Source organism: Trinickia sp. Z7 (genome assembly GCF_056498045.1).
The window spans coordinates 1-57,671 of the sequence record NZ_JAUEQW010000021.1 but is presented as its reverse complement, the minus strand read 5'-3'; the positions used below and the strand labels follow the sequence as shown (position 1 = coordinate 57,671).

The window sequence follows — 57,671 nt, the reverse complement described above, 5'->3', positions numbered from 1 at the left end:
GGCCCGATGCCGTAATCGTATCAAAACCGATCGCGCGCGCCGTCTCGGCGATGCGCGGGTGCGGCGCGACGAGCGGCGCGTGCAGCAACGCGAGCCGCTCGTCTTCGCTCAGTTGTGCGCGCGCGAGCGCATCGAGGTTGCGCACGGCCTCCGAACTCGTGAGCAACCAAGCATGCGGCGCGCCTCGTAGCAGCGACCGCACGCGCGCCCACGCCGCGGCAGGGGGCGTGGGCACGATGCGCCGATAGGCGCAGACCGCTTCGACCCGCGCACCCGCCTCGCGCAGGCGATCGGCAAGCCACTCGCGGCCTCCGTCGCCGCGCACGATCAGCACGGGCCGTCCGTTCAACGAGGCGAGCCCGAGCCGTTCTTCGATCGCCGCAAGCAACGCCTCGGAGTCGAAGCGCGCGGCAGCATCGCCGTTGCCGTCCTCGCTCGCCGCCGCCGTTGGGCCGGCAGGCGCGCTTGCCGTCGATGCAGGTGTTACCGGCGCCGTGGCGCCGGTGCGGCGTTCGTCCATCGCGGCCCGGACATCGGCCGCAGCCGGGGCCTGGGCCTGCGCCCCGTTCGGTGCAATGACCTGATACGCCGGGGGCGCGATCCCGCGTCGCGCCAATGCAGCCACGCTGCCCGGCCCCACCACGGCGACGGGAACGGCCGCAGGCCACGACAGCCCCGGCGCGGTATCCAAAGCACGATCGATTGCATTGGGTGAAACGAACACCACCAACGCGTAACGATCGAGCGCGGCCAGCGCCGCACGCAGCGGGGCGGCGTCTTGCGCTCCTGCGATCTCGATCAGCGGAAAATCGAACGCCGCGATGCCCTCGCGCTCGAGCGCGGCGGCAAGCTCGGCCGACTGCCCCGGCGGGCGCGTCAATACCGCCGTGAAGCGCGGCGGGTCGGTGCGCTCGGTCGTCTCGACGCAGCCTCGTTCGACGCTCGTCACGGTCGGAGCGTCGTCTCAGACGGCGGGCTCGGCGCCGCGCGCGGCCGCGAGCTCGTCGACGACGGCGCGTGCGCCCTGCGCAACCAGCGAGCGCGCAACGGTGTCGCCCAGCGCGATCGCCTCGGCCTCGCTCGCCACCGGCGCGCAAGCCTCGGCGAAGGCCGCGCGGCTGCCGTCCGGCATGGAGACGCAACTCGCCAGCGACATGCGCTCGCCCTGCCACCTCGCATGGGCGGCGAGCGGCACGTCGCAACTGCCGCCGAGCGCGCGCGAGACGGCGCGCTCGGCCTCGACCGCCAGCCGCGTGGGCTCGTGCTCGAGCGGCGCCAGCCACGCTTGGAGTTCGGGCCGTCCGGCACGAATTTCGATGCCGAGCGCGCCTTGCCCCGCCGCCGGCAAGCTCGTCTCGACATCGAGCCAAGCGCGGATGCGCGCGGCCAGGCCGAGCCGTTTCAAGCCGGCGCTTGCCAGAATGATGGCCGCGTAGTCGCCGCGATCGAGCTTGGACAACCGCGTGTCGAGGTTGCCGCGCAGCGGCTGGACCACGAGTTGGGGATAGCGCGTGCGCAACATGGCTTCGCGGCGCAGGCTGGAGGTGCCGACGACGCTGCCTGCCGGTAGCGCATCGAGCGAGTCGTGATCGTTGGAGACGAACGCGTCGCGCGGGTCTTCGCGCTCCATGACGGCGGCCAGCATGAAGTCTTGGGGCAGCGCCATCGGCACGTCTTTGAGCGAATGCACGGCCAGATCGGCCCTGCCGTCAGCCAGCGCGCTCTCGAGTTCTTTGACGAAGAGCCCTTTACCGCCGACCTTCGAGAGCGTGCGATCGAGGATTTGATCGCCGCGCGTCGTCATTCCGAGAATTCGGACGTCGCAAGATGGATATAATTTCCGCAGCGCATCGCGGACGAACTCGGCCTGCCACATCGCGAGACGGCTCTCTCGCGAGGCGATCACGAGTTCGGTAGGCGGTGCGGCTGTAAGCGTCTCGGAATTCATAAGTCAACACTTGGAAGGACGGGATCGAATATCGAGAAATGGTAGCACGCACGCCTTGCCCCATTTTTGCGCTTGCCGGCGCCCGGCCGCGTCCACCGCGCGCCGCCGGCATCCGGACGCATCGCCACGAGCGCCGCGCCGCCGGAATCTAGGGCGCGCCAGCACCTTTGCAGTCGTTTTCGTCAGTTTGTAGCTGTCTGCCGTTTGTCCCTTTCACTCTGGCATCACTGAGGAACCCACCGTGACGTCTTCCGGATCGGCGCGCACCGCCCGCCGCAACGATGCATCGCCCCGCTCATCCGCCAAGTCCCCCGCCTCGGCCGCTGCGCGCGCCGCCGCGGCGGCCGAGGCCGGCGCCCGTAGTAACGGCGCGAACCGCCCGGCTCCCTCCAAACCGGCCGGCCGCGGCCGCGAAGACAAAGATCAGCCGTTGTTTCAAGATATTCGCTACCTCGGCCGCCTGCTAGGTGACGTCGTGCGCGAACAAGAAGGCGACGCCGTATTCGACGTGGTCGAGACGATTCGCCAAAGCGCCGTTAAATTCCGGCGCGAAGACGACACGAGCGCCGCGCAGGCGCTGGAAAAGCAACTGCGCGCGCTCGAACCCGAGCAGACCGTCAGCGTCGTGCGCGCGTTCAGCTTCTTCTCGCACTTGGCCAACATCGCCGAAGATCGCCATCACAACCGCCGCCGCCGCATCCACGCGCTCGCGGGGTCGGCACCGCAGGCGGGCACCGTTGCTTATGCGCTCGGCCGCCTGGCGTCGAACGGCGCGCTCGATGCCGCCGCGCTCAAGCGCTTTTTCGACGACGCACTGATCGTGCCCGTGCTCACCGCGCACCCGACGGAAGTGCAGCGCAAGAGCATCCTCGATGCACAGCACGACATCGCGCGGCTGTTGGCCGAGCGCGACCAGCCGCTGACCGAGCGCGAACGGACCGCCAACGAAGCCATGCTGCGCGCACGCGTGACGACGCTTTGGCAGACGCGCATGCTGCGCGATTCGCGCCTGACCGTGGCCGATGAAATCGAAAACGCCCTGTCGTATTACCGCGCCACGTTCCTGAACGAAATCCCGGCGCTCTACGACGATATCGAAACGGCGCTCGCCGAGCACACCGGCGCGCCCGCCCACGTGCCCGCCTTTTTCCAAATGGGCAGTTGGATCGGCGGCGACCGCGACGGCAACCCGAACGTCACCGCGGCCACGCTCGAACACGCCATCACGCGGCAAGCGGCCGTCATCTTCGAGCACTACTTGGAAGAAGTGCACGCGCTCGGCGCGGAGCTGTCGGTGTCGAACTTGCTCGCGGGCGCGAGCGACGCGCTCAAAGCGCTCGCCGCCGCATCGCCCGATCATTCGCCGCACCGCGTGGACGAACCGTATCGGCGCGCGCTGATCGGCGTCTACGCGCGCCTAGCCGCGACGGCGCGCGCACTGCTAGGCGAAGGGCTCGTGCATACGCGCAGCGGCGTCAATCGCGATGCCGCCCCCTACGCCGACGCCGAAGCGTTCGCCCACGACCTGAACGTGCTCGTCGATTCCCTTTCGGCGCATCATGGCGCCTCGCTCGCCGCGCCGCGCTTAGCGCCGCTGGCGCGCGCCGCGCAGATCTTCGGCTTCCATCTGGCGTCGATCGACTTGCGCCAGAGCTCGGACGTGCACGAAGCCGTGATCGCCGAGCTGCTCGCGCGCGCCGGGGTGGAACGCGATTACGCCTCGCTGTCCGAGGCCGACAAGCTGAGCCTGCTGCTTGCCGAACTCGAGCAGCCGCGACTGCTGCGCTCACCGTACCTCGAGTATTCGCCGCTCGTTCAGAGCGAGCTGCGCGTGCTCGAAACGGCGCGGGCAACGCGCGAGCGGTTCGGCGCTCGGGCCGTACGCAATTACATCATTTCGCATACGGAGACGGTCAGCGATCTCGTCGAAGTGCTGTTGCTGCAGAAGGAGACGGGCTTGCTCGAAGGCACGCTCGGCCGCGACGCGCATAGCGCGGGGGCGAAGAATGCGCTGATGGTGATCCCGTTGTTCGAGACCATCGCCGACTTGCGCAACGCGCCCGTCATCATGCGAGAGTTCTTCGCCTTACCGGGCGTTCAAGCGCTGGTCGAGCATCAAGGCGGCGAGCAAGAGGTCATGCTCGGCTATTCCGACAGCAACAAGGACGGCGGTTTTCTCACGTCGAACTGGGAACTCTATCGCGCGGAACTCGCGCTCGTCGGGCTGTTTCGCGAACGCGGCATCACGCTGCGGCTGTTCCACGGCCGCGGGGGCACGGTCGGCCGCGGCGGCGGCCCGACCTACCAAGCGATTCTGTCGCAGCCGCCGGGTACGGTGAATGGTCAGATCCGCCTGACGGAACAAGGCGAAATCATCGCGAGCAAGTTCGGCAATCCCGAGATCGGCCGGCGCAATCTCGAGACCGTCGTCGCGGCCACGCTCGAAGCGTCGCTGCTGCCGCAAGGCAACGCACCGGCAAACCTGGCGGCCTTCGAGGAAACGATGCAGTCGCTGTCGGATGCGGCCATGGCCGCTTACCGGGCACTCGTCTACGAAACGCCGGGCTTCACCGATTACTTCTTTTCCTCGACGCCGATCTCGGAAATCGCGGAGCTGAACATCGGCAGCCGTCCCGCGTCGCGCAAGCTGCAAGACCCGAAGAATCGCCGCATCGAAGATCTGCGTGCCATTCCATGGGGCTTCTCGTGGGGTCAGTGCCGCCTGCTGCTGACGGGCTGGTACGGCTTCGGCAGCGCCGTCGCGGCGCATTTGGAGGGCGCCGCCAGCGAAGCCGAACGCACGCGGCGGCTATCCATGCTGCGAAAAATGTACAAGAGCTGGCCGTTCTTTTCGACCCTGCTCTCGAACATGGACATGGTGCTCGCGAAAACCGACCTGGCCGTCGCCTCGCGCTATGCCCAACTCGTGCAGGACAAGAAGTTGCGTAAGCACGTGTTCGAGCGGATCGTGGCGGAATGGGAGCGCACGTCGCACGCACTGTCCGAGATCACCGGCAAGGACGAGCGGCTCGCCGACAACCCGTTGCTCGCCCGCTCGATCAAAAACCGTTTTCCGTATCTCGACCCGCTCAATCACTTGCAGGTCGAATTGCTCAAGCGACACCGCGCGGGCGATACGAATACGCGGTTGCGGCGCGGTATTCATTTGACGATCAACGGCATTGCCGCCGGACTGCGCAATACGGGCTAATGCAGGCCAAGTAGATCGGCGAGCCGAAAAGGCCCGTCTCAGCTACGGCGCCGGCTTGCCCTATGAAAGACGCAGTTCCAAGGGTTGCCCCCGTATTGCACGGGGCGCAACCCTTTTTATTTGCGTCGCGCAATACCCTCCAGCCAACCCTTAAGCGTTTACACCATCGTCGAGCATTCAAGTTTTTCCCCATTGCAGTCGTTAAAAATCTGGAAGAACCCGGTTTTCTCGGCAAACGCATAAACCGGTAAAGAATGCTTGTTCAACGATGACCACCCTTTCGCGTCTCCAACGATCGCTGTCTGTGCTCCCGCGCCTTTTTCGCGTCAACCACGCGATGGCGCTGGGCTTGGTTTTGGCGGTCTGGCTGGCGCTGGGCGCCTTCGCGACCTGGGACGCGAAAACCGAATTGGCCGACGAGCAGCTGCAGGCGGACACGCTCGCCGATGCGCTCGCCGCGCACACCTCTCGCGTCATCAAGGAGGCGGATCAGGTGGCGTCGGTCGTCGCCTGGCAGGTGCGCCGCAACGGGGTGTCCCTGCCGCTGCAAGACTACGTGCATTCGGGACTGCTCGATCTCGACGTGTTCATTCAAGTGGCCGTCATCGATAAGCACGGTATCTTGCGGGCCTCGACGATCGCCGGCTTCACGCCGATCGACCTGTCCGATCGCGAACATTTTCGCGCCCATCTGAGCGATCCCAGCACGCGGCTCGTCGTCGGCCGTCCCGTCATCGGGCGCATCAGCGGACAACCATCGATCCAGTTGTCCCGGCGTATCAACGATGAGCAGGGACGTTTTCTGGCCGTGATCGTCGTGTCGGTGCCACCCGAATATCTGACGGAGTTCTATGGGCCGCGGCGCATCGGCCAGGACGGTGTCGTCTCCGTCATCGGAGCTCGCGACTTCGCCTTTAGGGCGCGCCGCACCGGCGCGCGCAGCAACCTGGATTGGCAGCGCCTGCCCGCGGGGGCCCCACTGCGTTTGGCGCTCGCAAAAGCGCCGCGCGGCCATTTTCGAGCGCCCAGCGCCGTCGATGGCATCTTGCGCACCGTCTCGTACGAAACGCTGCCCGACTATCCGCTCGTCGTGCTGGCAGGCTTCTCGAATGCCGACTTTCTCGCGGCGTTTCGTCTGCGCATGCTTGCACTCGTCTTTGCGGGCGTGATCCTGACCGGGTTGATCGTGGTCGCGGAGGTCTATCAAGGCCGCCTCTTCCGTCGCCTGCGTGCCGCCTCGAAGAGCGAGCGCGAGGCGCTGGCACGCACGACGCGCGAAGCGACGCGCGCCGACGCCCTGTTCACGGCGATCCCCGATGCGGCGCTCGGCTTTTCGGCCGACGGCCACATCGACGGCTACAACCCGCGACTGCTCGAATTGCTCGGCTGGCGCGGCGACGAAGTGCGCACGGGCACGCCCGAAGTGGTCGCGCGCGCCTTCTTCCGCGACGATCGCAGCGCCGAGCGCGAGGAGAATTCGGCGCGTTTCGCCGCGTTGCTGCACGGCGCGGCGCTCGATCATTCGGCAAGCGCCGTGTTCCACTTGGAAACGCCCTTCCCTTGCGTGTACGAAATGCGCGTCGAACGGCGCGGCGCCGATTCGAACGGCGTCGTCGCGCTCATCCGCGACGTGAGCAGCGAGCACGCGAACGAGCAGGCGCTGATGCAAAGCGAGGCGCGCTACCGTCAGTTGATCGAGCTTTCGCCGTATGCCGTCTTCCTGATCCAAGAGTTCACGATCGCGTTCGCCAACCCGAAAGCGCTCGACATGCTCGGCGCTTATTCGGCCGCGCAAATCCGCGGGCTGTCGATCGTCGAGTTCGTGCATGCGGAACACCGCGAGGTGGTCGAAGAGCGCATCGGCCGGCTTCTGCGGCGCTACACGGCGGCGCCCGCGCGCGAAGTCAAATGCTTGCGGCTCGACGGCAACGCCTTCATCGGGGAAATGTCGGCTGTCCCCTACGAACTCGATGGCGTGCGCGGCGCGCTCGTCATGCTGCAAGACATCACGAGCCGAAAGGAAGCCGAGACCCAGCGCGATCGCCTCTTCGATCTGTCGCTCGACCTTACCTGCCTTGCCGATCCGGCCGGCCGCTTCAAGCGCGTCAACCCGGCGTTCACCACGGTGCTCGGCTGGTCCGCCGAAGAATTGCTGTCGCGGCCATTCATCGATTTCGTCCATCCCGAGGACCGCGAGCGCACGATGGCGGAAATCGGCAGCCGTCGTCCCGGCGAGCCGATCGATCAATTCGAGAATCGCTATGTGTGCAAGGACGGCGGCACGCGTTGGCTCTCGTGGAAAGCGATTCAACTGGAAGGGCTCGTCTACGCGACCGCCCGCGACGTGACCGAAAGCCGTCGCGCCACGCGCCAGCTCGAGCAAGCGCGCGCCGATGCCGAAGCGGCCTCGCGCGCCAAGAGCGCCTTCCTCGCGACGATGAGCCACGAGATCCGCACGCCGATGAACGGCGTCATCGGCATGATCGAAGTGCTCTCGCAAACGCCGCTCTCGGGCGATCAAGAGGACATGGTCACAACGGTGCGCGAATCGGCGAATGCGCTGCTCACCTTGATCGACGATATCCTCGATTTTTCGAAGATCGAAGCGGGCCGGCTCCATATCGAGCTGGTCCCGCTTTCCATCGCCCATGTCGTCGACGGGGTTTGCCATTCGTTGAAAACCGTCGCCGAACGCGCCGGCGTGAATCTGCAGAAGTCGGTGTCGCCCAATATCCCGCCGGTGGTCCTCGCGGACGATACGCGGCTGCGGCAGGTGCTCTACAACCTCGTCGGCAATGCGATCAAGTTTTCGGGCGGCCGCCCCGAGCAGCCCGGCGCAGTCACCGTCAGCGTCGAGGCGGCGCCTCACGCATCGCAGCCGAACCGCGCTCAGGTGACGTTCAAAGTGCGCGACAACGGCATCGGCATGTCGCCCGATACGCTGCCCAAACTGTTCAAACCCTTCACGCAGGCCGAAGCGTCGACGACGCGCCGCTTCGGAGGAACGGGCCTTGGCCTTGCCATCTGCCGCCGCTTGTGTGAATTGATGGGCGGCGACGTATCGGCGCAGAGCGTGCAGGGCGAAGGGTCCACCTTCATCGTGACGTTGCCGCTCGAGATCGGCGAGCAGGTCGACGTCGGACGCGCACCGTCGCATTCGGGCGGCGTCGCGGGACGCACGCAGCGCTCGGGCGCGGCCGGCTCCAGCGCGACCAGCTTGGCCGCGGCCGGCCCCGCGCTGTCGGTGGCTCAAGCGCGTGAACTGGGGCGCTTGATTCTGGTGGCGGAAGACGACGCCATCAACCAAAAAGTGATCCTGCGCCAATTGGGCCTGCTCGGCCATGTCGCCGAAATCGCGAGCGACGGGCGCGAAGCGCTCGGCATGTGGCGCGCCAATCGCTATGCATTGTTGCTGACCGACCTGCACATGCCGGAAATGGACGGCTATGAGCTCGTCGAAACGATTCGTCGCGAAGAAGCGCCCGGCACGCGCCTGCCGATCGTCGCCTTGACCGCGAACGCGGTGCAGGGCGAAGCGGCGCGCGCAAAGGCGGTCGGCATGGACGGCTATCTGACCAAGCCGCTGCAACTCGCACGTTTGCAGGCGGTACTCGATTCGCATTTCCCCGCGCACGCGGCCGCCCCGCCCGCCGACGCCGCGCCGGCTGCTGCGCCGCAAGAGGCGCACGCCTGCGCTGTCGATCTCGATGTGCTCAAAGGGATCGTCGGCGACGACCCGGAGGTCGTGCGCGAGTTGCTTTGCGATTATCAGCAATCGGTCGGCCGTCTCGCCGCGGAACTGCGCGTGCATTGCGACGCGGGCCGTGGCCGGGAGGCGGGCGCGATCGCGCACAAGTTGAAATCGTCCTCGCGCTCGGTCGGCGCGCTGACGCTCGGCGATCTATGCGCCGAATTGGAGAACGCCGGCAAGGCCGGCGACCTCGCCCTGCTTGCGAATTGGGCGAAGCAGTTCGACGCGGCCCTAGCCGCCGTCGAGGAGTCGCTCGAGCAATTGCTCGCGGCGGAAATGAAATAAACGATTAGGACTGCGGATCAATCATCATGGAAGATACCGATCTGACTCCCAAACGCGCCGCGGTGCTCGTCGCGAGCCAATCCGTCGCGGACGCCGAACTCGTGGGCAAGCTGTTGCAGGACGAATTCCACAACGTGAAGTTGTCGACGAAGCCCGAGTTCGCGGTCGAGGATTTCGAGGCGCAGCGGCCCACCGTGCTCGTGCTCGCGTTCGATACGCTGGAGGCGGCGCAGGCCTACTACATCGGCTTATATCGCCTGAGCTCGGTGGTGCATGAAACGCGTCATCGCGTCGTCGTCCTGTGCAACAAGCACGACGTCTGGAACGTGTACGACCTGTGCAGCAAGGGGCACTTCGACGATTACGTCCTGTTTTGGCCCGCGACCAACGATGCCCCACGCATTCGCATGTCGGTGCATCAGGCGCTGCGCATCATGGCGGCCAAAGCCGAGGCCGGCGACGTCGCGCCGCGCGCAGCGCCGAGCGGGGTGAATCCGCCGCCCCCGCCCAAGCCCAAGCGCGTCGAAGCCGATACCGACACGGTGGTGCTAGGCGCCACCGCGAAAGACGTTCAAGCAGCGGCATTGTCCGCCGCCCGCGCCCAACAGAGCGCGCCGGCTCAGGCCACCGGCACGCCGCAGCGTCTATGCGTGCTCATCGTGGAGGACGACGGCTTCCAGCAAAAGCTGATCGGCCGCCTGATGACCGGCCTGGACATCGACGTGCTGTTCGCAGGCACCGGCGCCGAAGCGCTCGAGCAGATGTGGGAGCACAAGCCCGACCTCGTGCTGATGGACGTGGGGCTGCCCGATACGAACGGCGTGGAGGCGACGCGCAAGATCAAGTCGATCGGGCAATTCGGGCACGTGCCGATTCTGATGGTCACGGGGCATAGCGAACGCAACATCGTCGTGGACAGCCTGAAGGCCGGCGCCGCGGATTTTCTCGTCAAGCCGTTCGACAAAAACACGCTTCACGAAAAACTGCGTCAGTTCCTGCCTGCGTTGGCGACGCCTTGACTCGAACGCCATGCGCCGTCAGTAAAAGCAAAGCAAGCCGCCGTATCAACCCGCAGTACGCGAAGTGAAGCACATGGAGCAGCCTACCCGCCCCCGGCGTATCCTCGTCGTCGACGACGAGCCATTCGTCCTCAAAGTCCTCGTGCGCCAGTTGACGCAACTCGGCTACGAGGAAATCCTCTCGTACGAGCATGCTCAAGACGCACTGGACGTGCTGCAGCGCGACGACCATCAGGTCGACGTCGTGTTCACGGATTTGCAGATGCCGGGCATGGACGGCGTGGAATTTCTGCGCCAACTCGTGCAGCGCGGGTATGACGGCCAAGTCGTGCTCGTGAGCGGCGAGGATGCGCGCATTTTGAAAAGCGCCGAGAAACTCGCTTATTCGCGGGGGCTGCGCGTGCTCGGCTCGTTGGCGAAACCGGCTACGCGCGAACAATTGCAACAGCGTCTGCACGGCGATGCGGCGCCCGAGCCGCAAGCCGCGACCGCCCCGTACCCGCCCGACGAATTGCGCGCCGCCATCGCGGCCGGGCAACTCGTCGCCTGCTATCAACCGCAAGTGGCTTTCGCCACCGGCGAAGTGATGGGCGTCGAGGCCATGGTGGGTTGGCTGCATCCGCGCGACGGGCTCGTTTCGGCCGAGCGCCTGCTAGGGGGCGCCGAGTATGACGGCGTTCTGAACGATCTCACGCGCGGCATGCTGCAATCCACGCTCGAGCAGGCCGCGCAATGGCAGCAGTTGGGCGACGATTTCCGCATCGGCATCAATCTGTCGATGGACGATCTCGCCGCGCTCGACTTCCCCGACTTCATCGTGGAAGCGGCGGCGCGCGCCCGCTTTGCGCTGTCCCGGATCGTGCTCGAAATCAACGAAGCGCGCCTCACGCGCGACCGGCTGATTTCGCTCGACGTGCTCACGCGCCTGCGCTTGAAGCGCATCAGCCTGCTGATCGACGATTTCGGGACGGGGCAATCGTCGCTCGAGCACCTGCGCGATATTCCGTTCGACGAACTGAAGCTCGACGGCGGCTTCGTCCACGGCGCGAGCCGCGATGCCTCGCTCAACGCCATCGTCAAGGCCAGCCTGCTGCTCGCGCGCCAATTGAACATGCGCACCATCGCGCAAGGCATCGACGACCTCGAAGATTGGCTGGTGCTGCGCGACCTGTCGTGCGAGGTCGCGCAAGGCAATTTCATCGGCGAGCCGATGCTTGGAGACGCGCTGCCGCAATGGGCGCGAAACTGGGCGCAGCGATACGCGGCGTTGCCCAAGTAACGGCGTCGCGGCAAGTTGCGCTCGGGCGCGACGGCGCGCGGCGCGTGCTCGGCTTAGGCGGTGCGCCGGCAATGCGCGCGGCGCCGCTTGCCGATTCGCGCCGCGTCGAGGCTCAACACGCGTGGATCATGAGCGCATCGAGCATGAACGAGCCGTCCTCTTGCACGCCGTAGTACGCACGCACTTCGTCGGGCGCGCCGTGCCACAGCGAGCGAATGGCCGCTATGCGCTCGGCGCTCGTGCGCATGCGCGCCACCCACGACGAAAATTCGATCGACAAGCGCCAACGCTCGCACACGCTCGCCTCGAACCCAGCCGCCGCGAACAAAGCCGACCACTCGTCGGCGCGATAGTTGCGTACGTGCGAACCGTCGCGCAGGAGCTCGACGGCCTGCAAGTGCGTGTCGAGCAACGGGTGATCGGCGCCCGCGACGTCGATGAAGAGCACGCGGCCGCCGAGCTTCAAGACGCGACGCACCTCGGCAAGCGCCTGCGGGACATCGTGCCAATGGTGGGCGCTGAAGCGGCTCACCACCCAATCGAACGATGCATCGTCGAACGGCAACCGTTCGGCCGGCCCTTGTTCGGTGCGAATGTTGGACAAGCCGCGCTCGTTCGCGCTGGCGGCCACCGTTGCCAGCATCGGGGCGGCGAGGTCATAAGCGATCACCGAGCGCGCATGGCGGGCGGCGGCAAAGCTCGCGTGACCGGCCCCGCAGCCCAAATCGAGCACGTCGGCGTTCGGGGTCGAACCGATCTGTGCCGCCAGCGTCTCCAGATCGGCCCCGCTCGCATGCGTCGGACTCGTCAAATATGCGGCGGCGGTCGCGCCGAATGCGTCTGCGACCTGGTCGTGATGTTTCATTGATGCGCTCCTTGGGCCGGGGGATAGGCAAAAAAGACCGGCAAGCCGGCCAGCGCGCCGCCTCGTCGCCCGTGCCGGGGCGCACTACGACCGCGCGTGCCGCTACAATATGACCGTGCGAGTACCGGTACAAGCCAAGCAAATATCCTGGTATGAAACCTACCTGCGTGCTCGGTCGCTGTCGCTCCGTTTTCGTTTCGTCGCCCTAATCGATCGCCATGACTATTGCCGAGTCGTCCCATCCGCGCGCGGGCGCGCCATCCGTCGCCGCCGCGCAGGCTAGCGCGGCCGCCGCAAGCGAGCGCGCGCCGCTCGAAGCGAGCCCCGCGCGCGCGCTCGGCGAGTTCATCCGCGCCCATCGCGAGCGGCTCTCGCCGCAGGCCGTGGGGCTGCCTCCCGGCCCGCGACGGCGCACGCCCGGCTTGCGCCGGGAGGAAGTCGCCCAACTGTGCGGCGTGAGCCCGACCTGGTACACGTGGATCGAGCAAGGACGGCCCGTTTCGGCATCCGCCGATGCGCTCGCGCGCATCGCCGTCGCGCTGCAGTTGTCGCGGGCCGAGCGAGCCTATCTGTTCGAACTCGCGGGCGAGCGCGATCCGGCGGAGCCGACGCCCGCCTCGAACGACGCCCCGGCTGCGCTCATCGCTACAGTCGGGCTCGTCCATGCGCCCGCCTACGTGCTGGACCGCCAATGGAACGCGCTCGCCTGGAATCCGCCCGCGGCAGACCTATTCGTCGGCTGGCTCGATGGGCCGCCCGACCCCATGCGCGAGCGCAATCTGTTGCGCTACACGTTCACGGAACCGGCCGCACGCACGCTGATCGTCGATTGGGAGACGCGCGCGCGGCGGCTCGTCGCCGAATTCCGCGCCGATTCGATTCGTCATCTGAATGACGGCCCCACGCGGGCCCTCATCGATACGCTCGCGGCCGCAAGCGAGGCATTCGGGCGCTTTTGGGCGTCGCAGGATGTCGGCGAGCGCGAGGGCGGGCAGCGGGCGTTCGACCATCCGCTGCACGGGCGCCTCGTCTACGATCAGATCACGCTGCGGCCCGCGCATCGCGAAGATTTGCTGCTGGTGGTGCTGGTGCGTGCGTAAACGGCGAGCGCAGACGAAACGAAATACGGGTTGGCGCGATCGCAATGCCTAACGCAACCACAGCGGCAGTAAGATAGCGCCCACCGCACCCCTATTGCCGTGACGCCGCGCGCTCGCTATGACAACGATGCCCACCGAACCGACTCCGCCCGTCCTCGCGGCCCTGCTTGCGCGTGTGGCGACGGAAGATGCCGCCGCGCTGCGCACGATCTACGAGATGACGAGCGCGAAACTGTTTGGCGTTGCGCTGCGTATATTGGTGAGGCGCGAATGGGCGGAGGACGTCTTGCAGGAATCGTTCGTCAATATCTGGCGCTATGCGGGCGACTACCGCGAGCCGCTCTCTGCGCCCCTCACCTGGATGGCCGCGATCGTGCGCAACCGTGCCCTCGACTACCTGCGCCGGCACAAGGCCGCTTCCTCCGACGGCACGGGGCTCACGACCGAATGGAGCGAGGCCCTCGACGAAATGATTCCCGGCGACGAACGCGACCCCGCCGACTCGGCGATGCTATCCGAGCAAGCGAGGCAATTGAGCATCTGCATGGGGCGCCTCGAATCCGGCCAGCGCCAGGCGGTCGCGCTGGCTTACCTGCGCGACAAAAGCCACAGCGAGATCGCTCAGGAATTGTCGGTGCCGCTCGGCACGGTGAAATCGTGGGTGCGACGCGGCTTGGAAAAACTGAAGATTTGCATGGGACATTCGTAACATGAACGGCCTCCCGCTCAATGGTCGATCGGCCGCCTCGTCGAAGCGGCTGGCCCCTCGCTCCCGCCGCGGCGCTCGTCGGCAGGCAATCCGCTTGGCCCATCGGAGGGCAACTTGAATTTGCACCGGTATCCGGACCTCCTCGATCGCCTCGCCGGCGAATACGCACTAGGCGTGCTGCGGGGCGGCGCGCGCAAGCGCTTCGAGCATATGGCGCAGCACGATCCGCGCGTGCGCGCGGCGATCGAAGCGTGGCAAGCGCGCATCGAAGCCATGCCCGAGTTGGCGCCGGGCGTCGCCCCGCCGGCCAGCGTCTGGGCCGGCATCGAGCGCCGGCTCGCCTTCGCCGGTGCGCCGAACTCCGCCCATGCCGTTGACCGCACGGCGCCGCAATCGGGCTACGCACGCGCGCTCGGCAGGCAAGCACGCGCGCGCTGGTTCGAGTCGCTGGCATTCTGGCGCGGCTGGTCGATCGGCGCGACGGGCTTGGCGCTGGCCGCGGTCGTGGCGCTCGCGGTAACGCTGCGGCCGTTCGCGCCGGAAGGCGGCGCGCCCGGTGGGCAAACCGCGCAAACGTCGCCGTCCGGCGCGGCGAAGATCGAGCGCGTGGCATACGTGGCCGCACTCGTGCCGCCCGATCAGCCCAAGAGCCCGACCATGGCGTTCGTGATGTGGGACGACAAGAACGCCATGGCGAGCGTGCATCGCATGAGCGGCGGGGACGCGCCGCCGCCCGGCAAGAGCGAACAGTTGTGGGGGGTGATGCGCGACGGCCGCATGGTGTCGCTCGGCATGTTGCCTGCTGGCGCCGTCGTCGACATGAAAGTGCACGCAATGAACGCCTACGTGAAGCTTGCGGTATCGGTCGAGCCCATGGGCGGCTCGCGGCGCCCCGACGGACCGAGCGGCCCTGTCGTCTGCGAAGGCGCGTTGATGGCGACAGCCTGAGAACTACGACGCACGAGCGGCTGCGCGTGCGGCGACGGAGCGCGGGGGCAGCGGTGATAAAATCGACGGCTTCCCGCCGGCTTGGCGCACCTTCCTACTGCCCATCATCATGACGTCTCAACTGCACAAAAAAGGCGAAGCCTGGTCGGCTCGCTTCTCCGAGCCGATGTCCGAGCTCGTCAAGCGCTACACGTCGTCGGTGTTTTTCGACAAGCGCATGGCGTTCGTCGACATCGAGGGCTCGCTCGCGCACGCGAAGATGCTGGCCGCGCAAAAGATCATCGGCGAGCAGGATTTGGCGGCGATCGAGCGGGGCATGGCGCAAATCAAGGGGGAAATCGAGCGCGGCGAGTTCCAGTGGCAGCTCGATCTCGAAGACGTCCACTTGAACATCGAAGCGCGCTTGACGGCGTTGATCGGCGATGCCGGCAAGCGGCTGCACACCGGCCGGTCGCGCAACGATCAGGTGGCGACCGATATCCGCCTGTGGCTGCGCGGCGAAATCGATCGCATCGGCGGCCTCATCGCCGATCTGCGCACGGCCCTCGTCGATCTGGCGGAGCGCCACGCGGAAACGATCATGCCGGGCTTCACGCATCTGCAAGTGGCGCAGCCCGTCACGTTCGGCCACCATCTGCTCGCCTACGTCGAAATGTTCGGCCGCGACGCCGAGCGCATGCGCGATTGCCGCGCGCGGGTGAACCGCCTGCCGCTCGGTGCGGCGGCGCTCGCGGGCACGACCTACCCGATCGATCGGCATGCGGTGGCGAAGACGCTCGGTTTCGACGGCATTTGCGCGAACTCGCTCGACGCCGTCTCCGATCGCGATTTCGCAATCGAATTCACCGCAGCCGCCGCACTCGTCATGACGCACGTTTCGCGTCTGTCGGAGGAACTCGTACTGTGGATGAGCCCGCGCGTGGGCTTCATCGATTTGGCCGATCGCTTTTGCACCGGCTCGTCGATCATGCCGCAGAAGAAGAATCCCGACGTGCCCGAGCTCGCGCGCGGCAAGACGGGCCGCGTGAATGGGCACCTAGTGGCGCTCCTCACGCTGATGAAAGGCCAGCCGCTGGCTTATAACAAGGACAATCAGGAAGACAAGGAGCCGCTGTTCGACACGGTCGATACCGTTGCCGATACGCTGCGCATCTTCGCCGAAATGGTGGCCGGCATCACGGTCAAGCCCGAAGCCATGCGCGCCGCGGCGCTGCAAGGGTTCTCCACGGCGACCGATTTGGCCGACTACCTCGTCAAGCGCGGGCTGCCGTTTCGCGACGCGCACGAAGCGGTCGCGCATGCGGTGCGCATTTGCGTAGACCGCGGCTGCGATCTGGCCGATCTCACCCTCGAGGAAATGCGCGCAGAGTTGCCGAACGTCGCGCACTTGATCGGCGAAGACGTGTTCGATTATTTGACGCTGGAAGGGTCGGTCGCGAGCCGCAATCATCCGGGCGGGACCGCGCCAGATCAAGTGCGGGCGGCGGTGGCGGCGGTGCGCAAAACGCTGTAGTTCGAGGCGGCGGCAACGCGCCGCCTAGGCCCTCGACTTCAATCGTTGCCCACCGTCTCCGACAAGCGCTTGACCGTCGCGACGCGCTCGCCGATCAAATCCGCGCGCTCGGCTTCCGTTCCGAGCGCGGCGGTCGCGTCGAAGTACGCCGTCCAGGCCCGTTGAGCCCGTGCCAAAACCGGACGAGCATGCACCGGCAGCTTGTCGCGCAAAGCACGCGTGTACCTTCGCAAGTCGAACTGCGCGTGCTCGCACGCCGCATCGGCCGTGCACGGGCGCATGCGCTCGTTGTGCGCCCTAGCATCCTCGCTCTGAGTGCGCGCCGCCACCGAAGTAGCCGACGCCGCTGAAACGGCGCCGCCCCCGGACGCCCCGGACGCCCCCGATGCCGCCGCTCCCGAACCCGCCGCGGAAGCCGCCACAGGCGGCGCCGGCGGCGCAAACCTCGCCGCAGCATGCCGCACCGCCAGCGCACGGTCGCGCACCGACTGCAGCAACACATTCGCTTGCGTGATCGAATACGCACTGCCGCGCGTGGTCTCGAACACGGCGTGCACGAGCAGCGCCTCTTCCTTGCGCCAGGCCAGCCAGCGCTTCTGACTCTCATCCCAAGCGCGCCGCGCGCTGTCGGGAGCATCGCTATCGATACCGCGCATCGCTCCATCGATCGCCGCCTGCCACGCATCGCGCGCCGCGTCGATGCATTGCACCTGCCCGGCCGTCGTCGATCGATCCGCCCGTGCGAAGCAATTTTGCATCGTGGTGTCGATCGGATCGGCCCGTGCGGCTTCCGCGCGTGCGAGAACCGGCGCGGCCGCAACCGTGGCGGCGATCAGCGCGCCAAGTGCCGCCGACTTCGCCCGAGCGCCGAGGAGATTCATCGAATGCCACATCGTCAAACGCGCACGCAGTCGACGAAATATTCGGTATGCCCGTTCACCGTCTCGGCCACGAGCCCGTGTATATCCGTCGAGAAACCGGGGAAGCGCTCGTTGAATTCGCGCGCGAACCGCAGGTAGTTCACGATCGTCTTGTTGAAGCGTTCGCCCGGAATCAGCAGCGGAATGCCGGGCGGATACGGCGTGAGCAAGATGCTCGTGACACGCCCTTCGAGCTCGTCGATCGGCACGCGATCGATCTCGCGGTGCGCGAGCTTGGCGAAGGCGTCGGACGGCTTCATCGCAGGCTCCATGTTCGACAGGTACATCTCGGTCGTCAAACGCGCGATGTCGTTCGCGCGATAAACGCTGTGGATGGCCTGGCACAAATCGCGCAGGCCCATGCGCTCGTAGGCCGGGTGCTGCGCGACGAACTCGGGCAGCACGCGCCAAAGCGGCTGGTTCGTATCGTAATCGTCCTTGAACTGCTGCAATTCGGTGACCATCGAGTTCCATCGGCCTTTCGTGATGCCGATCGTGAACATGATGAAGAACGAATAGAGGCCCGTTTTTTCGACGATGATGCCGTGCTCGGCCAAGTACTTCGTGACGATGGCGGCCGGAATGCCCGATTCGCCGAAGTCGCCCGCCATGTCCAGGCCCGGCGTCACGATCGTCGCCTTGATCGGATCGAGCATGTTGAAGCCGTCGGCCAGGGGACCGAAGCCGTGCCAGCGATCTTCGGCGTGCAAGATCCAATCGTCGCGCGAGCCGATGCCCTCATCGGCGAGCGCATCGGGGCCCCATACTTGGAAGAACCAGTCCTCGCCGTATTCGGCGTCGACTTTGCGCATCGCGCGACGAAAATCGAGCGCTTCGGCAATCGACTCCTCGACGAGCGCCGTGCCCCCGGGCGGCTCCATCATGGCGGCCGCGACGTCGCACGAAGCGATGATCGCGTATTGCGGGCTAGTCGACGTGTGCATCAAGTACGCTTCGTTGAAGCGGTGGCGGTCGAATACGCCATGCTCCGAGTCCTGCACGACGATCTGCGAAGCCTGCGAAATGCCCGCGAGCAACTTATGGGTGGAGTGCGTCGCGAACACGAGCGCGCCTGTGCGGGGGCGCCCCGCGCCGATCGCGTGCATGTCTTGATAGAACGAATGGAATTCGGCGTGCGGCAGCCAGGCCTCGTCGAAGTGCAGCGTATCGAGAAAATCGCCGAGCAACGCCTTGATCATCTCGACGTTGTAGACCACCCCGTCGTAGGTGCTCTGCGTGATGGTGAGAATGCGCGGCTTCAAGTTCGGATCTTTTTCGAGCGCCTCGCGCGCGAACGGGTTCGCCAGAATCTTCTTGCGAATGTTCTCCGGCTTGAACTCGTCGAGCGGGATCGGGCCGATGATGCCGAAGTTGTTGCGCGTCGGCGTGAGGAACACCGGAATCGCACCCGTCATCGTGATCGCGTGCAAGATCGACTTGTGGCAGTTGCGGTCGACCACGACGATATCCCCCGGCGCCACCGTGGCGTGCCAGACGATTTTGTTCGACGTCGAAGTGCCGTTCGTCACGAAGAACAGGTGGTCGGCGCTGAAAATGCGTGCGGCGTTGCGCTCGGAGGCGGCCACGGGCCCGATATGATCGAGCAACTGGCCCAGTTCGTCGACGGCGTTGCAGACGTCGGCGCGCAACATGTTCTCGCCGAAGAACTGGTGGAACATCTGCCCGAGCGGGCTCTTCAGGAATGCCACGCCGCCCGAGTGGCCAGGGCAGTGCCACGAGTACGAGCCTTCGTCGGCATACTTGACGAGTTCCTTGAAGAACGGGGGCGCGAGCGAATCGAGATAAACCTTCACCTCACGCACGATATGGCGCGCGACGAACTCGGGCGTGTCCTCGAACATGTGGATGAAGCCGTGCAACTCGCGCAGGATGTCGTTCGGCAGATGGCGCGACGTGCGCGTCTCGCCGTAGAGAAAAATCGGGATATCGGCGTTGCGGCGGCGCACCTCGGTCACGAACGCGCGCAATTCCAAGATCGCCGTCGCCAGCTCGGGCAATTCCCCATCCGGCCCCGTTTCGCCGAGCATCAGCTCGTCGTCGTCGATCGACAAGATAAAGCACGAGGCGCGGCTCGATTGCTGCGCGAACGAGGTGAGGTCGCCGTAGCTCGTCAGGCCGAGCACTTCCACGCCCTCCCCCTGGATCGCTTCGGCCAACGCGCGAATGCCCGATCCGGAAATGTTCTCGGAGCGGAAATCTTCGTCGATGATGACGACGGGGAAACGAAACTTCATGGACCGAATCTCCAAAACACTACGACCGCGGGCCCGGGGCTCTCGCATCCCACGTGCCAGCGGCCGCTGAAACTACTTAGTTTCTCTGCGCTACGCGTCCGTTGTATGACGGTATGAGAAGCCGCAGCGCTAAGTCTTGGGCAGCGTCACGCCGTGCTGCCCCTGATATTTCCCGCCGCGATCGGCGTAGGACACCTCACACACTTCGTCGCTCTCGAAGAACAGCACTTGCGCCACGCCTTCGTTCGCGTAGATCTTCGCCGGCAGCGGCGTGGTATTCGAAAATTCGAGCGTGACGTAGCCTTCCCATTCGGGCTCGAACGGCGTCACGTTGACGATGATGCCGCAGCGCGCATACGTCGATTTGCCGAGGCACACCGTGAGCACGTTGCGCGGAATCCGAAAATATTCGACGGTGCGCGCGAGGGCGAACGAGTTCGGCGGAATGATGCACACGTCGCCTTTGAAATCGACGAACGATTTCTCGTCGAAGTTCTTCGGATCGACGATCGTCGAATTGATGTTCGTGAAGATCTTGAATTCGTCGGCGCAGCGAATGTCGTAGCCGTAGCTCGACGTGCCGTAGCTGACGATCTTGCGGCCGTCTTCGGAGGTGCGCATTTGATCGGGCACGAACGGCTCGATCATGTTGTGCTGCTCGGCCATGCGCCGAATCCACTTGTCGGATTTGATTGTCATAAAAAGACGCTGAAAAAAGCGGATTTACTGCCGGATCACGCCGCACGCGAGCGCCGGGCCCACATTGCGGTCGGGAAACGCCGGATCGCCCGCCTCGCGGGCGACGCTCACCGAGCGGCCAATCACGGAACGCACGCCGTCGAGCGCCACGTCGGGCGCGACGATGAACCCAGCCGCCACGCCCGCCGCGTCCGCATGGATGTTGCCCAAATCGCCCGCGCGGCGCACGCCGGCTTTCAAGCGATCGGCCGCCGGCGCGAACACCGGGCCGGCGCTCGACGCGTCAGCCGCATTGCAATCGCCGCGCTCGCGCACTTGCAGCGCGTGATCGGTGTTGCGCGGGAGCCCGACGAGGTTGTACGTCACTTGCACGCCGTCCGAGCGTTCGATGAACGTGACGGAGCCGCGCGCGGTGTTGCCCACCGTGGGCAATACTTGCGCGTTGGCGCGCTTTTCGTGGGGGCCGAACAAGGCGGCGCAGCCGCCGAGCACCGTGCTGGCCGCCAGCACCATGCCGGCCACCGCCACGACACCCGCGCGCTGGGGACGCCATCCGCCGGTGGGTTCTCTCATGCGATCCTCATGCCGGTACGCGGCGCCCGTCGCGCCGCCGAGCCGGACTCAAGCGAAGGCGACATGATACCGCGACGCGCACGGCGCAAGCATAAACGGGTCCTTGCGCCGCGCGGCACAGTGCGCAGGCGCATACCGTGGGACCAGCCAGGCTCACGTATCTTGGACGACGATCGTCGGAAACTTCGCGCTCATATCCTTGGCGCGCTCGGCGATGCGGATCGCGACCTTGCGGGCGATGGCGCGGTAAGTCTCGGCCACCCGGCTGTGCGGGTCGGCCACGACGCTAGGGTGACCGCTGTCCGCTCGTTCGCGAATGCCGATGTCGAGCGGCAAGTTGCCGAGCACTTCGACGCCGTAATCCTTGGCCATGCGCTCCGCGCCCCCCGTGCCGAAGATGTGCTCGGCATGACCGCAGTTCGAGCAGACATGGATGCTCATGTTTTCGACGAGGCCGAGGATCGGCACGCCCACCTTCTCGAACATCTTGAGGCCCTTTTTCGCATCGATCAGCGCGATATCCTGCGGCGTCGTGACGATGACGGCGCCCGTCACCGGCACGCGCTGCGCGAGCGTCAATTGAATGTCGCCGGTTCCCGGCGGCATATCGACGACGAGGTAGTCGAGCTCGCCCCAATTCGTCTGGCGCAAAAGCTGCTCGAGCGCCGAGGTGACCATCGGGCCGCGCCAGACCATCGGGTTGTCCTGATCGACGAGAAACCCGATCGAATTGGCCTCGATCCCATGCCCCTTCATCGGATTCATCGATTGCCCGTCGGGCGACTCGGGACGGCCTTCGATACCGAGCATCGTCGGCAACGACGGGCCGTAAATGTCGGCATCGAGAATGCCCACCGCCGCGCCTTCGCTCGCCAGGGCAAGCGCGAGATTGACGGCCGTCGTGCTCTTGCCGACGCCGCCCTTGCCCGAGGCCACGGCCACGATGTTCTTGACTTTCGGCAGCAACTTCACGCCCGGCTGCACGGTATGCGCGACGATGGACTGCGACACCGTGACGCCCGCCCGCTCGACGCCGGGGACCTGTAGAAGCGCCTGCTCGACGACCGAGCGCACCGCGTCGAACTGGCTCTTGGCCGGATAGCCGAGCACGATTTCGACGCTGACCGCCGCGCCGTCGACACTTACGTTCTTGACGCCCTTGCCGGCCGCGAACGGGCGGCCCGTGTTGGGATCGACCACGGCCGCGAGAGCGGCGTCGACCAGGGCCCGATCAATACTCATCGATTCGACTCCAAGGGATAAAAGGCGCGGCACAGCACGAGAAGGCGGCGCAAAAGGAAATGTTGCATCAAAACAATAAAATAACGCCGGATGTGGCCTATCGTTGCCAATAGATGGGCTGCGCGGTGGGTCCCCGCCGCAGCTTGCCGCGGAAAAATGCCGCATCGGGCGCCGACGCGCACTATTGTAGTGGTTAGCGACGGGACGCGGGCTGCGATACCCTGCCCCTCGCCGGGTCTCTCGCGCGCTTGCGCGAGCCCACGGCCACTTCAATGAACAATGGAGGATGCAATCGGCTAGCGCGGCGCATGCCGACCGTGGGTCGCATTGCCGCAACCGCGAAAATTTGAAAACAATTGTTGCGCGCCATTGCCAAAACGAGTCCGGCAGGGCAACTTCGCGCAGCAGTAAGCGCGTGCGGGCAGCTTGGCCCGAGCATTGCATGGCGGTCAGGCCGTAGCCGGCGCCGGGTGAGAGCGGTCGGCCGGTTCGCCCGCATGCCCAGTGCGCCGCTCTACCGCCTCGCCGCTCTACCGAGAGCTAACCGCGTGAGCGACCGTTTTCTCAAAGAGGACTTGAACATGAACGCAAAAATCGTCACCCGACTCACCGCTTTTGCCGTCACCGGCGCGATCCTCGCCGGCTGTGCGACCGAGCAAGGCACCAACACGGCTGTCGGCACGGGCGTGGGCGCCGGCACCGGCGCGGCGCTGGGCGCCATCTTCGGCGGCGGCAAGGGGGCAGCCATCGGCGCGGGCGTCGGTGCAGCCGTGGGCGGCATCACGGGCTACAACTGGCAAAACATCCGCAATCGGCTTTCCGGCGCATCGAAGGGCACCGGCACGCAGGTGACCGAGCAGCCGGACGGCTCGCTGAAACTGAACATTCCCAGCAACGTAACGTTCGCGACCAATAGCTACCAGATCAATCCGGCGCTCTATCCGACGCTGAACGAGCTTTCGGCGCAGATGCAGCAGCACCCGGAACTCGTGGCCGAAGTTCGCGGCTATACCGACAGCACCGGCAGCGCGTCGCTCAACCAAACCCTGTCGCAAAATCGGGCGCAAAGTGTGGCGACCTACTTGAGCCAGCACGGCGTCGCGCCGAACCGGCTCGTCGCGCAGGGCTTCGGCCCAAGCAACCCGATTGCCGACAACGGCACGGAAGCGGGCCGCGCGCAGAACCGGCGTGTCGAGGTGTACTTGCGAGCAACGTCGCAACCGGCAGGCTGAACTCGATGGGAGGCCCGCTGCGTGGCGAGCGCGGGTCGCCCCAGCGAGCCCTTTCAACGGTGGCCGCCTGATCGAAAAACAGCGTCGGAAGGCAGCTAGAAGGCGCCGGTAAACGAATCGAAAAATTTTTCGAACTCGCCGGCGTTTTGCTTGTCTGTATGTTCGGTACGTGGCTGGCCAACGCCGCCGCGTCACCATTCTCCTCTTGTCGTTGTTGCTCCGGGGCCGAACGCCCCGGTTTTTTTTAGCGGGCATCGCCGCCGCGCGGTAATCCCAAGCGCGCTCCGTCCGCGCCGCCGCCCCCCCTTCCCCCTCGGCTCGCTCGCCCGGCGCACGCGCGGGCCGCTTACCGGCCGCGCACCGGCACCGCCACCACGGGCTCATTTTTGCACTCGTTCGGCGCTGTTTCGGCACTTTTGACGGCTTCATCGCCGTCGATCGCGCGGCGCCGCCTCGCGGCACGACGCGTGCCTGCTAAAATCGTCGCTTTCCCTCAAGCAGTCCCTTTCTATACGCTCATGACCGTATCCGCCCCTCATTCCGCCGCGCAAGCCGGCGCGGGCGCCGCCCGCCGCCGCATTCTCGTGACGTCTGCTCTGCCTTACGCGAACGGACAGATCCATCTCGGCCATATGGTCGAATACATCCAGACTGACATCTGGGTGCGCGCGATGCGAATGCAGGGTCATGAGATCTATTACGTCGGCGCCGACGACACGCACGGCACGCCGATCATGCTCAGCGCAGAGAAGGAAGGCATCACGCCCAAGCAGCTGATCGAGCGCGTGTGGCAGGAGCACACGCGCGATCTGAGCAACTTCCTCGTCTCGTTCGACAACTACTACACGACCGACTCCGAAGAAAACCGGGAGCTGTGCGGCACGATTTATGGCCGGCTGCAACAGGCCGGACTCATCGACGCCCGCGAGATCGAGCAGGCGTACGACCCCGTCAAGGAAATGTTCCTGCCTGATCGCTTCATCAAGGGCGAATGCCCGAAGTGCGGCGCGAAGGACCAGTACGGCGACAGTTGCGAGGTATGCGGCTCGACGTATCAGCCCACCGACCTAGTGAACCCGTACTCGGCCATTTCGGGCGCGACGCCGGTGCGCCGCAAGTCGACGCACTATTTCTTCCGCCTCTCCGATGCGCGCTGCGAGAACTTCCTGCGCGACTGGGTAAGCGGCCTCGCGCAGGCGGAAGCGACGAACAAGATGCGCGAGTGGCTCGGCGATGCAGGCGAAGCCAAGCTGGGCGATTGGGACATCTCCCGCGATGCGCCCTACTTCGGATTCGAAATTCCCGGCGCGCCCGGCAAGTACTTCTACGTCTGGCTCGACGCGCCGGTCGGCTACTACGCGAGCTTCAAGAACCTCGCCGCCAAGCGTGGGCTCGATTTCGACGAGTGGATCAAGCCCGGCTCGAACACGGAGCAATATCACTTCATCGGCAAGGACATCCTCTATTTCCATACGCTGTTTTGGCCCGCGATGCTCGAATTCGCGGGCTATCGCACGCCGACGAACGTGTTCGCGCACGGCTTTTTGACCGTGGACGGCGCCAAGATGTCGAAATCGCGCGGCACGTTCATCACGGCCAACAGCTTCATCGAGACGGGGCTGAACCCCGAATGGCTGCGCTACTATTTCGCCGCGAAGCTGAACGCGACGATGGAAGACCTCGATCTGAATCTCGACGACTTTCAAGCGCGCGTGAACAGCGACGTGGTTGGCAAGTACGTCAATATCGCGAGCCGTGCCGCGGGCTTTCTCCTGAAGCGGTTCGATGCGCGCGTGCAGGACAGTGCAATGCAGCACCCGCTGCTCGGCACGCTGCGGGCGGCGATTCCCACCATCGCGGCGCACTACGAAGCGCGCGAATACGGTCGCGCCGTGCGCCAGAGCATGGAATTGGCCGATGCGGTGAATGCGTACGTGGATACGGCCAAGCCGTGGGATCAGGCGAAGGACCCGGCCAACGCTGCGTTGCTGCATGAAACCGTGAGCGTGAGCCTCGAAGCATTCAGGCTGCTCACCATCGCGCTCAAGCCCGTGTTGCCGGCGCTCGCGGCCAAGGTCGAAGCGTTCCTCGGCATCGCGCCGCTCGCTTGGGCCGATGCCGGCACGCCGCTTTCGTCGGCCCAGCCCATCAACGCCTATCAGCACTTGATGACGCGCATCGATTCCAAGCAGATCGAAGCGCTGATCGCAGCCAACCGCACGTCGCTGCAGCCCACCGAAACCGGCGCGGCAGCGGCTGCGGCCGCTTCGGCCGCCGCGGGCAAAGCGAAAAAGGCATCCGCGAGCGCGCAGGACGACACCGGAAGCGAAACGATTTCGATCGACGATTTCGCCAAGATCGATCTGCGCGTGGCCCTCATCGTCGACTGCAAGGCCGTCGAAGGTTCCGACAAGCTGCTGCAGTTGACGCTGGATGTCGGCGAAGAAAACACGCGTAACGTCTTCTCCGGTATCAAGTCGGCTTACCGGCCCGAGGATCTGGTCGGCAAGCTGACGGTGATGGTCGCCAATCTCGCGCCGCGCAAGATGAAGTTCGGCCTCTCGGAGGGGATGGTGCTGGCCGCATCGAGCGCCGACGAAAAAGCCGAGCCGGGCCTTTACATCCTCGAGCCCCACAGCGGCGCGAAGCCCGGCATGCGCGTACGCTGAAAGCACCTGCGGGCTTCGGCGTCAGTGTCGTCCGTGCCAGCCGTCGAAGCGGCGCGTGAAGTTGATGTCGAGGCCCTGGAAGGTGCCCGTATAAAGTGCGACGGACCAGAACCGCGATAGGTTCACCGTCGCCTTGAACGCGTTGCTCGCCGATTGCAAACCCTGCTCGTAACCGAGCACGAGGCGCTCGTTGATTGCCTTCGACAGCATGACTACCTGCGAATCGGTCAGGCCCACTTCGCTGCGCCCGACCGAGAACTCATCGAGTCCGAAGGTTTGCGCAACCCGTTTTCCCGTCGCACTGCCTAGCAGCGCCAACGCCGTCGTCATCGAACTTTGCTGACCGAGGTTGTTGCCCTGGTCGGTGCCGTGGCCGAACAGCAGCCATGAGAGCTTTTCGTTATCGGCCACGTTGGGCTCCGACACGAGCTTGACCACCGGTGCGCGCACGGTGCCCGTCACTTGCACGCCAGCCTCGACTTCCTGATTGCGGCGCATGGCGAGAATATTGATGCCAGGGTTCGCCACGGGTCCGTTGAACGTGAAATAACCGTTCTCGATCGCGAGCTTGCGCCCGAAGCTCGTATAAGTGGAGCCCTCCGTCACACGGACGTTGCCGATCGCCCGCAACGGCTGATTCGGCGCCGATAGCGCCGTGACCGTGCCGCGCAGCCCGAGATCGGCGCCCTGACCACGGAAACGAAAGCGATCGCCCAAGTTGATGTCGACGTTCGCGCGCGGCGCGAAGCGGCCCGCGGGCTTGTTGCTCGACTCGGTCGGCCGCGGGGGCGCACCGCGCACGACGGCATGGTCGCGCACGATCACCACGTCGTCCGATAGCCGCGGCGCCGGCTGCTCGGGCAGATCGAACAGTGCATGGTCCACCCGGAATTTGCCGTCGATGTCGAGCCCGCCGCTCGTGCCGCCGTTCGCCATCGTCGCACTGCCGGAGAGCGACAGTTGCCGATCGGGCGCCGCGAGCAACTCGAGTTTGTCGGCCACGATCTGGGCCGTCAGATCCGGCTCGGCTTGGTCGAGCCGGATTCTCCCCGTCGCGCGGAGCGTGCCGTCGCCGCCATGGAACTCGACACGCTGGAGATCGACGAGGTTCTCCGTCAACGCGACGCGCACGATGCCGTCCTTGAGCTGCACCCCCTGATCGACGAGCGTGGCCGAGAGGCCGTCGCCGATCAGCGCGCCCGACACCGAGGGCTTGGCTCGGGTGCCCGCCAGCACGAGGTTCAGCGCAAGATGGCCATCGAGCACGTAGCTCGGGCCGAACAGGCCGCCGGTGGTCTTGAGCGCCGGCACGTCGAAGGCAAGCGTGCCGGCGAGCGGCGCATCGGCGCCCAGGCCGAGCATGCCGGCACGTGCGGGATCGGGGCTCAGCCCTGCGCTCAGGTTCGCGTCGAACGTGCCGATACGGCTCGCGGCCGCGTGCGCCGTGACCTTGAGCCGCCGCCCCCCTTCGAAATCGGCGCGCGCGGCCAGCGCCGTGATGCCGAGCGCGGATACGCCGTAGCCCGTCGAAAGCGTCGCATCGCCGCTGCGGCGCTCGATGCGCGCGTATCCGCTCGCGCTGGCGCCCAGCGCGAAGTTCCAGTCGGCGCCGAGGATGAGATCGCTCGATAGCTTCGACGGCGTGCCCGTGAGCGTTTGTCGAATGGCGATCAAGCGCGCCACCGACAGGTTCGATGCGCTCCCGGCCGAGCTGATCGCTCCGTGGTCGTAGGCGAACGACTTCAACTCGAGCGTCGCTCCTTCGATCACCATTCGCGTCGGGCCGAGCGTGACCTTTTGCTTCGCGGCCGACAACGCGAGCGGCGCTTGCAGTTCGAGCGCAGGCAGACCTCTGTTGGACAAGCGCGTGAGCACGCCGTCCCAGCGCGGACCCTCGCGCGTATCGGAGACGCCGCCCGTCCCGGCAAGCGCCAGGTCGACGGCGCGCCCGCTCACCGCGCCCTTCGCCTGGGCATCGAACGCATGCTTTGCGCGCGTTCCCGTAAGGTGCGCGCTCAGCGTGGACAGCGCCACCGCGCCGGCCTGCACGTCGCGCGCGTCGGTGGAAAACTCGAGTGCGCCCTTCGCGCCGTCGCGAATGCGCGCGTTGCCGTTCGCCGCGCCGATGCGGTTCTCGCCGATCACTACCCCGTGCGCGTCGTAGCTCAGCGTCGCATCGGGGTGCGCCAGGGACCCCGTCAAATCGCCATCGGCCGACACCGCGCCCGACACGCCGAAGCCCAGGCGATCGAGCCGCGGCGCATCGACGTGAAAGCGTAAGCGGTCGCCGGGGGTGCCGAAAGTGCCGTGCAACTCGACGTCGTTGCCGGCGATCGACAAGGTTGCGTTGCTCGGCAGAAGGCGTGATCCGGCCAACACTATCGTGCCTTCGCCCGTCAACGGGAAGCCGTCGTAGACGCTATCGCCCAGGTCGAAGCGCAGCTTCGTCGAGAATGCGGGAGCCAGTGCGCCGACCGCGCTGAAGCGGCCCGTGATGCGGGCCTCGGGCACGGAGCCCGCCGCACGCGCTTGGGCGCGAGGCGCCTTGGGCGCTTTCGAGGCTTTGGGCGCCTGAGGCCGCCGGCCTGCCGCGCCCGCCACGCCCGAAGACCGCGCGTCCGGCGCCGCCTGGCGCGTCGTCGGCAACGACCGAGCGAGGACGAGCCGCGGATCGAAGTTCGTCAGTGTCGTGCTGAGTTCATAGCCCTCGCGCGCGTCGCGCTGCAGCGCGCCCTTCAATTGCAAGCGCCCGTCGCCCGCGTCGATGCGCACATCGTGCAGCGCGATGCTTCCCGGCTCGAGCGCCACGTTTGCGCGCGCCCGCAAGCGTGCTCGCTCGTCTCTCAAATCGACCGAGGCCTGCTGCGTCGCCCCATCCAGCGTCACGACGATCGGCCCTGAGAACGCCGTCGGCCGCACGTACGGCGTAAACGTTGCAACATCGATGCCGCTCGCCGTCAAATCCAGGCGCGCGTGACCGCCCGTGAAGGTGCCCGAGCCGGTCAGCGCGGCGTCGTGGATCAATCGAATATCGAGGCCATCGAGGCGCTGCGCGCGCGGGTCCAGACGTACCTGGGCGTGCGCCTGCACCAACGGCAAGCGATGCTCGTCGAGCGGCCCGGGCACGGCATTGGCGATCGAGACCGGACCTGCGACGACGAGCGGCCCCGCGCCGGGAACCGGCGCGAGCGCTGCCCTGAGCGAAAGATCGGCTTGCGGCGCCCCGGCGCTGATCACGCGGGGGTCGACGTGGTCGAACGCGATGGTCGCCCGTTTGAGCGGCACCGCGGCAAACGGCGTCGCCTCGATGTGCGCCCGACCCGTCAGTTTCATGCCACTGGCGTTCACATCGGCGCTCGGCGCTTCGAGCGTCCCGGAAAGTTTCGCCTGCACTTGCGCCGGTGCGCCCCCGAGCACGCCTGACGCCGAGAACTCGCCCGTCAACGGAAACGGCCGCACGCCATCCAGTGCGATCTGCGCCGCGAGGGTGCCGTAAGCCGTATCGAGCCCGTCGATAGAGAGCGCATGATGCCTGCCGTCGCTACGTCCGTGAACGCGCAGGCCATCGATCTCGGTCGTCGCAGCGCCGTTACGCACGAGCAGCTTGTCCACGGCGATGGCGCGCAATTCGATCTCGAGCGGTAAGCGTAAATCCGCCGGCAGTTGCATCGGCGCCTTGCTCGCCGACGGCGCGAGCCGCGCATCGATGGTGCCGGCTCGCAGCGTGTCGACCGTCAGCCTCCACGGCGAGCGCGTGAGCGACCATCGGCCCGACAAGCGATCGATGCGAATGTCGGTGGGCGGGGCACTCGCCGCGCTCGCCTGGCCGCGCCAGCGAACATCGGTCAACGTAACGCCGCGCGCGAGCGTGCCGCCCTCGAATGCGCCCGATAAGCGCCCGCCCGTGAGCGCAACGGCCGTGCGCCACACGAGCCGTGTGCCGGACTCGGTGGCGAGCGCGCCGTAGAGCGCTGCGGCGACGCAAAGCAAGCCGAGCGCGATGGCAAGCGCCGCCCATCCGAACGCACGCCGCCTCCGGCGTCCGCGCCGCGGCGCGCCGGGTTCCGGCGGGCCGCCGGGGGTTCCCGCTCCGTCCGTCCCCGCCGTTTGCGCCGGGAGCGCGCCCGTGCCCGTACCGGCGGCGTCCGAGGCGTCGTCGTGCGGCGGCGGGGGTGGCGGCAAATCGTGCGTCATCCGAAGGCGTTCCTTTGTGCGATTTTTTCTCTTAGAAGGCGATACCCAGCGTCAGATAGGGCCGCACGCTGCGGTTGCGCACGCCGTAAGCGAGATCGACGTTGATTGGGCCGACGGGGCTGCGCCAGCGTGCGCCGATGCCCGCGCCCGGATAGAAAACCCGCTCGCCCCAAGTATCGGTCGCCGCGCCGATGTCGTAGAAAACCGCCGCGCCCCAATCGTGCGTGAACCAGTGCTGGTATTCCGCTGTAGCCGTGATGAGGTACTTCGTCGGCAGCACGGAGCCGTCCACGTTGTTGCCGATACTTTGGAAGCCATAGCCGCGCACCGAATTGGAGCCGCCCGCGCGAAACAACAGGGACGCCGGAATGCCGGTCGAGCCGCCGCTCGTAAACACGCCGCCCAGCTCCGCGCGCACGAGGAAGAGGTCGCGCTTGAAGAGCGGCACGTATTGCACGCCGCGGGCATAGCCGCGCGTGAACGTTTGATCCGTCGCGAAGCCTTTCACCGCGACGCCCGCTTCGACGTGGAGCAAATTGCCTTTGCGCGGAAACAGCGGATCGTCTACGTTGCGGCGCGTCCACGACCATTGCGGCACGAGCGCGTGGCTCGTCGTGGGGCCGATGAGATTCTGGTCGAGACGGTCGGCGTAGTATTGGATCGAATAGGCGTAGTCGATGAACTGCGCCGTGCGCGTGCGCTGCAAGCCGGCGCGAGCGCTGTAAATGCGCGTGCCGGAGACTTGCGTGTTCGTATAGGACGCGAGCGCAGCGTTCGTCCACCCGCGCTTGCCGGGCGGCATGGCCAATTGAACCTGCCCGTACTGCTGAATCTGGTCGAGCCGGCCTTGGACCGAAAACGGCCAAGCGGCGCCGAAGGTATCGAGGTAGGAATACGACCCTTGCACGTGCGCGCCCGTATCGGTCGCGTAGCCGACCCCGCCGCGCACGCTGTTGTACGGGTACTCGCTGACTTTCACGTGAATCGGCGTCTCGTTCGGCTTGTCGACGTCGCTGCCCACGTCGATCGCGACGCTCGCATAGTACGGCGTGTTCTGCAACTGCCGCTGCAGTTCGGCGACGCGATCGGCATCGTACACTTCACCGGTCGCCAGCGGATTGACGTTGGTGACGATGCGCTCGGGATAACGGCGCACCCCCGATACGTCGAGCGGGCCCAGCGTGAATGTCGGCCCGCTTTCGAATGCGACGGAGAGTGCGGCTTGGCGCGCCCGCGGGTCGATCCGCGCCTGAGACTGCGCGATCTTCGCGCCCAGATAGCGATGGGTTTGCAGCGCTTTGAGCGCGGCGTCCTTCGCGTCGGTCCAGGCAGACTGCGTAAACGGGTCGCCGGCATGGAGCGAAAAAGCGAAGCGCGCCGCATTCTCGCGCGTGGGCTCCTCGCTTTCGATCGGTCCGGCAAAGCTCAGCGCAACCGATGACACGATCGTGCGCGGGCCGGGATCCACGTGCACCGTCACGTCTTTTCTGCCCTTGCCGCCTTGTCGCACGTCCGTGCGCACGACCGGTGAAAAATAGCCGTCGGTTGCCGCCAAATCGCGCACTTGCTCGGGCGTGGCCGTCACGAGGAAATCGAATTGATCGTCGGTGACATCGTCGCGCGAGGCAAAGCGCGCCAGGTCGAGATGCTTTTCCAGCAGCTTGCGCATGGGGCGCGGCGCATCGATCGTCACGTCGTATTTCGCCACCGCCGGCGCCGACAGCAACGCAAGCAACGCGCCAAGGGCCACGCGCCGCCATACCGGGCGGCCCGCCGCGGTGTCGTCGCGCATGCCGCGCCCGGCGCACCGGCTTGCCCCAGTGCGCGACGCATCGATCACGGCTTCCCGCAAATAAAACCTCCCCACGTTGAACAGCCGAAGGCGCTCGCCCCGCCATACCGAACCGGTCATTGCCTCTGCCGCTTCGACCGCGGCCGGGTCCGAGCGAGCGACGGCTTCGACGAAAACGATCATTTGACCATAACGGCCTCGCATCGGACCACGAGGCCCACGGGACGCGCCGCTTTGGACGCGCGAGCACGCGCCGTGTTCCGCATGAGCCGCATGCGCTAAAATCGAACTTTGCTCGAGTTGGCGCCCCGCCGATTTGTCCCCTTTTTCAGGATGATCGAATCATGTTGTACCAATCGGACATCACGCAGTTCATCAATCAACTCAAGCAGCAAAAGCCTACGCTCGAAGAAGAGCAGCGCCGCGGCCGCGCCCTGCTGTGGGATAAGCAGCCCATCGATCTGGAGGAGCGCGCCACCCAACAGCAGACGCGCGTGAACCAAAACCCGTACGTCTACTACCAGAACTTCTGATAGTGAACGCCGCCGACGAAGGGCAGCGCGGGAATTCGGCGCTGACCGCGCCCGCGACCGACACGACGCCCGACATCGTCGACGGCATCGCCTTTGCGCGCCTGTACGGCGAGCCGCTGTTCAAGCTGCCGCAGGATCTTTACATCCCGCCCGATGCGCTCGAGGTGTTTCTCGAGACCTTCGAAGGTCCGTTGGACCTGCTGCTTTACTTGATCCGCAAGCAGAACTTCAACGTGCTCGACATCCCGATGGCGGATGTGACCGCGCAGTACCTCGGCTACGTCGAGCAGTTGCGCAAGACCAATCTCGAACTCGCTTCCGAGTACTTGCTGATGGCCGCGATGCTGATCGAGATCAAGTCACGCATGTTGCTGCCGGTGAAAAAGGCCGATACGGGCGAAGAAGCCGAAGACCCGCGCGCCGAGCTCGTGCGGCGCCTGCTCGAGTACGAGCGCATGAAGCTTGCGGCGCAGCGGCTCGATCAACTGCCGCAACTCGGGCGCGACTTCCTGCGCGCCGAGGTGTACATCGAGCAGAGCATGGCGCCGCGGTTTCCCGACGTCGGCATCGACGATCTGCGCGCAGCCTGGGCCGACGTGCTCAAGCGAGCCAAGCTCGTGCAGCACCACAAGATCTCCCGCGAGGAGCTTTCGGTGCGCGAGCATATGAGCCTGATTTTGCGGCGCTTGCAGAATGCGCGCTTCGTCGAGTTCTCGGATCTGTTCGACGTGACGCGCGGCGTGCCGGTCGTCGTCGTCAATTTCATCGCGATGCTCGAGCTCGCGCGCGAGTCGCTGATCGAGATCACCCAACCCGAACCTTTCGCACCGATCTACGTGCGCCTAGCGTATTTGCCCGCATAACGGGCACATGCTGCGCCGGCGCACGCTCGTCGAGCAACCGCTCTTTTCGATGCCAAGGGGCCGTCAAATCCACTACAATCGGCGCGGCTTCACCCGCCAGCGCCGCGTGCACATCACCCCGTCATGAAAGTCATCAGCTCGATCCAGGAATTGCGCGACCAGTTGCGCGGCCAAAACAGAACGGCCTTCGTGCCGACGATGGGCAACCTGCATGAAGGGCACTTGTCGCTGATGCGGCTCGCGCGCCAGCACGGCGACCCGGTCGTCGCGAGCATCTTCGTCAATCGTCTGCAGTTTGGGCCGAACGAGGATTTCGACAAGTATCCGCGCACGCTCGAAGCCGATATCGACAAGCTGCAACGGGAAAACGTCTATGTGCTGTTCGCGCCGACCGAGCGCGATATGTATCCGCAGCCGCAGGAATACCGCGTCCATCCGCCGCACGATCTCGGCGACATCCTCGAAGGGGAATTCCGCCCCGGGTTTTTCACCGGCGTCTGCACGGTCGTCATGAAGCTGATGTCGTGCGTGCAGCCGCGCGTGGCCGTGTTCGGCAAAAAAGATTACCAGCAGCTCATGATCGTGCGGCAGATGTGCGGGCAATTCGCCCTGCCCACCGATATCGTCGCAGCCGAAACGGTGCGCGACGCCGATGGCCTCGCCTTGAGCTCGCGCAATCGCTTTCTGAGCGAGGCCGAGCGCGCTGAAGCTCCCATGTTGGCCGCCACGCTCGCACGCGTGCGTGAAGGCGTGCTTGCCGGACGGCGCGATTTCGCGGCGCTCGAACGCGAAGCGATGGAAAGCCTCGCGGCGCGCGGCTGGGCGCCCGATTACATCGCCGTGCGCAAACGCGTCGATCTGCTCGCACCGCGCCCGGACGAGCTCGATGTCCCGCTCGTCGTGCTCGCCGCGGCCAAGCTGGGCTCGACCCGCCTCATCGATAATCTCGAAATCTGACATTGCCCGCGGCAATCGTTCGAATCGTCTGAAGTCCGAAGGAATTGATCATGCAGCGACACATGCTTAAATCGAAGATCCACCGCGCCGTCGTAACGCACTGCGAGCTTCATTACGAAGGCTCGTGCGCCATCGACGAAGATTTGCTCGATGCCTCGGGCATCGTCGAAAACGAACGCATCGATATCTGGAACGTCAACAACGGCGAGCGCTTCTCGACCTACGCCATTCGCGGGGAGCGCGGCAGCGGCATGATTTCTCTGAACGGCTCGGCCGCGCGCCGCGCTCAGTTGGGCGACCTCGTCATCATCGCGGCGTTTGCGATGGTCGAGGACGCGGAACTCGCGGCGGGCTGGGAGCCCAAGCTCGTATTCGTCGACGAACAGAACAAGATCAAGGGCAGCCGCGCCCACGTGCCCGTGCAAAGCTGGAGCTGAGGCGCGAGGCCACTTGAGCACCCCTCGCCAGGCGAGGCGGCGCGGTAGCGCCCCGGCTCGCGCTACCGGGGCTGATCGGGGCTGTGTTGGCGGCCACGCGCGGAGGCGACTGCGGCGGCCGGAATCGCCGCCGCAGCGCACTGTGCTCCTACTTCGAGACCCACGCCGTGATCGGCTCCCACTGCTCCAAATCCTTCTCGACACGGCTTTGCGGCACGTCCCACAGCGTCAGGCCGTGCGCGGCGAGTTGCACGTAGTTTTGCGTGTCGCGCAGAAAACCGAGCACGGGCAGATCGAGACTCTCGACGAAGCGATGCAGTTGCTCGGCCGAGCGCGTGCGCGCATCGACGCGCATGCCGATCACGCCCACCTCGATGTCGCCCTTGCGCACGGCCTTTTCCTTGGCGAGCCGCTCGAGAAAATGCTGTGTGGCGAGGATGTCGAACATCGACGGTTGCAGCGGCACGAGCACCTTGTCGGCCAATTCGAGCGCCGCGACGAGCCGGCTGCCGTGCAACCCGGCCGGCGTGTCGATGATGGCGCGCTCGAGCCCGCGAGGCGGCTTGGCCGGCGCGTCCGGATCCAAACGCCACGCTTCGATGGGGGGCAAGCCTTCCGGCCGCAGTGCGAGCCAGCCGTGCGACGACTGCTGCCGATCGAGGTCGGCCAGCGCCACCCATTCGCCGTTCGCCGCAAAGGCGCCCGCCAAGTTCGTCGACAACGTGCTCTTGCCCACGCCGCCCTTGGGGTTCGCTACCACGATCACCGTCATGAACACTCCCGAGTAGAAGGCCGCCCGCGCGACCGGTTAGCCGGTTGCGTCACGGGGCCGGTCTCGCCGGCGAGGCGAACGGCCCGTTACGCTATCGAAATGCATCGCAGGCCCCGATAATATCGGCAAATGCGGTCACCGTCCCCATCTCGAAGAGGCTCATCTCATGTCGACTCTACGCCCCGACTTCACGATCGAAACGATCCATGAGCATCAGGAGGGGACACTGCCCGAACTGCTCGGCGTGCGCGTCGTCGCCCTCGCCCAAGGCACGCTGACGGGCAAGCTCGCCGTGCGGCCGCAACTGCTCGCGCCAAACGGCTTCTTGCACGCCGCGACCGTGATCGGACTGGCCGACACCTGCTGCGGCTATGCCTGCATGGCCCATCTGCCCGAAAACGCCCGCGGCTTCACGACGATCGAACTCAAAAGCAATTTCCTCGGCACCTGCCGAGCGGGCACGGTGCGCGCCGTGGCCAGCGCCGTGCATCTGGGCCGTAGCACGCACGTGTGGGACGCTTCCGTTTTCGACCCCGACGGACACACGATCGCACTCTTTCGCTGCACGCAGATGATTTTGATCTAGCCGATGACCCAACCCGATCTCACCTTCGTGCTCGGCGGCGCGCGCTCCGGCAAGAGCAGCCATGCCGAGCGGCTGGCGGCCGCCACCGCGCGGCCCGTCACCTACATCGCCACGGCCGGCGAGACGGATGACGCCGAGTTCGCCGCGCGCATCGCCCACCATCGCGCACGGCGACCGGCGCATTGGCACGTCGTGCAGGCCGGCATCGACTTGGGGGCAGCGATCGCCGACGCCGACGACGGCCACCGCTGCATTCTCGTCGACTGCCTGACGCTCTGGCTCGTCAACCTCGTTTGCCCGCCGCGCGGCGAGGCCTTCGCCCTGCCGCCCGACGATTGCCGCCGGCAGCTCGATGCCCTGGCCTCGGCGCTCGCGCAGGCGCGCGCGCCGATCATCGTCGTCAGCAACGAAATCGGCATGGGTGTCGTGCCGCTCGGGGCGATGACGCGCCGCTACGTCGACGAACTGGGACGGCTCAATCAACGCGTCGCGGCCATTGCGCGCAACGTGACGCTGATGGTAGCGGGATTGCCGATGGCGGTGAAAGGGGGCTCGACGCGATGAGGGCGGCGGCAGCGGCGTTTTGCAACGGTGACCGTCGCGCGGCGCGGCAGCGGCAGACCGATGGGGGCAGCGGCGCGAGCGCAGGCACGAGCGAAGGTGGCTCGCCCGCGCGCAAGCGAGCGGCGTGGCTCAAGGCGGGGGCCGGAGCCGGGTTCGCGCTCGCGTGCGGCGTCGCGCTGGGGGTTTGCCAACGCGCCTACGCATCGATTTCAGTCGTCGACGACGCCGGCGATCGCGTCACGCTCGCCGCGCCGGCGCGGCGCGTCATCGCCCTCTCGCCCCATGCCGTCGAGCTCGTCTATGCGGCGGGCGGCGGCGCCAAGCTCGTCGGCGCGGTGTCGTACAGCGATTACCCCAGCGCTGCGAAATCGCTGCCGCGCGTGGGCGATAACAACGCGCTGGACCTCGAGCGCATCGTCGCGCTCAGGCCCGACCTCGTGATCGTCTGGCGCCACGGCAACGACGAGCGGCAACTCGACCGGCTGCGCGCGCTGGGTGTCGCGCTTTATCACAGCGAGCCGCGCAAGATCGACGACGTCGCGACCGACCTCACCGCCCTCGGCACGCTGCTAGGCACCGCCTCGCAAGCCGATGCCGCCGCGGCAGCGTATCGCGCCAACGTCGCCGCGCTGCGTGCGCAGTACGCCCAACGCGCGCCTGTCAGCATCTTTTATCAGGTGTGGGACGACCCGCTCATGACGCTGAACGGCACGCACGTCGTGAGCGACATCATCGCGCTATGCGGAGGGCGCAACGTATTCGCCCAGCTCGCGCCGCTCGTGCCGACCGTGTCGACGGAGGCCGTCGTCGCAGCCGATCCCGAAGCGATCGTGACGACGCGTCAAGGCCCCGCTCCCGCCGGCGCGCCCTTGCCGGACGGTCTAGCGGCGTGGCGAGCATGGCCGCGCATGACGGCTGTCGCGCGCGGCAATTTGTTCGCGCTCGACGGCGACCTCATCAACCGCCCCGGCCCGCGCCTCGTGCAAGGCGCCGCACAACTTTGCCGCGACCTCGATGCGGCACGAGCGCGGCGGCCGCGCGATACGCCGGGATCGCATCGCGTGCGTTGAGCTTGCCGATCACATGCGGACGGCTCAGGCGTTCCAATGCAGTAGTCGCCAACTTCCCGCGCCGCCCATCGCCTCATAGCGCAGCCAAACGATAGCGGCCATCTCGAGCGGCCACTTCAACGTCTGCTCCAATGGCTCGCCGAGCGCAAGCGATGCAATCATTCGCATGACGCCGGCATGCGTCACCGCGAGCACATGCGGCGCCGGTGGCGCCATCGGCTCGCGCCAGCGCGCCAGCCATGCACCGACGCGCGCTTCGAACTGCGCGACGCTCTCGCCGCCATGCATCCGCGCGTGGCGCAGATCGGCAGCCCAGGCATCGAGCTCGGCGCGATCGATCGCATCCCAGCGCTGCCCTTCCCACACGCCGAAGTCGATTTCCTGCAAGCGCGCGTCGATGTGCACCGCGCAGCCGAGTTTCTCCGCGAGCCCCCCGGCCAAACGGGCGCATCGTTGCAACGGACTCGTCACCAGATGCACCGGCAAAGGCGCTCCGAGCGCCTGCAACCGCGCGGCGAGCGCGAGCGCCGACTCCCCCGCGTCGCCAGCCAACGGCACATCGGTGCTGCCGTAGCAGAGCGCGGCGTCGATTGCAGGGGCCGGGTGCCGGATTAGAACGAGGTCCACGCCAGCACGGTCAAGTACAGCGCAAGCTCGAACACCTGCTGCGCAAAGCCCAGGCAGTCGCCCGTATAACCGCCGAGCCGCCGAGCGAAGTAACGCCCGAGCACGAAACGCAACGCAGCGATGACGGCAAGGCCGAGCACCCCGGCGCGCCAGTCCGGTAGGAACAGCCAGGGCACGCCGAGCATCAAGGTCAGCGCGAGCGAGCGCTTCGACATAGGCTGCGCGACACGTTTGGCTTTGCCTTCCTCGCGCGCGTAATCGTGCGTCGCCAGATAGGTCACGGCCAGCGCGCGACTGGCAGCGTGCGCACCCACCATGGCCCAGGCCGCCGTCGCTGCCGGCAGCGCCGCCAACGTCTGCCATTTGAGCGCGAGCGAGAGCATCAAGCCGATCGCGCCGAATGCGCCCAAGTGCGGGTCGCGCATGATACGCAGCGCATCGTTGCGCGTCATGCCGCCGCCAAGGCCATCGCAGCAATCGGCCAAGCCGTCTTCGTGCAACGCCCCCGTCGCCAGCAACGTGGCGGCCATCGACAGCAACACGGCAACGCCCGCCGGAAACAGAGATAACGCCGCGAGATAGACGAGCGCGCCGAATGCGCCGACGAACACGCCGATCAGCGGAAAGTAGCGCGATGCGCCGGCAAGATCGCGCGCATCCAGCGCGATCGCAGGCGGGATCGGCACGCGCGTGAAGTAACCGAGCGCGGCGACGACGTAACGCCACTGCGCCTGATACCCGGCACGCCGCGCAACCGTTGGGGCCTCGGCGCCCGCCGGCTCGCGCGACGCGAGATCCGCTTCCTCTTGAATCACGTCGGCCGCCTCGGCTCTCGCGTGGCCGGCGCTCGCCCGGCCCGGCCCGCGCTCGACCGTCATCGAGCCTCGCGCCCTGCCACGCCGGCCGATTCGAAGCTAGCCATCTCGTTCAAGATCGCGACCGCCGCGCGCAGCACCGGCAACGCGAGCGCCGCTCCGGTACCCTCCCCGAGGCGCATGTCGAGCGCGAGCAGCGGTTTCGCCCCGAAGTAGTCGAGCATGCGCCGGTGGCCGGCCTCGTTCGACAAATGCGCGAACACACAGTAGTCGCGCACGGCAGGCGCGATCGCATCGGCCACGACGAGCGCCGCGGTCGCAATGAATCCATCGACGAGAATCGTCATCTTCGCCTCGGCGGCCGCCAGATAGGCGCCCACCATCATCGCGATTTCGAAGCCGCCGAACGTCGCCAGCACGTCGACCGGCTCCGTCACGTCCCGATGCAGCGCCAGCGCGGAGGCCAGCACGTTGCGCTTGCGCGCGAGGCCCGCGTTGTCGAGCCCCGTGCCGCGACCGACACAATCGTCGATCGGCACTTCGCATAGACGGCTCATGAGGCACGCCGCCGACGACGAATTGCCGATACCCATTTCGCCGAAGCCGATCACATTCGTGCCGAGCCCAGCATGATGGCGCACGCGCGCGGCTCCCGCGCGCAACGCAGCGCGGGCCTCATCGCGTGTCATCGCGCGCTCGCGCGCGAAGTTGCGCGTGCCCGCGGCGATCGGCACGTCTACGAGCCCCGGTAGCGGCGCGAGCGGCGTCGCAACGCCCGCATTGACGACTTCCAGCATCAGTCCGGAGACGCCGCTGATCGCGTTGATCGCGGCGCCCCCCGATAGAAAATTGGCGACCATCTGCGAGGTCACGGCTTGCGGATACGGACTCACGCTTTCCTGCACGATGCCGTGGTCGCCCGCGAACACGATCATCGCGGGCCGCGCGACGGTGGGATGCAGGCTGCGCTGAATCATGCCGATTTGGCGTGCCAGCACTTCAAGCATGCCGAGGCTGCCTTGCGGCTTCGTCTTGGCGTCGATCAGGCGCGAGAGGTCATCGCGCAACGAACGATCGAGCGGTTCGACGACAGGCAGTGGAAGGGGTGCATTCATACTCGATTCGATCCGATAGCTGGCGATGCGCGGCCGATTTCCACAACGGCACTCAAGGGCGCGCTTCGCAAAGGTCTCACCATACTCGCATCGGTCGGGGCGGTTCAATTCGGTAAAACCGCATCGTCCCGCCAGCGCGGTATTAGGGACATCACTATGTGGATTTCCGGTGTGCGGCGTGTGCGCGCTTTCAGCACGGAGCCTCAGGTAAAGCCGGGACGAGCGCCTCGTAGCCGCTCTGCTCGATCAGCACGAGGGGATACCCGAATGCGCGGCTTGCGAGCGCCGGGGTAAGCACATCGCGTGCCGCGCCGGTATGTGCGACGCCGTTGCCCTCGAGCAGTAGCGCGTGGGTGGCGAAGCGTCTTGCCAAATTGAGGTCGTGACAGGAAAACAGGATCATGCGCGGCGACGCCCGCGTCCATCGCACGAGCGCCGTCAAACAATCGATTTGATGGTGCCAGTCTAGAAACGCGAGCGGTTCGTCGAGCAGCAGCAGCGACGCGTCTTGGCACAGCGCGGCCGCCAGGGCGACGCGCTGGCGCTCGCCGCCCGAGAGCGAGAGCACATCGCGCGCAGCGAACGAGGCAAGCCCGAGCGTCTCGAGCGCCGCGTGCGCCGCCGCGCGATCTTCCCGGCGCTCCCATCCCCATCCCGTCAGATGAGGGAAGCGATTGAGCAGCACGACATCGAGCACGCTCGCGCCGAACGCATCGTGCGAATGCTGCGGCATCAACGCCCGCCGCCGCGCCAGCGCCGCGCTCGGCCACGCGTCGATGCGCTCGCCGTCCACTTCGACGTGGCCATGCGCCGGTCGAGCGAGGCCCGCGAGCGTCGTGATCAACGTCGTCTTGCCCGCGCCGTTCGGCCCCACGACGCACCAGATCTCGCCGGGAAAAAACGTGTGTGTGAAGTCCTCGAGCAATACGCGATCGCCGGCGCGCAACGTCAAATGTTGCGCCGAAAGCGATGCCGGACGGGCCTCTCCATCCACGCGAGCGAGCGAGTTCATCGGCGTTTCCCGAGCAACATCCACAGAAACACCGGCACGCCCACGAGCGCGGTCACGACACCGACGGGCAGTTGCGCCGGCGCGATCACCGTGCGCGCGGCCAGATCCGCACCCATCACGGCAATCCCGCCCGCGAGCGCGCTGGCCGGCACGAGCATGCGCTGATCGTTGCCGAGCACGAGCCGCAGCGCATGCGGCACGACGAGACCGACGAAACCGATCGTCCCGGCCGTCGTCACGCTCGCCGCGGCGGCAAGCGAAGCGACGACGTAAATGCGCAACCGCAGCTTGGCAGCCGGCACGCCGAGCGAGCTGGCCAATGCATCGCCGCGCAAGAGCACGTTCAATTGCGGCGCGACGGGCACAGCTACGCCCAGAGCGACGGCCAGCGCGACGAGCGCCGGCCACGGGCTCGCGGCCCCGTTCAGATCGCCCGTCAGCCAAAACACGATGCCGCGCAGCCGGTCGTCGGGCGCGAGCGCAATGAACAACGTAATGACGGCGCCCCAGCCCGTCGCCACGACGACGCCCGTCAACAGCAATCGCGGCGACGCTTCCTGCCGCTCGCCGCGCCAAAATTCCCGCCGCGCGAGGCCGAGCACGAGCGCGATCGAGAGCAAGGCGCCGCTAAACGAGGCCAGGTCGACGAACCACCAAGCACATCCGGCGAACAATGCGGCCACGGCAAACGCCGCAGCGCCCCCGGAGACCCCGAGCACGTAGGGTTCGGCGAGCGGATTGCGCAGCAACACCTGCAGCAACGCGCCGGCGAGCGCGAGCAACGCCCCGCACGAAAAGCCCGCCAACGCCCGCGGCAAACGCAGGGTGCGCACGATTTCGCCGGCCAGATCGCCCGCCGGCCCGCCATCGGCGACATGCGACGACGCGTGCAAGAGGGCCAGCAAAACCTGCCACGGCGAAATCGTCACGCTGCCGAGCGCGAGCGCGGCAACGAAAACGACGAGCCCGGTGAGCGCCAGCACGCCCCAAACGAAGCGCGCACGACGCGCGTTCATCGAGCCGTGCGCACGCGAAGCAGGCAGGTTCATCGGCGCACGCTCGCCTGGCCGCCACCACCGCGCGAAGCGGCGCGCGCAAGACGCACGGCAAGCCCGGCGAGGCTTGCACGAACCGCCTCGCAGCCGTGCACGCTATTGCTGCTGCCAACCGATCGTGATGAATGCGCTGCGGCGCGGAGTGTTGTAGGTATAGGCGAGTTCATAGTTCTTGTCGAACAGATTATCGATGTGGGCACTCACATACCACGCTTTGGTGATGTCGTAGCGCGCCGACAAATTCACGAGACCGAAGCCGGCCAAGTTGGCGCCGCTATCGTCGCGCGCGCCGCTGACGATCCATTCGCCGCCAAAACGCCAATCGCCGAACGAACGATTCGCGGAGAACGAGGCGAAATGCCGCGCACGGCGTGGAAGATCGGTATGCGTGTCCTCGTCCACCGGATTTTGCACCGCCAGCGCCGCCCGCACGCGGGTCTTGCCCACCTCGCCGCTCCACGAGCCTTCGAGCCCCTGCACTTTCGCCCGGCCGACGTTTTCAGCGAGATAGAACAAGCCGCCCTGGGTCGGGACATAGTTGATCAGATCCGAGTAGCGCGTCTGAAACGCCGTGAGCCGCACGATGCCAAGCGCATCCGACGCATACTGCAGCGCCGCCTCGACGGAGTGGCTGCGCTCGGGGCGAATCGACGGATTGCCGCTGCCCGGGAAGTACAGATCGTCGAAACTCGGCGCCCGAAACGCGCTGGAATAGCTCGCCGTCGCTTTCCAATGCTCGGTGAAGTCGAAGCCGTAGCCCAGATAGTAGGTGTTGGCGCCACCAAAATCCGAATATTGATCGCGCCGCACGTTCGCCTGGATTTGGCTCGCCCCGAAACGCGCCGTGTAACCCGCGAACACCGAATTCACGTGCCGGTCGGGCGCGGCGAACTGATCCGAGTCGAGGCTTTGATCGAGCCGCTCGTATCCCAGTTGCAGCTTCTGCTGCGCGCCGAGCTTGAAATCGTTCTGCCATGTGTACTGACGATTGTCGGTGTCGAATCGGTTGTTGTAGACGCCGTTGGTCTTGTCGATCGCGCGGTCGTCGCCAAGGGCCGCGATCAAGTGAGTCGTCCACCAATCGGTGAGCTTGCCGTTGGCGAAGACCGAAGCTTCACGCACTTTGCTGTAGAGATAGTTCACGTCCGTCGGCGCGCCGAACGCATTGTCGAAGCTGTCCTTCCCGTTCGATTGGAAGTAGCGCACGCCGGCGTCCCAGCGCTCGTCGAACTTGTGGCGCACCATGGCCGACACCGTTTCGTTCAAGTAGCCGTCCGGGCCGGGGTTCGCACTAGGCGCGAGCCGCGGATCGATGGCCGAAAAGCCATCGTCTTTCGAGCGCGACACATTGAAACTGAACGTCGTCTTGCCGTCCTTGTCGAGTGCGCCCTGCACGCCGGCCTGTTGCGTCTGCGTGTGATAGCTGCCGTAGCCGAGCGAGAAATCGAAACGCGGCGGATGATTGCCGCCGTCCTTGGTGAACACTTGCACGACGCCGCCCATTGCGCCCGAGCCGTAGAGCGCCGACACGTCGCCATTGACGACTTCGACCCGATCGACTTGAGACAGTGGAATCTGCCCGATTTGCGCCTGCCCGAGGCTCACCGAATCGACGCGCACGCCGTCGATCAGCACGAGCGATTGGGTCGCCGAGCCGCCGCGCAAAAACAGCGTCACGTTCGATCCGGGCGGGCCGTTGCGGATGATCTGCGCGCCAGGCGCTTGTCCAAGCAGGCCCGGCAGGTCGGTCGCCGTGGAATCTGCGATGTCCTCCCGCGAGAAGCGCGTGGTTTGCGGGATCGCCTCGGCAAGCGGTTGCGGCCCACGCTGAGCAGTGACGACGACGGGCGCGAGCGCGCCGCCGTTGGCGGCTGCCGACGATGCGCCGGCGGGCGCCGTCGGGACGGCCGCGGCGCTCGTCTCCGGTGAAGGCGCGGCTGCAGAAGAAGGCGCTGGCACAGGCGAGGACGCCGGCGAAGCGGCGGCATGCTCGGAGGAAGCAGAAGCGGGATCGCTCGGCGCGCTCTGCGCGAGCGCGACAAGGGGCAGACCGGCGAACGCAAGCAGCGCCGCACGGACGTTAAGCGTGGACATCGTGTGGTTTTCCTGTGGGATCGGCACGCAGCCTGCTCCCCGCAGACTGCTTTGTCATCGAGCGAGACAGCCGGCGCGCGACGCGATGCGGCGCGAGCGCGGCATCGCACTCCCACTCTGGCCGGTATCCGGGCTGACGACGAATCGCCTCCGCCTTCCCACGTGGGTCACGCAGTGGCGTTGGAGGCGTGTTGCGCGGGCAGGTGTCCTGCGCCGCGCGTGTCGCTTACCGTTGGCGGGGGCAGCACAGGTTGGCTCGTCCGAGCGGACTTCGCTCCCTGTTTCCCGTTTAACCGCGTGCATAGGCAGCCTAGCGCGCGAGCACCAAAGTGCCGCAAGTGTAGGAGCGGGGGCAGGAGGCGTCAAGAAAACGGCCAAAACGCCCGCAAACATCGTGCGTAAACCGCGCGTTCTGCAAAAAAAGCCTACAACGGTTACGTCTCGATACGAGACTGCGGTCGGATACGCGCATATTTAGCGCTAAAATGCGGGGTCTTTAGAGGACGCAGCAGATGCTCAACGAACTCGAATCCCTCTCACAGAATATCGGCCGGCTGATCGCGATCAACGAGCGCCAGCAGCAGGCACGTCACGCGCTCGAAGAGCAACTCGCGCAATTGCGCCAAGAAAACGAGGCGGCCCATGCCGAGCTCGCGCTCTTGCGCGAAGCGCGTAACGCGCTTCAAGCCGAACGCGATGCGCTCGTCGCAAAAATCGACGATGCCCAGGTGCGCCTGAACGCCATCCTCGAAAAATTGCCGCGCACGAACGGCCCCTACGATTCCGACAGCCAGCTCGATCTGCTCGCCACGCAGCAGCACCAGAGCGCTGCGGGCGCCGCCGCGCATGGAGAAGATGCATGACGACGAAACAGATCGAAGCGACGATTCTCGGCCAGAGCTATCGTCTCGCATGTTCCCCGGAAACCGAAGCGGCGTTGCTCGAAGCGGTGGCGCGAGTCGATGCGGAAATGTCCAAGATCCGCTCGATGAGCAACGTGCGCGGCACCGATCGCATCGCGGTGATGGCGGCGCTTTCGCTCGCGTCGGAGCTGCTCAAGCTGCAGCAAAGCGTGCGTCATGGCGAAGCGTTCCCTGCCGAAGAAATCCGGCGTACAATGCGCCAAATGAACGACAAGCTCGGTGCGGTGCTCGATCAACACGAGGCGCTGTAACGGGCGGCAGTTCTTAAAATAACAGGTTTTAAGGCTTCCCTGCCTGGTTCGCCAAGGTCATAAATTCCTTGAACCAATGCCATGTGCATGGTTGCGGAAATTTGTAGCACGGGCGTGCGCGTCACTCTGTCTGATGTACCCGAAGTGCTGCTAACTGCGACCAATTCTGAACCTCAGGTTCAGGATGCCGGCCTAGCGGCTAAGGCGGGGATTTTATTCAACGGCATCGGTGCTACCGATGCCGTTTTCATTTGGGGCCTGCATCCATGCGCTACTGGCTCATGAAATCGGAACCGGACGAAGCCAGCATCGACGATCTCGCCGCCGCGCCCAAGCGCACGCTGCCGTGGACGGGCGTGCGCAATTATCAAGCGCGCAACTTCATGCGCGACATGATGGGAATCGGCGACGGCGTCCTCTTCTATCATTCGAGTTGCCCGGAACCTGGCATCGCGGGCATTGCCGAAGTCGTGTCGGGTGCATATCCCGACCCGACGCAATTCGACCCGAAGAGCCCGTACTACGATGCAAAATCGACGCGCGAGACGCCGCGCTGGATGCTCGTCGACGTGCGCTTCGTGAAGAAAATGCCCCTCGTGTCGCTGGCGCAGTTGCGCGCGCATCCTGAGTTGGCCGGCATGCGCGTGCTTGCCAAAGGCAACCGGCTGTCGATCACGCCTGTGACCGAAGACGAGTGGCGTTTCATCACGAAAACGCTCGCATGACGCATCGGGCATGAAGCGAGGCGAACGATAGACTCGCTCGGGTTCTCATGATCCCAATGTATAGGAACGCAGCCCACCCGGAGCACCGATGAAAATGAAAAGAACAACCGCAAGCTGGATCCTCGCCGCCGCGGCCGCCGCACCTCTTGCCCTAACGGCGCTGCCGGCGCGCGCCGATACCGTCATGACGCAACACGAGCCCTCGGGCGTGCTGTCGCTGTCGGCGCAAGCGAGCACCGAGGTGCCGCAGGACGTAGTGGAAATCACGCTGTTCTACGAACAAGAGGCGCGCGATGCCGCCTCGCTCACCGATGCCCTCAATCGGCATGCCGAGGCGGCGCTCAAGCAAGCGCGCGGCGTAGCGGAGGTGACTGCCCATACGGGCGTATTCACGGTCTACCCGACGACCGACCGCGACGGCCACTTGGCCTCCTGGCGCGGCCGCACCGAGGTTGTCCTCGAATCGCGCGATTTCGCGGCGGCGACCAAACTCGCGGGGCAGATCAACGCCACGATGCAGATCGGCAGCGTCGCTTTCTCGCTGTCGCCCGAGGCGCAGCGCAAAGCAGCGGATACGCTGACCGCCGACGCCATCAAGAAATTCAGAGAGCAGGCCGATTCGTCCGCGCATGCCTTCGGCTACGGCGGCTATACGATTCGTGAAGTGAACGTGGGCAGTAACAATGCGTCGCCGCCGCGGCCGATGTTCGCCATGCGGGCCATGGCGGCCGGGGCCGCACCGGCGCCGCTGCCTGTCGAGGGCGGCAAATCGACGGTGACCGTGACCGTGTCCGGCTCGGTGCAAATGACCCGCTGACGGCGGCCGAAGTAGGGTCGAGCGCAAGGCGGATTCGAGCCCACGTGCCGCCGAGGGGCAATGGCCGAGGCGCCGCTGCTTATAGCGGCGCCCCGGTGTCAACCGCTACGCGCTCAGCGCAGCGGTGCGCTAACCGGTGCGACGCGCGCTCGCCGATACGACCAGACAAGCACGACGATGCCGACGACGATCATCGGCAGCGACAGCCACTGACCCATCGACAGACCGAGCGCGAGCAAACCCAGGAAATCGTCGGGTTCGCGCGCGAACTCGACGATGAAACGCGCCAGCCCGTAACCGATCAAGAACACGGCTGAAGCGGCGCCGACCGGACGCGGCTTGCGCGTGAAAAAGAACAGCACGAGAAACAGCGCAATGCCTTCGAGCGCGATCTCGTACAGCTCCGAGGGATGACGCGGCAGCATGTGATATTGCGCGAAGATCGGCGCGAGATGCCACTTCGCCGCGAGTTGCGGGTGCGCCGCCAGCCAAAGCGCGTCGTCGTTCGACGCGCTTTGGAACATCATGGCCCACGGCGCCTGCGGATCGGTCACGCGGCCCCACAGTTCACCGTTGATGAAATTGCCGAGGCGCCCGGCGGCAAGCCCGGTCGGCACCATGGGCGCAACGAAGTCCGTCACTTGCAGCCACGTGCGCTTGCGCTGATAGGCGAACAGCACCATCGCCAGCGTGACGCCGAGGAACCCGCCGTGAAACGACATCCCGCCTTGCCAGACCTTGAAGATATCGAGCGGGTGAGCGAAGTAGTAATCGGCTTTATAGAACAACACATAGCCGAGCCGGCCGCCCAAGATCGTGCCGAGCACACCGTAGAACAAGATGTCGTCGATGTCCCGCGCGGTCCAGCCTTGCGCCGCGACATGGGGCAAACGCAGCCGCAGCCGGGCGATGACGACCGCCAAGATGAAGCCGACGAGGTACATGAGCCCGTACCAGCGCACGGCAAGCGGGCCGAAATGGATTGCAACGGGATCGAAATTCGGATGAATCAGCATCGTAAGGCTCAAGCCCTTGAATAGTGAGTTTTCGCGTGCGTGCGCACGATGTCCAGGAAACCGGCCAGCACCGGGCTCACATCGGCCGTTCTCCACACCAGCCCGGTCTCGACGAGCGGCGTGCGCTCGATAAGCGGCCGATACACGACACCCGTGCGGCGCAGATTACGTAACGATTGCGGCACCAGCGCGGCGCCCATGCCCGCCGAGACGAGGCTGACGATCGTTTGCATCTGAATCGCCTCCTGTCCGATGCGGGGCGTGAGGCCTGCCGCGCCATAGCAGGCCGTAATGATGTCATAAAAGCCCGGCGCCAAACGGCGCGGAAAGATCACGAGCGGCAATTGGGCCACTTCGGCCAGCGAAATGGGGGCGTCGATCCAATCGGGCGGTTCGCCGCGGCCCCGGTGCGAAACGCTGGCCGCGGGGAGCGCCGCCACCAGAGGCTCGCGCATGACGGGCAGGTACGACAGCGTGGCGGCATGGCGCGGCGGCAGCGGCGGAATGATGAGGCCCGCGTCGATTCGGCCCGCGGCGAGCTCCTCGATTTGCACGTCGCTCGTCGCTTCGGCCAAATTCAACCGCACGCGCGGATGGCGCACCGCGAATTCGCGCAGCAAATGCGGCAGCAAGCCGTAATCGGCCGTGGACACGAATGCGAGCGAAAGCGCGCCTGCCTCGCCGCGCGCAAGACTTTGCGCATGCGGCCGCAACGCATCGGCCTGCGCCAGCAGCTTGCGCACCTCGGGCAGCAAATCCGCGCCGACCGGCGTGAGTTCGACCGTGCGCTTGGTGCGCGCGAACAACTCGACACCCAGCGTGTCTTCGAGCGCGCGGATCGCCTGCGACAGCGGCGGCTGCGTCATCGAAAGCTTGCGCGCCGCGCGCCCGAAATGCCGTTCCTCGGCAACGGCGACGAAGTAGCGAAGTTGGCGCAAGTCTGGGGTCATGGGGGCAGTCCGGCAGCGGTCATTGATATGTGTTTCGACCTAATTCACCCTGAATCATATATTGGACAGGTCCAACGAGTCGGGGCATGCTGGCCCGAGCTTGATGCGCGTCGGCCGGGCGCTCGCATGGTTTTCGCTCTTTTCACCCCCAGGCGGCCGCCGCGCCCGTTTCCAATGAACGAACCGGAGCTCTTCAATGGCCCACAACCGCCGTTCCCAGCACATCACGCAAGGCGTCGCACGCGCCCCGAACCGCTCGATGTTTTACGCGCTCGGCTATAAAAAAGAAGATTTCGACAAGCCGATGATCGGCATTGCGAACGGCCATTCGACCATCACGCCTTGCAATGCCGGCCTGCAGAAGCTGGCCGACGCGGCGGTGGCCGCCGTGCGCGAAGCCGGTTCGAACGCGCAGACATTCGGCACGCCGACGATTTCCGACGGCATGTCGATGGGCACCGAAGGGATGAAATATTCCCTTGTCTCGCGTGAAGTCATCGCCGACTGCATCGAGACCTGCGTGCAGGGCCAATGGATGGATGGCGTCGTCGTGATCGGCGGCTGCGACAAGAACATGCCGGGCGGCATGATCGCCCTCGCCCGCATGAACGTGCCCGGGATCTACGTCTACGGCGGCACGATTCGCCCGGGCCACTGGAAGGGCAAGGACTTGACGATCGTGTCGTCGTTCGAAGCCGTCGGCGAATTCACGGCCGGCCGCATGTCCAAGGAAGACTTCGAAGGCATCGAACAAAACGCTTGTCCCTCGACAGGCTCGTGCGGCGGCATGTACACCGCCAACACGATGAGCTCGTCGTTCGAAGCGCTCGGCATGTCGTTGCTGTATTCATCGACGATGGCGAACCCCGATGACGAGAAAGTCGCCTCGAGCGCCGAATCGGCGCGCGTGCTGGTTCAGGCCGTGAAGCAAGACTTGAAGCCGCGCGACATCATCACCCGCAAGTCGATCGAAAACGCGGTGGCGCTGATCATGGCCACCGGCGGCTCGACCAACGCGGTGCTCCACTACCTCGCCATCGCGCATGCGGCGCAAGTCGAGTGGTCGATCGACGACTTCGAGCGTATCCGCAAGCGCGTTCCGGTCATCTGCAACTTGAAGCCCTCGGGCGAATACGTCGCGACCGATCTGCATCGCGCGGGCGGCATTCCGCAAGTGCTCAAGATTTTGCTCGATGCGGGACTGCTGCACGGCGAGTGCATGACGATCACCGGCAAGACGATGGCCGAAGCGCTCAAAGACGTGCCCAGCGTGCCCCGTGACGATCAGCAGGTGATCTTCCCCATCGAGCGGGCGCTCTATAAGGAAGGACATCTAGCCATCTTGAAAGGCAACTTGGCGACCGATGGCGCGGTGGCGAAAATCACGGGCCTGAAGAACCCGGTCATCACCGGGCCGGCGCGCGTGTTCGACGACGAGCAAAGCGCGCTCGCCGCGATTCTCGACGATCGGATTCGCGCGGGCGACGTTCTGGTCTTGCGTTATCTCGGCCCGCAAGGCGGCCCCGGTATGCCGGAAATGCTCGCGCCCACCTCGGCGCTGATCGGCAAAGGGCTGGGCGAATCGGTGGGGCTCATCACCGATGGGCGGTTTTCCGGCGGAACATGGGGCATGGTGGTCGGGCACGTCGCGCCCGAGGCGTTCGTGGGCGGCGCGATCGCGCTCGTCGAGGAAGGCGATTCGATCACGATCGATGCGCACAGGTTGCTGTTGCAACTGAATGTCGACGACGCCGAATTGGCACGGCGACGCGCGGGGTGGACCGCTCCTGCACCGCGCTATACGCGCGGCGTGCTCGCCAAATTCGCCGCGCTGGCGCAGCCCGCTGATAAGGGGGCTGTGACGGGCTGAGCCGCCGAGCCGCGGCCAAGGGTTGCGCCGACGAGCCCGCGGCGGCCGCGCCGGCCGCCGCAAAGTGCGGCGCTAGCGCACGAGACGGCTGCGGCGACGCGCTTATCGGTTCGACGTATGCCGTGCCAGTTCCTCGCGCACGGCATCGCGCACCCAGCCCGCCACCTCGGCCTCGAGCGCAGAGACGACCTCGCGCGTCACTTGCCGCACGAGCCAGTTCGTGTGCTCTTGCACGGCGTCGCGGCAACGCGCCTCGACCACACGACGAGCGTCCTCGCGCAGGTAACTCGAAAAACGGCCCCGCAAGCGTTCGGCGATGAATTCGACGTCGCGCGCATCGAATGCCGCGCCGCGCGTATCGGCGGCTGCCTCCGGCGCCGAAGCAACCGGGGAAGCGTACTGCGACGGCCCCTGCGCCGGCCCTGCGACGTTCGGCTGCGCCGGTGCGGCGACAGGCGGCGAGGGGTCGCCGGGCACAGGCGCCTGCGCCGGGACTGCGCCCGCCTGCGTTGCGCCAGGCCGGGCGATCGGGGGTCGGCCCGGCACGATGACGTCCGTCAGCATCGGGATCGACTCGGGGTCGTTAGGGTCGTGGGAATCGGTCATGCGTGTCTCCCTCATTCATCGGCGGCATGCCCTATCGACAGAACATTACGCGCCTTGCTTGTAATTGTTGAGCGGATAGCCGCGATCGCGATAGAAGCGATAACGCTCGCGGCCGGCGGCAAGTTCGTCCTCGCTATTGCCGACCACCTCGAGCAAGCGCTCGAAGCGGGCGAACTGCGCCGGCACGGACGGCGCGAGATTGAGCAGCACGAGGTGATGCGGCGCATGCTCGAGATCGGCCGCCAGCACGATCGGCGTGCGCGCAGCGAGTGCGCTGTCGGCCATGCAATGGGGCAGGAAGTCGAGCGGCGAGAACGTCCAGAGCCGCTCGTCGAACAAGCGCAGCCGCTGCGGGTCGGCCGTGACGACGAGCGGCTGGCCGGCCTGGTATGCTTTGCGCGCGAGCCGGCATGCATAGAGCAACGCATCGCCGACGTTCGTATGAAAATCGACGCGCGTCACCGCACCCCCTCGCAAGCGGCGCTGCCCTGCGCCATTACTGTCCCGCGCGGTCGATCAAAAACTGCGTGAGGAGCGGCACCGGCCGCCCCGTCGCGCCCTTGGCCGCGCCGCTCTTCCATGCCACGCCGGCAATATCGAGGTGCGCCCACGGGTAGCTTTCGGTGAATCGCGACAGGAAGCACGCAGCCGTCACACTACCGGCCGGACGCCCGCCGATATTGGCCAAGTCGGCGAAATTCGACTTCAGTTGCTCCTGGTACTCGTCGTCGAGCGGCATGCGCCACGCGGGGTCGGACGCCTCGCGCGAGGCATCGAGCAGTTCGCCGGCGAGCGCGTCGTCCTTCGAAAACAACGCGGCGTTGTGATGGCCGAGCGCGATGATGCACGCGCCCGTGAGCGTGGCGATATCGACGACGGCCGCGGGCTTGAAGCGCGCCGCGTACGTGAGTGCGTCGCAGAGAATCAAGCGCCCTTCGGCATCGGTATTGAGCACTTCGATCGTGAGCCCCGACATGCTCGTCACGATGTCGCCCGGCTTCGTGGCCTTGCCGCTCGGCATGTTCTCCACCGCGGGGACGATGCCGACCACGTTCAGCTTCAGGCCGAGCTCGGCCACGGCCCGCAGCGTGCCGAACACCGACGCCGCGCCGCACATGTCGTACTTCATCTCGTCCATGCCTTCGCCCGGCTTGAGCGAGATGCCGCCGCTGTCGAACGTGACGCCCTTGCCGACGAGCACGATCGGCGCAGCCTTCGCCCCGCCGCCTTGGTATTGCATGACGATGAACTGCGCAGGCTCGTCCGTGCCGCGCGTGACCGACAAGAGCGAGCCCATCTTCAACGCTTCCAGCTGCTTTTCACCGAGCACGTCGACCTTGAATTTGAATTCCTTGCCGAGCTTCTTGGCCGTCTCGGCAAGATAGCTGGGCGTGCAGACGTTGGCGGGCAAGTTGCCGAGGTCGCGCGCCAGTTCCATTCCGCTCGCCACGGCAAGGCTTTGCTTGACCGCGAGCTTCGCAAGCTTTTCGTCAGCCGGATCGACCGTCATGACGATGCGCTTGAGCGCGTGCTTCGCCGCCTCGGGCTTGCTCTTGAGCTGCGTGAATTGATACGTTTCGCCGCGCAGCGCGAGGGCCGCGGCACGCACGCCCCACTCGGCCGAACGTTCCTTGATCGGCAGTTGCGCAAGCGTGAACGTGACCTGAGCGATGCGCGTGCCGAGGATCGCGCGCCAGGCGGCGCGCGCCGCCTCGGCATACGCCTTTTGCCCGAATGCGTCTTGCTTGCCGAGGCCCACGAGGAGCACGCGCGAGGCGCCGATGCCTTCCACTTCGTGCAGGAACAGCGTCGTGCCGCTCTTGCCCTGCATATCGCCCGCCTTGACGATGCGCTGAAGCAGCCCCTTGGTGGCCGAGTCGATATCGAGCGCCGCGCCCGAGAGCGATTGCCCCTCGAACACCCCGATCACGATGCAATCGGATTTCCCCGTCAGAAAACCGCCCGTCGTGCCCTTCGTCCAGTCACAGGCTTTTATGCTAAAGTCCATCGCGCTTGTCCTCGGATAAAATCGGCTTAACTTCGTCGCAACAAAGCCGCAATTATCCGCTATTTTTTCTCCGGCGTCGGAATGCGCCGCGCTCGATGCGCGCCCCGGCCCGCCCTCTCGCACCGACGATGATCTTCGAACGCTCCCTTCAGCGCGAGCTCGCCTACACGGCCGGCGCCGTTTTCATGGTGCTGCTGACCATCTTTCTCACGACGATGATGATCCGCATCGTCGGCTACGCCGCATCGGGCGAAGTCGATCCGAAGGACGTGGTCGTCCTCATCGGGCTGACCGTCATCGGCTATATCGCCGTGATGCTCGTCGTGACGATGTTCGTCTCGATTTTGTTCGTGCTCACGCGCTGGTACCGCGACTCCGAGATGGTCGTTTGGCTCGCCTCGGGCGTGAGCCTCACCGCCTTCATCAAGCCGATCGCCAAGTTCGCTGCCCCGCTGATCGTGCTCGTCGCCTTCTTCGCCTACGTCGGCTGGCCTTGGTCGAATACGCAAAGCAAGCTCATTCGCGCGCGCTTCCAGCAGCGCGACGAAGTCTCGATGCTCGCGCCGGGGCAGTTTCGCGAGTCGCCCACCACGCACCGCGTCTTCTTCATCGAAAAGATGACACCCGACCAAGCGCACGTGCAGAACGTGTTCGTCACGAGCACCGAGCACGGCAAGGTCAGCGTCGTCGTATCCCAAAACGGCCATACCGAAACAATGAAAGACGGTTCGCGTTTCGTCGTCTTGGAGAACGGCCGCCGCTATGACGGCGAGCCCGGCAAACCCGATTTCCGCATCATGGAGTTCGAGCGCTACGGCGTGAAGGTTACGCACCCACCCGTCGTCAATCCGACTTCGACGACGGGCATGTCGACGCTGTCCCTGCTACGGCACCCCACGCGCGACAAACTCGCCGAATTCGCCTGGCGCACGGGGCTGCCGCTCATGGCGATCAATTTGATGCTGCTCGGCATCCCGCTCGCCTATCAGAACCCGCGGCGCGGCCGCACCATCAATCTCGTGATGGCCGTGTTGATTTTTCTGACTTATTCGAACTTGCTCAATGTCGTGCAATCGTGGATCGAGCAAGGCAAGATGTCGTTCGTGATCGGGCTCGTCGGGTTGCATATCGTCGCGGCCGCGCTGGTCGTGATCGTGTTCTGGCTGCGCGTGCGCAACCGGCCGCTGATCCCGCGCACCTGGTTCGCGTCCGCGCGAGGAGCCTGACCGCCATGCGCATCTACGAACGATATTTCGCCCGCCAGGTTTATCTCGCGTTCATCTTCATCTTGTTCGCGTTCTCCGGGTTGTTTTTCTTTTTCGACCTGATCAACGAGCTGAACACGGTCGGCCACGGCAATTACAAGTTCGGCTACGCGGTGCTGCGCGTCGCGTTGCAAACGCCGTCGCGCTTTTACGAGATCATCCCGGTCGCCGCGCTCATCAGCACCATCTACGTCTTCGCTCAGATGGCCGCCAATTCGGAGTACACGATCTTTCGCGTCTCGGGACTGTCGACGGGGCAAGCGCTGCGCTCGCTCATGAAGATCGGCATTCCGCTCGTCGCGCTCACCTACTTCATCGGCGAAGTCGTCGGCCCCTACTCGGATCAACTGTCCGAGCGCGTGCGCCTGGAAGCGCTCGGCTCGGCCGTCTCGAGCAGTTTCGCCTCCGGCGTCTGGGTCAAGGATACGTTGACGGCCCGCGAAGACGGCAAGCAAGTCACGCGCTTCGTGAACGTGGGCGAGTTGATGCCCGACGCGACGGTGAGCGATGTGCGCATCTACGAATTCGACCCCGGCTTCCGCTTGACGAACGTGCGCACCGCGAAATCGGGCCGCTACGAGGGCAACGGTCACTGGCTGCTCACGGGCGTGACCGATACGCAACTGACGATGTTGCCGCCGGCCGGCAATGCGCGCGCCGACGCGTTGAACCCCGTCTATCGCGCGGCGCAGGTCGACCTGCCCGAATACTCGCTGCGCTCGGAGCTCACGCCGCAAATTCTATCGGTGCTGCTCGTCTCGCCCGATCGCATGTCGATGTTCAACCTGTTCCGCTACATTCAACATCTGGTCGAGAACCATCAGGACACGCAGCGCTACGACATTGCGCTGTGGAAGAAGGTCCTCTATCCCTTCGCGGTGCTCGTGATGCTCGTGCTGTCGCTGCCGTTCGCTTATTTGCATACGCGCGCGGGCGTAGTCGGCGTGAAAGTGTTCGGCGGCATCATGCTCGGGATGAGCTTTCAGTTGATCAACACGCTGTTTTCGCACATCGGCATGCTCAACACGTGGCCCGCGCCCGCCACGGCCGCGTTGCCGGGCCTCATCTATCTGGCGCTCGGGCTCGCTGGGCTCAAGTGGGTCGACCGGCACTGACGCCGGTCCGGTCGCGGAGGATGCGATGAACGCAGAAGCTGTCTCTCGCGGTATCGTGTTGTTCGGACACGGCGCGCGCGACGCGCGCTGGGCCGAACCGTTCGCGCGGCTCGCCGATAAACTGCGCGCCCTCGCGGGCCGCGACACCATCGTGTCGCTGGCTTTCCTCGAATTGATGACGCCGGATTTGCCGACAGCCGTGGGCGATCAAGTGACACGGGGCTGCAGCGCGATTACGGTCATCCCCGTGTTCTTCGGGCAAGGCGGCCACGTGCGGCGGGACTTGCCGCTGATCGTCGAAGCCTGCCGCGTCGCTCATCCGAGCGTCCAGATACACCTGGCGGGGCCCGTGGGCGAAGACGACGCGGTGCTCGACGCCCTGGCCGCGTATTGCCTGCGTGAGGCGTAGAGGGATAGGCGTTAGTCAGGCCGCGCGGGCCAACGCGTCGCGCCGTTGGCCGGGGCCGTCGCCGGCATCCGCCTGCCGCTCGCGTTCGGCCCCCGCTTTGGCCGATGCGCGTTCCGCGAACGCCCGTCCGATCATCAACAAGCTGGGCTGGGTGGGGTCCAACCAAGGCTGCGCTTCGCCCATCGCGAGCGCCTCGAGGGTGAGCGTCAACGTTCGTTCGCGCGGCGTGCTGCAGGCTTCCACGATGGCCACGGGCGTCGCGCCCGAGCGGCCCGCATCGATCAACTGCTGCGCGATGTCGGGGGCGCTGTCGCGGCCCATGTAGAAGACGACCGAATCGGCGTTGAGTGTCTCGCGAATCGCTTCGGTATCGGGCGCGCGGCTCTTCGTGGCCAGCGCGACGCTGCGCGAGACGCCGCGCAACGTGAGCGACCGCTTGACTGCAGCGGCGGCGGCGAGGGCGGCGGTAATGCCCGGCACGACCTCATACTCGATGCCAGCTTCCTCGAGCGCGCGCATTTCCTCGTCGGCACGGCCGAACAGCATCGGGTCGCCGCCCTTGAGCCGCACGACGACGTCATGCACGAGCGCCGCATCGACAATCTGCTTATTGATGAAATGCTGGGCCGTCGAACGCTGGCCGCAGCGCTTGCCGACGGCGATCTTGCGAGCATGCGGGGCATATTCGAGCATCGCCGGTTCGACGAGCGCATCGTGCAGCACGACGTCCGCCGTGCCCAACAATCGGGCGCCGCGCACCGTGATGAGATCCGCCGCTCCCGGTCCTGCACCGATCAAGTACACCTTGCCCATTGCGCTTCCATCCTCTCGCGTGTGTGTGGGCGGCGCGTCGGCGCCGCCTTCGTCAGTCACGCGGAATATGCACGAATCATGCCGGCGGCGACGGTGTGATGCGTCGTTTCGTCGATCAGCACGAACGCGCCCGTGCCCGGATGCACGTCGTAGGCATCGCAAACGATCGGCTTTTGCAGCGTCAACGCCACGCGCCCGA

The 57,671-nt window shown here is 65.9% G+C and carries 49 protein-coding genes, 1 other RNA gene and 1 riboswitch (1 of these 51 running past the window's edge); of the genes, 26 read left to right on the top strand and 24 right to left on the bottom strand.

Going from position 1 to position 57,671, the window contains the following annotated elements; genetic code table 11:
* Together hemDX and hemC are read right to left on the bottom strand one after the other, a co-directional pair.
* On the bottom strand, positions 1-949 hold the start of the coding sequence (hemDX, locus tag QQS38_RS24215; RefSeq protein WP_479647886.1) for a fused uroporphyrinogen-III synthase HemD/membrane protein HemX. The gene continues 1,208 nt to the left of window position 1, outside the view; only the first 949 of its 2,157 coding nucleotides appear in the window; its start codon is at positions 947-949; its stop codon lies off the left edge, out of view.
* 15 nt (positions 950-964) lie between these two features.
* Positions 965-1,948 carry a hydroxymethylbilane synthase gene (gene hemC, locus QQS38_RS24210; protein WP_479647885.1) on the bottom strand — a complete coding sequence of 328 codons (984 nt, stop codon included), beginning with the start codon at positions 1,946-1,948 and terminating at the stop codon, positions 965-967.
* A gap of 241 nt (positions 1,949-2,189) precedes the next feature.
* Between hemC and ppc the strand changes: the two genes are divergently transcribed.
* The 4 genes from ppc to QQS38_RS24190 all read left to right on the top strand — a co-directional run bounded on the left by ppc (position 2,190) and on the right by QQS38_RS24190 (position 11,493).
* Positions 2,190-5,159: a phosphoenolpyruvate carboxylase gene (gene ppc / locus QQS38_RS24205; RefSeq protein ID WP_479647884.1), complete on the top strand. Its 2,970-nt coding sequence runs from the start codon at positions 2,190-2,192 to the stop codon at positions 5,157-5,159.
* 304 nt (positions 5,160-5,463) lie between these two features.
* Positions 5,464-9,195, top strand: a complete 3,732-nt coding sequence (locus QQS38_RS24200) for a PAS domain S-box protein (RefSeq protein ID WP_479647883.1) — start codon at positions 5,464-5,466, stop codon at positions 9,193-9,195.
* 26 nt (positions 9,196-9,221) lie between these two features.
* Entirely contained in the window at positions 9,222-10,214 is a 993-nt protein-coding gene (locus QQS38_RS24195) for a response regulator (RefSeq protein ID WP_479647882.1), read from the top strand.
* Positions 10,215-10,287: 73 nt separating this feature from the next.
* Positions 10,288-11,493, top strand: coding sequence for an EAL domain-containing response regulator (locus QQS38_RS24190; RefSeq protein WP_479647881.1), 1,206 nt, complete (start codon positions 10,288-10,290; stop codon positions 11,491-11,493).
* Between the two features lie 112 nt (positions 11,494-11,605).
* Here QQS38_RS24190 and QQS38_RS24185 read toward each other — a convergent pair whose 3' ends face one another.
* Complete coding sequence (locus QQS38_RS24185) at positions 11,606-12,358, bottom strand: class I SAM-dependent methyltransferase (protein WP_479647880.1); 753 nt, start codon at positions 12,356-12,358, stop codon at positions 11,606-11,608.
* Between the two features lie 218 nt (positions 12,359-12,576).
* Here QQS38_RS24185 and QQS38_RS24180 point away from each other — a divergent pair, with 218 nt between their 5' ends.
* The 4 genes from QQS38_RS24180 (at position 12,577) to argH (ending at position 16,628) form a co-directional block, all read left to right on the top strand.
* Positions 12,577-13,458 carry a helix-turn-helix transcriptional regulator gene (locus QQS38_RS24180; protein ID WP_479647879.1) on the top strand — a complete coding sequence of 294 codons (882 nt, stop codon included), beginning with the start codon at positions 12,577-12,579 and terminating at the stop codon, positions 13,456-13,458.
* Between the two features lie 118 nt (positions 13,459-13,576).
* A complete protein-coding gene (locus QQS38_RS24175; RefSeq protein ID WP_479647878.1) occupies positions 13,577-14,167 on the top strand; it encodes a sigma-70 family RNA polymerase sigma factor in 591 nt (196 codons plus the stop codon).
* Between the two features lie 114 nt (positions 14,168-14,281).
* Positions 14,282-15,115 carry an anti-sigma factor gene (locus tag QQS38_RS24170; RefSeq protein ID WP_479647877.1) on the top strand — a complete coding sequence of 278 codons (834 nt, stop codon included), beginning with the start codon at positions 14,282-14,284 and terminating at the stop codon, positions 15,113-15,115.
* 109 nt (positions 15,116-15,224) lie between these two features.
* On the top strand, positions 15,225-16,628 hold the full coding sequence (gene argH / locus QQS38_RS24165; RefSeq protein ID WP_479647876.1) for an argininosuccinate lyase: 1,404 nt from the start codon (positions 15,225-15,227) through the stop codon (positions 16,626-16,628).
* A 38-nt stretch (positions 16,629-16,666) separates the two neighbouring features.
* Here argH and QQS38_RS24160 read toward each other — a convergent pair whose 3' ends face one another.
* The 5 genes from QQS38_RS24160 to apbC form a co-directional block, all read right to left on the bottom strand.
* On the bottom strand, positions 16,667-17,509 hold the full coding sequence (locus tag QQS38_RS24160; RefSeq protein WP_479647875.1) for a lysozyme inhibitor LprI family protein: 843 nt from the start codon (positions 17,507-17,509) through the stop codon (positions 16,667-16,669).
* Positions 17,510-17,523: 14 nt separating this feature from the next.
* Positions 17,524-19,803, bottom strand: a complete 2,280-nt coding sequence (locus QQS38_RS24155) for an Orn/Lys/Arg family decarboxylase (protein ID WP_479647874.1) — start codon at positions 19,801-19,803, stop codon at positions 17,524-17,526.
* A gap of 129 nt (positions 19,804-19,932) precedes the next feature.
* Positions 19,933-20,502 carry a dCTP deaminase gene (dcd, locus tag QQS38_RS24150; protein ID WP_479647873.1) on the bottom strand — a complete coding sequence of 190 codons (570 nt, stop codon included), beginning with the start codon at positions 20,500-20,502 and terminating at the stop codon, positions 19,933-19,935.
* 24 nt (positions 20,503-20,526) lie between these two features.
* Positions 20,527-21,015: a superoxide dismutase family protein gene (locus QQS38_RS24145; protein ID WP_479647900.1), complete on the bottom strand. Its 489-nt coding sequence runs from the start codon at positions 21,013-21,015 to the stop codon at positions 20,527-20,529.
* Positions 21,016-21,228: 213 nt separating this feature from the next.
* The gene (gene apbC, locus QQS38_RS24140) at positions 21,229-22,317 is read right to left on the bottom strand and encodes an iron-sulfur cluster carrier protein ApbC (protein WP_479647872.1); all 1,089 of its coding nucleotides are present in this window, start codon (positions 22,315-22,317) and stop codon (positions 21,229-21,231) included.
* Between the two features lie 581 nt (positions 22,318-22,898).
* Between apbC and QQS38_RS24135 the strand changes: the two genes are divergently transcribed.
* Positions 22,899-23,549, top strand: a complete 651-nt coding sequence (locus tag QQS38_RS24135; RefSeq protein WP_479647899.1) for a YiaD family glycine zipper/OmpA-like lipoprotein — start codon at positions 22,899-22,901, stop codon at positions 23,547-23,549.
* Between the two features lie 518 nt (positions 23,550-24,067).
* Entirely contained in the window at positions 24,068-26,218 is a 2,151-nt protein-coding gene (metG, locus tag QQS38_RS24130; protein ID WP_479647871.1) for a methionine--tRNA ligase, read from the top strand.
* A gap of 21 nt (positions 26,219-26,239) precedes the next feature.
* On the opposite strand, the gene QQS38_RS24125 is transcribed toward metG, so the two are convergent.
* Complete coding sequence (locus QQS38_RS24125; protein ID WP_479647870.1) at positions 26,240-30,412, bottom strand: translocation/assembly module TamB domain-containing protein; 4,173 nt, start codon at positions 30,410-30,412, stop codon at positions 26,240-26,242.
* 31 nt (positions 30,413-30,443) lie between these two features.
* Positions 30,444-32,204 (bottom strand): autotransporter assembly complex protein TamA, encoded by a 1,761-nt coding sequence (locus QQS38_RS24120; protein ID WP_479647898.1) that lies wholly within the window; start codon positions 32,202-32,204, stop codon positions 30,444-30,446.
* Positions 32,205-32,548: 344 nt separating this feature from the next.
* On the opposite strand from QQS38_RS24120, the gene QQS38_RS24115 reads away from it, so the two are divergent.
* The 4 genes from QQS38_RS24115 to panD all read left to right on the top strand — a co-directional run bounded on the left by QQS38_RS24115 (position 32,549) and on the right by panD (position 34,994).
* Entirely contained in the window at positions 32,549-32,737 is a 189-nt protein-coding gene (locus QQS38_RS24115; protein WP_479647869.1) for a DUF3460 family protein, read from the top strand.
* A gap of 2 nt (positions 32,738-32,739) precedes the next feature.
* A complete protein-coding gene (locus tag QQS38_RS24110; protein ID WP_479647868.1) occupies positions 32,740-33,600 on the top strand; it encodes a segregation and condensation protein A in 861 nt (286 codons plus the stop codon).
* Between the two features lie 123 nt (positions 33,601-33,723).
* Positions 33,724-34,557 (top strand): pantoate--beta-alanine ligase, encoded by an 834-nt coding sequence (gene panC / locus QQS38_RS24105; protein ID WP_479647867.1) that lies wholly within the window; start codon positions 33,724-33,726, stop codon positions 34,555-34,557.
* A 50-nt stretch (positions 34,558-34,607) separates the two neighbouring features.
* A complete protein-coding gene (gene panD / locus QQS38_RS24100) occupies positions 34,608-34,994 on the top strand; it encodes an aspartate 1-decarboxylase (RefSeq protein WP_479647866.1) in 387 nt (128 codons plus the stop codon).
* A gap of 148 nt (positions 34,995-35,142) precedes the next feature.
* Here the strand turns inward: panD and QQS38_RS24095 are convergent, their stop codons facing one another.
* Entirely contained in the window at positions 35,143-35,766 is a 624-nt protein-coding gene (locus QQS38_RS24095; protein ID WP_479647865.1) for a ParA family protein, read from the bottom strand.
* Between the two features lie 166 nt (positions 35,767-35,932).
* Between QQS38_RS24095 and QQS38_RS24090 the strand changes: the two genes are divergently transcribed.
* From QQS38_RS24090 to QQS38_RS24080, 3 genes are read left to right on the top strand one after another with little or no spacing between them, the layout of a single operon-like run.
* Positions 35,933-36,352 (top strand): PaaI family thioesterase, encoded by a 420-nt coding sequence (locus QQS38_RS24090; RefSeq protein ID WP_479647864.1) that lies wholly within the window; start codon positions 35,933-35,935, stop codon positions 36,350-36,352.
* Between the two features lie 3 nt (positions 36,353-36,355).
* Complete coding sequence (gene cobU, locus QQS38_RS24085; RefSeq protein WP_479647863.1) at positions 36,356-36,916, top strand: bifunctional adenosylcobinamide kinase/adenosylcobinamide-phosphate guanylyltransferase; 561 nt, start codon at positions 36,356-36,358, stop codon at positions 36,914-36,916.
* The gene (locus tag QQS38_RS24080; protein WP_479647862.1) at positions 36,913-37,986 is read left to right on the top strand and encodes a cobalamin-binding protein; all 1,074 of its coding nucleotides are present in this window, start codon (positions 36,913-36,915) and stop codon (positions 37,984-37,986) included. Before cobU ends, QQS38_RS24080 begins: the two co-directional genes overlap by 4 nt.
* A 24-nt stretch (positions 37,987-38,010) precedes the next feature.
* On the opposite strand, the gene cobC is transcribed toward QQS38_RS24080, so the two are convergent.
* The 6 genes from cobC to QQS38_RS24050 all read right to left on the bottom strand — a co-directional run bounded on the left by cobC (position 38,011) and on the right by QQS38_RS24050 (position 44,704).
* Entirely contained in the window at positions 38,011-38,613 is a 603-nt protein-coding gene (gene cobC / locus QQS38_RS24075) for an alpha-ribazole phosphatase (RefSeq protein WP_479647861.1), read from the bottom strand.
* Positions 38,598-39,491 (bottom strand): adenosylcobinamide-GDP ribazoletransferase, encoded by an 894-nt coding sequence (locus QQS38_RS24070; protein ID WP_479647860.1) that lies wholly within the window; start codon positions 39,489-39,491, stop codon positions 38,598-38,600. Before QQS38_RS24070 ends, cobC begins: the two co-directional genes overlap by 16 nt.
* Positions 39,488-40,543 carry a nicotinate-nucleotide--dimethylbenzimidazole phosphoribosyltransferase gene (gene cobT, locus QQS38_RS24065; RefSeq protein WP_479647859.1) on the bottom strand — a complete coding sequence of 352 codons (1,056 nt, stop codon included), beginning with the start codon at positions 40,541-40,543 and terminating at the stop codon, positions 39,488-39,490. Before cobT ends, QQS38_RS24070 begins: the two co-directional genes overlap by 4 nt.
* A gap of 190 nt (positions 40,544-40,733) precedes the next feature.
* Positions 40,734-41,555, bottom strand: coding sequence for an ABC transporter ATP-binding protein (locus tag QQS38_RS24060; protein WP_479647858.1), 822 nt, complete (start codon positions 41,553-41,555; stop codon positions 40,734-40,736).
* Positions 41,552-42,604 carry a FecCD family ABC transporter permease gene (locus tag QQS38_RS24055; RefSeq protein ID WP_479647857.1) on the bottom strand — a complete coding sequence of 351 codons (1,053 nt, stop codon included), beginning with the start codon at positions 42,602-42,604 and terminating at the stop codon, positions 41,552-41,554. The genes QQS38_RS24060 and QQS38_RS24055 overlap by 4 nt, the downstream gene beginning before the upstream one ends.
* A gap of 102 nt (positions 42,605-42,706) precedes the next feature.
* Complete coding sequence (locus QQS38_RS24050) at positions 42,707-44,704, bottom strand: TonB-dependent receptor plug domain-containing protein (RefSeq protein WP_479647856.1); 1,998 nt, start codon at positions 44,702-44,704, stop codon at positions 42,707-42,709.
* A 102-nt stretch (positions 44,705-44,806) separates the two neighbouring features.
* Positions 44,807-45,048, bottom strand: a riboswitch (cobalamin riboswitch).
* A 168-nt stretch (positions 45,049-45,216) separates the two neighbouring features.
* On the opposite strand from QQS38_RS24050, the gene QQS38_RS24045 reads away from it, so the two are divergent.
* From QQS38_RS24045 to QQS38_RS24025, 5 genes are all read left to right on the top strand, one after another.
* On the top strand, positions 45,217-45,567 hold the full coding sequence (locus tag QQS38_RS24045) for an ATPase (RefSeq protein WP_325344212.1): 351 nt from the start codon (positions 45,217-45,219) through the stop codon (positions 45,565-45,567).
* Complete coding sequence (locus QQS38_RS24040) at positions 45,564-45,878, top strand: cell division protein ZapA (RefSeq protein ID WP_479647855.1); 315 nt, start codon at positions 45,564-45,566, stop codon at positions 45,876-45,878. The genes QQS38_RS24045 and QQS38_RS24040 overlap by 4 nt, the downstream gene beginning before the upstream one ends.
* A 33-nt stretch (positions 45,879-45,911) precedes the next feature.
* Positions 45,912-46,093: non-coding RNA, 6S RNA (gene ssrS, locus QQS38_RS24035), on the top strand.
* A 51-nt stretch (positions 46,094-46,144) separates the two neighbouring features.
* A complete protein-coding gene (locus tag QQS38_RS24030) occupies positions 46,145-46,603 on the top strand; it encodes an EVE domain-containing protein (RefSeq protein ID WP_479647854.1) in 459 nt (152 codons plus the stop codon).
* A gap of 94 nt (positions 46,604-46,697) precedes the next feature.
* The gene (locus tag QQS38_RS24025) at positions 46,698-47,420 is read left to right on the top strand and encodes an SIMPL domain-containing protein (RefSeq protein ID WP_479647853.1); all 723 of its coding nucleotides are present in this window, start codon (positions 46,698-46,700) and stop codon (positions 47,418-47,420) included.
* Between the two features lie 113 nt (positions 47,421-47,533).
* Here QQS38_RS24025 and lgt read toward each other — a convergent pair whose 3' ends face one another.
* A complete protein-coding gene (gene lgt, locus QQS38_RS24020; protein WP_479647852.1) occupies positions 47,534-48,436 on the bottom strand; it encodes a prolipoprotein diacylglyceryl transferase in 903 nt (300 codons plus the stop codon).
* Positions 48,437-48,444: 8 nt separating this feature from the next.
* Positions 48,445-49,386 carry a LysR family transcriptional regulator gene (locus tag QQS38_RS24015; protein WP_479647851.1) on the bottom strand — a complete coding sequence of 314 codons (942 nt, stop codon included), beginning with the start codon at positions 49,384-49,386 and terminating at the stop codon, positions 48,445-48,447.
* A 196-nt stretch (positions 49,387-49,582) separates the two neighbouring features.
* Here QQS38_RS24015 and ilvD point away from each other — a divergent pair, with 196 nt between their 5' ends.
* Positions 49,583-51,256 carry a dihydroxy-acid dehydratase gene (gene ilvD, locus QQS38_RS24010; protein ID WP_479647850.1) on the top strand — a complete coding sequence of 558 codons (1,674 nt, stop codon included), beginning with the start codon at positions 49,583-49,585 and terminating at the stop codon, positions 51,254-51,256.
* Positions 51,257-51,358: 102 nt separating this feature from the next.
* Here the strand turns inward: ilvD and QQS38_RS24005 are convergent, their stop codons facing one another.
* From QQS38_RS24005 to QQS38_RS23995, 3 genes are read right to left on the bottom strand one after another with little or no spacing between them, the layout of a single operon-like run.
* Positions 51,359-51,862 carry a DUF2486 family protein gene (locus QQS38_RS24005; protein ID WP_479647849.1) on the bottom strand — a complete coding sequence of 168 codons (504 nt, stop codon included), beginning with the start codon at positions 51,860-51,862 and terminating at the stop codon, positions 51,359-51,361.
* A gap of 45 nt (positions 51,863-51,907) precedes the next feature.
* Entirely contained in the window at positions 51,908-52,324 is a 417-nt protein-coding gene (locus tag QQS38_RS24000) for a DNA polymerase III subunit chi (protein ID WP_479647848.1), read from the bottom strand.
* Positions 52,325-52,358: 34 nt separating this feature from the next.
* Positions 52,359-53,870 carry a leucyl aminopeptidase gene (locus QQS38_RS23995; protein ID WP_479647847.1) on the bottom strand — a complete coding sequence of 504 codons (1,512 nt, stop codon included), beginning with the start codon at positions 53,868-53,870 and terminating at the stop codon, positions 52,359-52,361.
* Positions 53,871-53,998: 128 nt separating this feature from the next.
* On the opposite strand from QQS38_RS23995, the gene lptF reads away from it, so the two are divergent.
* From lptF to QQS38_RS23980, 3 genes are read left to right on the top strand one after another with little or no spacing between them, the layout of a single operon-like run.
* Positions 53,999-55,096 (top strand): LPS export ABC transporter permease LptF, encoded by a 1,098-nt coding sequence (gene lptF, locus QQS38_RS23990; protein ID WP_479647846.1) that lies wholly within the window; start codon positions 53,999-54,001, stop codon positions 55,094-55,096.
* 5 nt (positions 55,097-55,101) lie between these two features.
* Positions 55,102-56,250: an LPS export ABC transporter permease LptG gene (lptG, locus tag QQS38_RS23985; RefSeq protein WP_479647845.1), complete on the top strand. Its 1,149-nt coding sequence runs from the start codon at positions 55,102-55,104 to the stop codon at positions 56,248-56,250.
* 25 nt (positions 56,251-56,275) lie between these two features.
* On the top strand, positions 56,276-56,659 hold the full coding sequence (locus QQS38_RS23980) for a sirohydrochlorin chelatase (RefSeq protein ID WP_479647844.1): 384 nt from the start codon (positions 56,276-56,278) through the stop codon (positions 56,657-56,659).
* Between the two features lie 15 nt (positions 56,660-56,674).
* Here the strand turns inward: QQS38_RS23980 and cobA are convergent, their stop codons facing one another.
* Both cobA and QQS38_RS23970 read right to left on the bottom strand, forming a co-directional pair.
* Positions 56,675-57,472, bottom strand: a complete 798-nt coding sequence (gene cobA, locus QQS38_RS23975) for a uroporphyrinogen-III C-methyltransferase (RefSeq protein ID WP_479647843.1) — start codon at positions 57,470-57,472, stop codon at positions 56,675-56,677.
* Positions 57,473-57,528: 56 nt separating this feature from the next.
* A partial coding sequence (locus QQS38_RS23970) for an elongation factor 1-alpha C-terminal domain-related protein (RefSeq protein WP_479647897.1) occupies positions 57,529-57,671 on the bottom strand: 143 nt, incomplete at its 5' end.

Bases quoted from the DNA above. Each gene is read 5' to 3' on its own strand.
- QQS38_RS24005 (WP_479647849.1), bottom strand. From the start codon at position 51,862: ATGACCGATTCCCACGACCCTAACGACCCCGAGTCGATCCCGATGCTG.
- QQS38_RS24080 (WP_479647862.1), top strand. From the start codon at position 36,913: ATGAGGGCGGCGGCAGCGGCGTTTTGCAACGGTGACCGTCGCGCGGCG.
- QQS38_RS24160 (WP_479647875.1), bottom strand. From the start codon at position 17,509: ATGAATCTCCTCGGCGCTCGGGCGAAGTCGGCGGCACTTGGCGCGCTG.
- QQS38_RS24175 (WP_479647878.1), top strand. From the start codon at position 13,577: ATGACAACGATGCCCACCGAACCGACTCCGCCCGTCCTCGCGGCCCTG.
- QQS38_RS24015 (WP_479647851.1), bottom strand. From the start codon at position 49,386: ATGACCCCAGACTTGCGCCAACTTCGCTACTTCGTCGCCGTTGCCGAG.
- QQS38_RS24070 (WP_479647860.1), bottom strand. From the start codon at position 39,491: ATGACGGTCGAGCGCGGGCCGGGCCGGGCGAGCGCCGGCCACGCGAGA.
- QQS38_RS24045 (WP_325344212.1), top strand. From the start codon at position 45,217: ATGCTCAACGAACTCGAATCCCTCTCACAGAATATCGGCCGGCTGATC.
- lgt (WP_479647852.1), bottom strand. From the start codon at position 48,436: ATGCTGATTCATCCGAATTTCGATCCCGTTGCAATCCATTTCGGCCCG.
- QQS38_RS23995 (WP_479647847.1), bottom strand. From the start codon at position 53,870: ATGGACTTTAGCATAAAAGCCTGTGACTGGACGAAGGGCACGACGGGC.
- QQS38_RS24145 (WP_479647900.1), bottom strand. From the start codon at position 21,015: ATGGTGCTGGCGGCCAGCACGGTGCTCGGCGGCTGCGCCGCCTTGTTC.
- argH (WP_479647876.1), top strand. From the start codon at position 15,225: ATGACGTCTCAACTGCACAAAAAAGGCGAAGCCTGGTCGGCTCGCTTC.
- QQS38_RS23980 (WP_479647844.1), top strand. From the start codon at position 56,276: ATGAACGCAGAAGCTGTCTCTCGCGGTATCGTGTTGTTCGGACACGGC.
- metG (WP_479647871.1), top strand. From the start codon at position 24,068: ATGACCGTATCCGCCCCTCATTCCGCCGCGCAAGCCGGCGCGGGCGCC.
- QQS38_RS24090 (WP_479647864.1), top strand. From the start codon at position 35,933: ATGTCGACTCTACGCCCCGACTTCACGATCGAAACGATCCATGAGCAT.
- lptG (WP_479647845.1), top strand. From the start codon at position 55,102: ATGCGCATCTACGAACGATATTTCGCCCGCCAGGTTTATCTCGCGTTC.
- panD (WP_479647866.1), top strand. From the start codon at position 34,608: ATGCAGCGACACATGCTTAAATCGAAGATCCACCGCGCCGTCGTAACG.
- cobA (WP_479647843.1), bottom strand. From the start codon at position 57,472: ATGGGCAAGGTGTACTTGATCGGTGCAGGACCGGGAGCGGCGGATCTC.
- QQS38_RS24060 (WP_479647858.1), bottom strand. From the start codon at position 41,555: ATGAACTCGCTCGCTCGCGTGGATGGAGAGGCCCGTCCGGCATCGCTT.
- QQS38_RS24095 (WP_479647865.1), bottom strand. From the start codon at position 35,766: ATGACGGTGATCGTGGTAGCGAACCCCAAGGGCGGCGTGGGCAAGAGC.
- hemC (WP_479647885.1), bottom strand. From the start codon at position 1,948: ATGAATTCCGAGACGCTTACAGCCGCACCGCCTACCGAACTCGTGATC.
- panC (WP_479647867.1), top strand. From the start codon at position 33,724: ATGAAAGTCATCAGCTCGATCCAGGAATTGCGCGACCAGTTGCGCGGC.
- cobU (WP_479647863.1), top strand. From the start codon at position 36,356: ATGACCCAACCCGATCTCACCTTCGTGCTCGGCGGCGCGCGCTCCGGC.
- QQS38_RS24120 (WP_479647898.1), bottom strand. From the start codon at position 32,204: ATGCGCGACGACACCGCGGCGGGCCGCCCGGTATGGCGGCGCGTGGCC.
- QQS38_RS24030 (WP_479647854.1), top strand. From the start codon at position 46,145: ATGCGCTACTGGCTCATGAAATCGGAACCGGACGAAGCCAGCATCGAC.
- QQS38_RS24135 (WP_479647899.1), top strand. From the start codon at position 22,899: ATGAACGCAAAAATCGTCACCCGACTCACCGCTTTTGCCGTCACCGGC.
- QQS38_RS24025 (WP_479647853.1), top strand. From the start codon at position 46,698: ATGAAAAGAACAACCGCAAGCTGGATCCTCGCCGCCGCGGCCGCCGCA.
- QQS38_RS24040 (WP_479647855.1), top strand. From the start codon at position 45,564: ATGACGACGAAACAGATCGAAGCGACGATTCTCGGCCAGAGCTATCGT.
- QQS38_RS24115 (WP_479647869.1), top strand. From the start codon at position 32,549: ATGTTGTACCAATCGGACATCACGCAGTTCATCAATCAACTCAAGCAG.
- apbC (WP_479647872.1), bottom strand. From the start codon at position 22,317: ATGAGTATTGATCGGGCCCTGGTCGACGCCGCTCTCGCGGCCGTGGTC.
- ilvD (WP_479647850.1), top strand. From the start codon at position 49,583: ATGGCCCACAACCGCCGTTCCCAGCACATCACGCAAGGCGTCGCACGC.
- QQS38_RS24195 (WP_479647882.1), top strand. From the start codon at position 9,222: ATGGAAGATACCGATCTGACTCCCAAACGCGCCGCGGTGCTCGTCGCG.
- QQS38_RS24185 (WP_479647880.1), bottom strand. From the start codon at position 12,358: ATGAAACATCACGACCAGGTCGCAGACGCATTCGGCGCGACCGCCGCC.
- dcd (WP_479647873.1), bottom strand. From the start codon at position 20,502: ATGACAATCAAATCCGACAAGTGGATTCGGCGCATGGCCGAGCAGCAC.
- cobT (WP_479647859.1), bottom strand. From the start codon at position 40,543: ATGAATGCACCCCTTCCACTGCCTGTCGTCGAACCGCTCGATCGTTCG.
- lptF (WP_479647846.1), top strand. From the start codon at position 53,999: ATGATCTTCGAACGCTCCCTTCAGCGCGAGCTCGCCTACACGGCCGGC.
- QQS38_RS24155 (WP_479647874.1), bottom strand. From the start codon at position 19,803: ATGAAGTTTCGTTTCCCCGTCGTCATCATCGACGAAGATTTCCGCTCC.
- QQS38_RS24055 (WP_479647857.1), bottom strand. From the start codon at position 42,604: ATGAACCTGCCTGCTTCGCGTGCGCACGGCTCGATGAACGCGCGTCGT.
- QQS38_RS24050 (WP_479647856.1), bottom strand. From the start codon at position 44,704: ATGTCCACGCTTAACGTCCGTGCGGCGCTGCTTGCGTTCGCCGGTCTG.
- QQS38_RS24190 (WP_479647881.1), top strand. From the start codon at position 10,288: ATGGAGCAGCCTACCCGCCCCCGGCGTATCCTCGTCGTCGACGACGAG.
- QQS38_RS24180 (WP_479647879.1), top strand. From the start codon at position 12,577: ATGACTATTGCCGAGTCGTCCCATCCGCGCGCGGGCGCGCCATCCGTC.
- QQS38_RS24125 (WP_479647870.1), bottom strand. From the start codon at position 30,412: ATGACGCACGATTTGCCGCCACCCCCGCCGCCGCACGACGACGCCTCG.